Annotated in this window: 49 protein-coding genes and 1 pseudogene (1 of these 50 running past the window's edge); 32 read left to right on the top strand and 18 right to left on the bottom strand. The window is 65.0% G+C overall.

Annotated features, from left to right (window positions below):
* Positions 1-1,529, top strand: partial view of a multicopper oxidase family protein gene (locus tag CXY74_RS01705; RefSeq protein ID WP_104198825.1) — the 3' portion only. It extends 82 nt beyond the left edge of the window; the window shows 1,529 of its 1,611 coding nt (coding positions 83-1,611); its start codon lies beyond the left edge, outside the window; it ends in the stop codon at positions 1,527-1,529.
* Positions 1,511-2,008 (top strand): signal peptidase I, encoded by a 498-nt coding sequence (lepB, locus tag CXY74_RS01700; protein ID WP_255409506.1) that lies wholly within the window; start codon positions 1,511-1,513, stop codon positions 2,006-2,008. The genes CXY74_RS01705 and lepB (CXY74_RS01700) overlap by 19 nt, the downstream gene beginning before the upstream one ends.
* 182 nt (positions 2,009-2,190) lie before the next feature.
* On the opposite strand, the gene CXY74_RS01695 is transcribed toward lepB (CXY74_RS01700), so the two are convergent.
* Positions 2,191-4,416, bottom strand: coding sequence for a fibronectin type III domain-containing protein (locus CXY74_RS01695; protein ID WP_233193135.1), 2,226 nt, complete (start codon positions 4,414-4,416; stop codon positions 2,191-2,193).
* A gap of 673 nt (positions 4,417-5,089) precedes the next feature.
* Between CXY74_RS01695 and CXY74_RS01690 the strand changes: the two genes are divergently transcribed.
* The 11 genes from CXY74_RS01690 to CXY74_RS01640 all read left to right on the top strand — a co-directional run bounded on the left by CXY74_RS01690 (position 5,090) and on the right by CXY74_RS01640 (position 15,861).
* Positions 5,090-6,463, top strand: coding sequence for a multicopper oxidase family protein (locus CXY74_RS01690; RefSeq protein ID WP_233193128.1), 1,374 nt, complete (start codon positions 5,090-5,092; stop codon positions 6,461-6,463).
* On the top strand, positions 6,442-6,990 hold the full coding sequence (gene lepB, locus CXY74_RS01685) for a signal peptidase I (RefSeq protein ID WP_370446111.1): 549 nt from the start codon (positions 6,442-6,444) through the stop codon (positions 6,988-6,990). The genes CXY74_RS01690 and lepB (CXY74_RS01685) overlap by 22 nt, the downstream gene beginning before the upstream one ends.
* A 134-nt stretch (positions 6,991-7,124) precedes the next feature.
* A complete protein-coding gene (locus CXY74_RS01680) occupies positions 7,125-7,571 on the top strand; it encodes a hypothetical protein (protein WP_233193126.1) in 447 nt (148 codons plus the stop codon).
* Positions 7,572-7,774: 203 nt separating this feature from the next.
* Complete coding sequence (locus tag CXY74_RS01675) at positions 7,775-8,113, top strand: hypothetical protein (RefSeq protein ID WP_146070015.1); 339 nt, start codon at positions 7,775-7,777, stop codon at positions 8,111-8,113.
* 122 nt (positions 8,114-8,235) lie between these two features.
* The gene (locus tag CXY74_RS01670; protein ID WP_104198820.1) at positions 8,236-8,763 is read left to right on the top strand and encodes a PadR family transcriptional regulator; all 528 of its coding nucleotides are present in this window, start codon (positions 8,236-8,238) and stop codon (positions 8,761-8,763) included.
* Positions 8,760-9,443, top strand: coding sequence for an ABC transporter ATP-binding protein (locus CXY74_RS01665; protein WP_104198819.1), 684 nt, complete (start codon positions 8,760-8,762; stop codon positions 9,441-9,443). Before CXY74_RS01670 ends, CXY74_RS01665 begins: the two co-directional genes overlap by 4 nt.
* Positions 9,440-11,659, top strand: coding sequence for an FtsX-like permease family protein (locus CXY74_RS01660; RefSeq protein WP_104198818.1), 2,220 nt, complete (start codon positions 9,440-9,442; stop codon positions 11,657-11,659). The genes CXY74_RS01665 and CXY74_RS01660 overlap by 4 nt, the downstream gene beginning before the upstream one ends.
* A gap of 23 nt (positions 11,660-11,682) precedes the next feature.
* Positions 11,683-12,171 carry a hypothetical protein gene (locus CXY74_RS01655; protein ID WP_146070014.1) on the top strand — a complete coding sequence of 163 codons (489 nt, stop codon included), beginning with the start codon at positions 11,683-11,685 and terminating at the stop codon, positions 12,169-12,171.
* Positions 12,168-13,151 carry a hypothetical protein gene (locus CXY74_RS01650; RefSeq protein ID WP_104198816.1) on the top strand — a complete coding sequence of 328 codons (984 nt, stop codon included), beginning with the start codon at positions 12,168-12,170 and terminating at the stop codon, positions 13,149-13,151. Before CXY74_RS01655 ends, CXY74_RS01650 begins: the two co-directional genes overlap by 4 nt.
* A complete protein-coding gene (locus CXY74_RS01645) occupies positions 13,148-14,350 on the top strand; it encodes a S9 family peptidase (protein WP_146070013.1) in 1,203 nt (400 codons plus the stop codon). Before CXY74_RS01650 ends, CXY74_RS01645 begins: the two co-directional genes overlap by 4 nt.
* A gap of 143 nt (positions 14,351-14,493) precedes the next feature.
* A complete protein-coding gene (locus tag CXY74_RS01640) occupies positions 14,494-15,861 on the top strand; it encodes an NAD-dependent succinate-semialdehyde dehydrogenase (protein WP_104198814.1) in 1,368 nt (455 codons plus the stop codon).
* An 88-nt stretch (positions 15,862-15,949) separates the two neighbouring features.
* Here CXY74_RS01640 and CXY74_RS01635 read toward each other — a convergent pair whose 3' ends face one another.
* Positions 15,950-17,581 (bottom strand): AMP-binding protein, encoded by a 1,632-nt coding sequence (locus tag CXY74_RS01635; RefSeq protein ID WP_104198813.1) that lies wholly within the window; start codon positions 17,579-17,581, stop codon positions 15,950-15,952.
* 195 nt (positions 17,582-17,776) lie between these two features.
* Between CXY74_RS01635 and CXY74_RS01630 the strand changes: the two genes are divergently transcribed.
* From CXY74_RS01630 to CXY74_RS01605, 6 genes are read left to right on the top strand one after another with little or no spacing between them, the layout of a single operon-like run.
* Positions 17,777-18,730 (top strand): phosphate/phosphite/phosphonate ABC transporter substrate-binding protein, encoded by a 954-nt coding sequence (locus CXY74_RS01630; protein WP_233193125.1) that lies wholly within the window; start codon positions 17,777-17,779, stop codon positions 18,728-18,730.
* A gap of 17 nt (positions 18,731-18,747) precedes the next feature.
* The gene (phnC, locus tag CXY74_RS01625) at positions 18,748-19,641 is read left to right on the top strand and encodes a phosphonate ABC transporter ATP-binding protein (RefSeq protein ID WP_104198848.1); all 894 of its coding nucleotides are present in this window, start codon (positions 18,748-18,750) and stop codon (positions 19,639-19,641) included.
* Entirely contained in the window at positions 19,638-21,332 is a 1,695-nt protein-coding gene (locus CXY74_RS01620; protein ID WP_233193123.1) for an ABC transporter permease, read from the top strand. The genes phnC and CXY74_RS01620 overlap by 4 nt, the downstream gene beginning before the upstream one ends.
* Positions 21,329-22,495, top strand: a complete 1,167-nt coding sequence (locus CXY74_RS01615) for a TIGR03364 family FAD-dependent oxidoreductase (protein ID WP_104198846.1) — start codon at positions 21,329-21,331, stop codon at positions 22,493-22,495. The genes CXY74_RS01620 and CXY74_RS01615 overlap by 4 nt, the downstream gene beginning before the upstream one ends.
* A complete protein-coding gene (locus CXY74_RS01610; RefSeq protein WP_104198812.1) occupies positions 22,492-23,238 on the top strand; it encodes a phosphonatase-like hydrolase in 747 nt (248 codons plus the stop codon). The genes CXY74_RS01615 and CXY74_RS01610 overlap by 4 nt, the downstream gene beginning before the upstream one ends.
* Positions 23,239-23,240: 2 nt before the next feature.
* Complete coding sequence (locus CXY74_RS01605; protein WP_233193121.1) at positions 23,241-24,443, top strand: alcohol dehydrogenase catalytic domain-containing protein; 1,203 nt, start codon at positions 23,241-23,243, stop codon at positions 24,441-24,443.
* 42 nt (positions 24,444-24,485) lie between these two features.
* Here CXY74_RS01605 and CXY74_RS01600 read toward each other — a convergent pair whose 3' ends face one another.
* From CXY74_RS01600 to CXY74_RS01585, 4 genes are all read right to left on the bottom strand, one after another.
* Positions 24,486-24,947 carry a DUF3817 domain-containing protein gene (locus CXY74_RS01600; protein WP_104198811.1) on the bottom strand — a complete coding sequence of 154 codons (462 nt, stop codon included), beginning with the start codon at positions 24,945-24,947 and terminating at the stop codon, positions 24,486-24,488.
* Positions 24,948-25,196: 249 nt separating this feature from the next.
* Positions 25,197-25,895 (bottom strand): phosphoribosylformylglycinamidine synthase subunit PurQ, encoded by a 699-nt coding sequence (gene purQ / locus CXY74_RS01595; RefSeq protein ID WP_104198810.1) that lies wholly within the window; start codon positions 25,893-25,895, stop codon positions 25,197-25,199.
* The gene (locus CXY74_RS01590) at positions 25,895-26,179 is read right to left on the bottom strand and encodes a phosphoribosylformylglycinamidine synthase subunit PurS (protein WP_104198809.1); all 285 of its coding nucleotides are present in this window, start codon (positions 26,177-26,179) and stop codon (positions 25,895-25,897) included. The genes purQ and CXY74_RS01590 overlap by 1 nt, the downstream gene beginning before the upstream one ends.
* Positions 26,180-26,274: 95 nt before the next feature.
* Entirely contained in the window at positions 26,275-27,567 is a 1,293-nt protein-coding gene (locus tag CXY74_RS01585; protein ID WP_233193117.1) for a kynureninase, read from the bottom strand.
* A 373-nt stretch (positions 27,568-27,940) separates the two neighbouring features.
* Here CXY74_RS01585 and CXY74_RS01575 point away from each other — a divergent pair, with 373 nt between their 5' ends.
* Positions 27,941-28,660, top strand: a complete 720-nt coding sequence (locus tag CXY74_RS01575; RefSeq protein WP_104198807.1) for a TetR/AcrR family transcriptional regulator — start codon at positions 27,941-27,943, stop codon at positions 28,658-28,660.
* A 43-nt stretch (positions 28,661-28,703) separates the two neighbouring features.
* Here CXY74_RS01575 and CXY74_RS01570 read toward each other — a convergent pair whose 3' ends face one another.
* The 3 genes from CXY74_RS01570 to CXY74_RS01560 all read right to left on the bottom strand — a co-directional run bounded on the left by CXY74_RS01570 (position 28,704) and on the right by CXY74_RS01560 (position 31,333).
* Complete coding sequence (locus CXY74_RS01570; protein ID WP_104198806.1) at positions 28,704-29,555, bottom strand: VOC family protein; 852 nt, start codon at positions 29,553-29,555, stop codon at positions 28,704-28,706.
* A gap of 111 nt (positions 29,556-29,666) precedes the next feature.
* Positions 29,667-30,617 carry a phosphoribosylaminoimidazolesuccinocarboxamide synthase gene (locus CXY74_RS01565; RefSeq protein WP_104198805.1) on the bottom strand — a complete coding sequence of 317 codons (951 nt, stop codon included), beginning with the start codon at positions 30,615-30,617 and terminating at the stop codon, positions 29,667-29,669.
* Between the two features lie 14 nt (positions 30,618-30,631).
* Positions 30,632-31,333 (bottom strand): FadR/GntR family transcriptional regulator, encoded by a 702-nt coding sequence (locus CXY74_RS01560; RefSeq protein WP_104198804.1) that lies wholly within the window; start codon positions 31,331-31,333, stop codon positions 30,632-30,634.
* Between the two features lie 125 nt (positions 31,334-31,458).
* Between CXY74_RS01560 and CXY74_RS01555 the strand changes: the two genes are divergently transcribed.
* Genes CXY74_RS01555 through CXY74_RS01545 form a run of 3 tightly spaced genes read left to right on the top strand, consistent with a single transcriptional unit; the run spans position 31,459 to position 35,600 of the window.
* Entirely contained in the window at positions 31,459-32,826 is a 1,368-nt protein-coding gene (locus CXY74_RS01555) for an SLC13 family permease (RefSeq protein ID WP_104198803.1), read from the top strand.
* A 36-nt stretch (positions 32,827-32,862) separates the two neighbouring features.
* Positions 32,863-34,071 (top strand): CaiB/BaiF CoA-transferase family protein, encoded by a 1,209-nt coding sequence (locus tag CXY74_RS01550; RefSeq protein ID WP_104198802.1) that lies wholly within the window; start codon positions 32,863-32,865, stop codon positions 34,069-34,071.
* Between the two features lie 2 nt (positions 34,072-34,073).
* Complete coding sequence (locus CXY74_RS01545) at positions 34,074-35,600, top strand: acetyl-CoA carboxylase carboxyltransferase subunit alpha/beta (protein ID WP_233193115.1); 1,527 nt, start codon at positions 34,074-34,076, stop codon at positions 35,598-35,600.
* Positions 35,601-35,657: 57 nt separating this feature from the next.
* Here the strand turns inward: CXY74_RS01545 and purD are convergent, their stop codons facing one another.
* Complete coding sequence (gene purD / locus CXY74_RS01540) at positions 35,658-36,923, bottom strand: phosphoribosylamine--glycine ligase (RefSeq protein WP_104198801.1); 1,266 nt, start codon at positions 36,921-36,923, stop codon at positions 35,658-35,660.
* Positions 36,924-36,975: 52 nt separating this feature from the next.
* Here purD and CXY74_RS01535 point away from each other — a divergent pair, with 52 nt between their 5' ends.
* From CXY74_RS01535 to CXY74_RS01525, 3 genes are all read left to right on the top strand, one after another.
* Positions 36,976-37,353, top strand: coding sequence for a sterol carrier family protein (locus CXY74_RS01535; RefSeq protein ID WP_104198800.1), 378 nt, complete (start codon positions 36,976-36,978; stop codon positions 37,351-37,353).
* Between the two features lie 464 nt (positions 37,354-37,817).
* Positions 37,818-39,725 carry an HNH endonuclease signature motif containing protein gene (locus CXY74_RS01530; protein WP_104198799.1) on the top strand — a complete coding sequence of 636 codons (1,908 nt, stop codon included), beginning with the start codon at positions 37,818-37,820 and terminating at the stop codon, positions 39,723-39,725.
* Between the two features lie 26 nt (positions 39,726-39,751).
* Positions 39,752-40,153 (top strand): hypothetical protein, encoded by a 402-nt coding sequence (locus CXY74_RS01525; protein ID WP_146070012.1) that lies wholly within the window; start codon positions 39,752-39,754, stop codon positions 40,151-40,153.
* A 36-nt stretch (positions 40,154-40,189) separates the two neighbouring features.
* On the opposite strand, the gene CXY74_RS01520 is transcribed toward CXY74_RS01525, so the two are convergent.
* Positions 40,190-41,107 (bottom strand): ribokinase, encoded by a 918-nt coding sequence (locus tag CXY74_RS01520; RefSeq protein ID WP_104198797.1) that lies wholly within the window; start codon positions 41,105-41,107, stop codon positions 40,190-40,192.
* 38 nt (positions 41,108-41,145) lie between these two features.
* On the opposite strand from CXY74_RS01520, the gene CXY74_RS01515 reads away from it, so the two are divergent.
* The 3 genes from CXY74_RS01515 to purM are packed head-to-tail and all read left to right on the top strand — an operon-like array spanning position 41,146 to position 44,315.
* Entirely contained in the window at positions 41,146-41,595 is a 450-nt protein-coding gene (locus tag CXY74_RS01515; RefSeq protein ID WP_104198796.1) for a hypothetical protein, read from the top strand.
* 12 nt (positions 41,596-41,607) lie between these two features.
* Positions 41,608-43,197: an amidophosphoribosyltransferase gene (purF, locus tag CXY74_RS01510; protein WP_104198795.1), complete on the top strand. Its 1,590-nt coding sequence runs from the start codon at positions 41,608-41,610 to the stop codon at positions 43,195-43,197.
* Positions 43,194-44,315, top strand: coding sequence for a phosphoribosylformylglycinamidine cyclo-ligase (gene purM / locus CXY74_RS01505; protein ID WP_104198794.1), 1,122 nt, complete (start codon positions 43,194-43,196; stop codon positions 44,313-44,315). Before purF ends, purM begins: the two co-directional genes overlap by 4 nt.
* Positions 44,316-44,436: 121 nt before the next feature.
* Here the strand turns inward: purM and CXY74_RS01500 are convergent, their stop codons facing one another.
* Positions 44,437-44,730 carry a DUF3073 domain-containing protein gene (locus CXY74_RS01500; RefSeq protein ID WP_104198793.1) on the bottom strand — a complete coding sequence of 98 codons (294 nt, stop codon included), beginning with the start codon at positions 44,728-44,730 and terminating at the stop codon, positions 44,437-44,439.
* Positions 44,731-44,882: 152 nt separating this feature from the next.
* Between CXY74_RS01500 and CXY74_RS01495 the strand changes: the two genes are divergently transcribed.
* The gene (locus CXY74_RS01495) at positions 44,883-45,968 is read left to right on the top strand and encodes an NAD(P)-binding domain-containing protein (protein WP_104198792.1); all 1,086 of its coding nucleotides are present in this window, start codon (positions 44,883-44,885) and stop codon (positions 45,966-45,968) included.
* A 36-nt stretch (positions 45,969-46,004) separates the two neighbouring features.
* On the opposite strand, the gene CXY74_RS01490 is transcribed toward CXY74_RS01495, so the two are convergent.
* The 4 genes and pseudogenes from CXY74_RS01490 to CXY74_RS01475 form a co-directional block, all read right to left on the bottom strand.
* On the bottom strand, positions 46,005-48,146 hold the full coding sequence (locus CXY74_RS01490) for an APC family permease (protein WP_104198791.1): 2,142 nt from the start codon (positions 48,144-48,146) through the stop codon (positions 46,005-46,007).
* Between the two features lie 531 nt (positions 48,147-48,677).
* Positions 48,678-49,088, bottom strand: a pseudogene (locus CXY74_RS01485) (PadR family transcriptional regulator); the annotation flags it as partial.
* Entirely contained in the window at positions 49,085-50,053 is a 969-nt protein-coding gene (locus CXY74_RS01480) for a DUF4097 family beta strand repeat-containing protein (protein WP_233193114.1), read from the bottom strand. The gene CXY74_RS01480 and the pseudogene CXY74_RS01485, both read right to left, overlap by 4 nt.
* A gap of 88 nt (positions 50,054-50,141) precedes the next feature.
* The gene (locus CXY74_RS01475) at positions 50,142-50,936 is read right to left on the bottom strand and encodes a CPBP family intramembrane glutamic endopeptidase (protein ID WP_104198790.1); all 795 of its coding nucleotides are present in this window, start codon (positions 50,934-50,936) and stop codon (positions 50,142-50,144) included.
* A gap of 141 nt (positions 50,937-51,077) precedes the next feature.
* Between CXY74_RS01475 and CXY74_RS01470 the strand changes: the two genes are divergently transcribed.
* Complete coding sequence (locus CXY74_RS01470; RefSeq protein ID WP_104198789.1) at positions 51,078-52,244, top strand: M20/M25/M40 family metallo-hydrolase; 1,167 nt, start codon at positions 51,078-51,080, stop codon at positions 52,242-52,244.
* 113 nt (positions 52,245-52,357) lie between these two features.
* Here the strand turns inward: CXY74_RS01470 and CXY74_RS01465 are convergent, their stop codons facing one another.
* On the bottom strand, positions 52,358-52,972 hold the full coding sequence (locus tag CXY74_RS01465; protein WP_233193112.1) for a YitT family protein: 615 nt from the start codon (positions 52,970-52,972) through the stop codon (positions 52,358-52,360).
* A 52-nt stretch (positions 52,973-53,024) separates the two neighbouring features.
* Here CXY74_RS01465 and CXY74_RS01460 point away from each other — a divergent pair, with 52 nt between their 5' ends.
* Positions 53,025-56,312 (top strand): efflux RND transporter permease subunit, encoded by a 3,288-nt coding sequence (locus CXY74_RS01460; protein WP_104198842.1) that lies wholly within the window; start codon positions 53,025-53,027, stop codon positions 56,310-56,312.
* Positions 56,313-56,383: 71 nt separating this feature from the next.
* Here CXY74_RS01460 and CXY74_RS18285 read toward each other — a convergent pair.
* On the bottom strand, positions 56,384-57,671 hold a 1,288-nt coding region (locus tag CXY74_RS18285), incomplete at its 5' end, for a M23 family metallopeptidase (protein WP_104198787.1).

Raw genomic sequence — 57,671 nt, 5'->3', positions numbered from 1 at the left:
AAACACTCAACGCGAAATCTATCAGCCGTCTTCCCTACAGCGAGATGCCGAGGCCGTTCAGAACGCCCCTCGTGCAGGCACCCATCCTTCGCCCCACCCGGGTCGCAATCGACCCGCTCGACGGCGCGCCAGTGAACTATTACTCTGTATCCGAAATCGCCGCGAGTGCATCCATATTGCCGCGCCTGAAAACGTCAATTCTCGGCTATAACGGGATTTTTCCCGGACCGACCCTCAGCGTCGACCAAGGAACGAAGGTGGTGCTCCGAGTGCGCAACAAGCTGCCGGCCAACCATCCGCTGGATGGTCATGCCCTGTCAACGTCGACGCATTTGCACGGCTCGGCATCGTTGCCGCAGTACGACGGGTATGCGAGTGACGTCACGCTTCCAGGTTTTTACAAGGACTACCACTACCCCAACTTCCAGCCCGCACGCACGCTCTGGTATCACGATCACGGGGTGCATAACACGGCGCAGAATGCCTACTCGGGCCTGGCCGGACAGTATCACTTGCACGATCCCCTGGAGCGGGCTCTTCTGCCTCAAGGGCCTTTCGACGTGCCGCTCACCATAACTGACGCAATGTTCGCAGTAGATGGCTCACTCGGGTACGACGACAACGATCACTCGGGTCTGTGGGGCGACGTCATTCTGGTGAATGGCAAGCCGTGGCCGGTGATGAAGGTACAGAAACGCGTCTACCGGTTCCGAATTCTGAACGCCAGCATTTCGCGTTCCCTCAGGCCCACGCTCAGCACGGGAGATCCTCTCGTAATTGTTGGCACAGACGGCGGGCTCATGCCGCGGTCCCGCAGCGTCGCAAACTACCGACACGCGGGCGCAGAGCGGTACGAAGTACTCATCGACTTTCGCAAGTACCAGACTGGTCAACGGATCGAGCTCCGGAACCTTTCCAACAAGAACAACGTTGACTACGACTACACCAGAAAGATCATGGCGTTCGACGTGGTCGGCGACCCGGTTGACACCACGGATCCGACTTGGAACACCATTCCGACGACCCTGGTCGGCAGCGAAGTCATGAGCCTCACTGCCGCACAATCAACCAAGACGCGGCATTTTCGGGTGAAGCGCAATGATGTGACCAACCTGTGGACCATCGATGACGGTTCCTGGGAGGAAGTCGTCGCGAGTGGCTTCACTAAAGTGGCAGCCAACCCCGCGCTTGACGCGACAGAAATCTGGGAGTTCGAGAATAGTTCTGGGGGATGGTTTCACCCCATTCATATTCACCTTGTGGACTTTCAGATCCTCGGCCGCAATGGCAGAGCGCCGTTTCCAGCCGAGATGGGGCCCAAAGACGTCGTCTACGTGGGAGAGGGCGAAACCGTCAGGCTGCTCATGAAGTTTGGCCCGCATCGAGGCAAGTACATGATTCATTGCCACAACCTTCCGCACGAGGACCACGACATGATGGTGCAGTTCAGCGTCGGGCTAGCCGCGACCGACGTCGACCCCAACGACCCGATTTCGGCGGCACCTCCGGTATGGGACACCCAGGTATAGCGACCAAGGCACCCACCAGAATCATCTCGGTGATCATGGTGGGTGCCATTGTCATGCTCGCACTTCGTGTGTGGGTGGCGGCGCCGATGACGGTGGTTTCCGACAGCATGGAACCCACCGTGATGCAGGGCAGCATCATTCTCGTTCATTCTGCGGCACCGTCGCTTGACGGCCCAACCGTGGGCCAAATGGTGGTCTTTCGCAGCCCCGAAGACGGCAAGCGCACGTTGAAACGTGTGGCTGGTGCCGCAGGACAAACTGTCGCTATTCGAGACGGCGTACTTTACGTTGACGGCGCACTCATCGCTGAGCAGTATGTGGATGCTCACCAGACCGACGGCACGTTCTTCCACCGAGTGACAGTGCCCGCCGGTCATCTTTTCGTGCTCGGAGACAATCGCGCGATTTCGATCGATTCAAGGGATTACGGTTTCATTCCCATCGCGGACGTGACAGGCACGGTCCTCTGGCCTCGGTGAGCGATCACCCAGCCGCGCCCGAATCAGCTTGAAAACGGCTACGTAAATCGTGCTGACCCCGGCTACCCCAAAGTTGTGCACTGGCGGAATCGCTGTCTAGCCAGTCTGTGGCCATACGGCTCACGAAACGGGCTCTCACCGCTGACGCAGTGAGAGCCCGTTCCTGTGTTATCTCGTAGCCGTTACCCAGCGGTCACGGTCACTGGCCCCACGACGCCGCCCAGGGTGGAATCGATCCAGACCGAGCCGGGGTTGCTGATCGAGGTCCTGAGCCGGTAGGTAAACACTCCACCGGTCTGCGGCGCCGCCGCAGCCGTGATCGGCGCCCGTCCAATGACAGGACCCGTCGGTCCGTCACGATGGATCGTCACCGTGCCGCCGACCGACGAACTGATACCGTCGACTCTAAAGTCGCGCGACTTCCATCTCGCCCCAGTGACGCTGATCTGGCTGGCGATCGGTGTGATTCGCACCTCATCGGTGCGCACGGCAGAACCCGACGTCACAGTGAGCCGGAAGGTCAACGGATTGTTCGTCATCGGTGTCGCGAAGAGCGGCAAAGAGAACGTTGGATTGACCGTCGTGGGCCCGGTGAGGGTGACGCGGTCGGGATCCGTTGGGCTCGTGAGCACCTGCTCCCACAGGTAGGTCGTTTCCGTGCTGGTCGTGCGGCTGCCGTCGAGCACTACCGTGGTCGCGGTGACTGCCCGAGTGATCGCCTGATCGGCTCCCGCGTTAGCGACGAGAGCGCCGAGTGCTTGGACCGGATCGGACTTAGCCGATTCGGCGCCAGCGCCGTTTGCATTGCTCGCAGTGACCGTGAACTGATAGGTCGTATCTGGAGCCAGACCGTCGAAGACGAGTGTTGTCACGTCTCCTGCGGTGGTGCGTGCGGGGCCCGCCACAAGTCCATCAGCGGTGTACGCCTGCACGGAATAACCTGTCACAGTGAGTTCCGGAGCTCCCGGGTTGGCAGCAGCCCAGTTCAGCGTCGCGCTTCCCGTGCCGGCGATCGGTGGCGAGGAGAAGGTTGGCGTGGAGGGGAGAGGATCATTCGTGATGGTCAACACCACCTGGCCCTGCGTCGAGATGTTGCCGGATGGGTCGACTGCGGCAAAGTTCACAGTAGTCGTTGCGGCAATGTTGAGGGGCTGCGTGTAGAGCACAGCGACCGGGGACAACGTGCCGCCGGTGAGGAAAACATCCGACCCGTCTGTCGTGTAGTAAATCTCCGCTGCCGCCTCATTGGAACTCAGAGTGAGCTGCTGGGCGGTGCGGAACGACCCGGTCTGGGGGGAGGCTGTCGTTAGGGGCGCCACGATGTCGGTGACCGGGATGGCATGCACGGCGGGAAAGGTTTCGCCCGCGCTGCTCACTGAGACGAGGAAAACGTCATACGTCTCGGCTGGATTCAGCCCCGAGATCGTGGTGGTTTTCGCCGCAGCGGAGTCGATGCGCTTGCCAAATTCCGCGCGCTCTCCGTTGACGACCGTTTGCGCTACCGCGTGAACCCGGTATCCGGTGATCGCCGGTGTGCCGGGGATCGCTTGTGCTGGTGTCCACGTGATCTTGAGGGAATCCGCCACCGTGGCGGCGATCACATCGGTCGCTCCGGCGGGTCCTGATTGCAACGGACCGTTCGGGCATCCGCCCATTCCAGGACCGCCCAATTCGCCGAACTCGGCGATGGTGAGGCCTTGGCGGTTAGCGGCGGCATCCTCGAGCTGCCAGGACATCACGCGCACACCCGTTCCGGCGGCAGCGGCGATGTTCGCAGCATCTTGGTTGTCGAATACGTAGGTGGCCGTGAAAGTGTTCGGGCCCGCAATGTCGTACTCGAGGGATGAGCTGTAACCCACGTTGGCTGTGAGTGGTCCAGGTGCAGCGCGCACGTCCCGACGGGCGACAGCGGTGTTCTTGAACTCCGGTTCGACGATTCGCTGTTCAATCTGAGCTTTACTTGCACCATCGCCAATAAAACCGGTGATGGTGACCGTGACGCCGTCGGCGGCGAGCACCGGCGTTCCTGTCACATAAACGTCTTGAGTTGTGGTGTCACCGGCTGCAGTGTCACCGAACTTCATCGACACGAGGTCTCCAGGACGGATGTCGGGGGTAACTTTCAGTGTCGTGCCGGCGCCCCAGCAAGCCCCGCCCGGGTGGTTGATCTCGAAAGCGACGTCGCCCGCGCTCACCACCGACTCCGCTGAGCCAATCACACCGACCCCGGGACGCGTAACTTCTACGGTTGCGGTCTGGCCAACGTGGTCCTGATAGCCCTCGATGGTGATGAAGTCGCGGTCAGGGAAGACGATGATGTTGTTGGGAAAAGTCGGGACAGCCGCCGAAGCGGCCGGTACGGCGATGATGAAGGGTGCGATCAGCACTGCGGCTGAGACCCCAAACACGGTCGCGCGCCTCACGGAAGAAATCCTGTTTCCAGGACCCGCCGGAGATGGGCTGGTTTTCACGGTCATTCACTCCTTCATGAGAATGCGTGAGAAATTCACACATAGTTGCACTCTCGTCCCGGGACCTTGGAGAAACCATGATTATCCAGCCCCGACATGGGTGGTTAGGAGTAGCGCCTTGTCCAGCGTCGGATTCGGTAAAGGTTTGTGATCACCAAAGAAGTGGGAAATCATCTAGAGCGATTAAACTTGTCACCTCGAAACCGGCCGATAAATCGATTCTGTAACACGATCAGTCGATATTTACCCGCGACGGCCATAGTGCGTGATCCTGTCCCGGCGTTAGGCGTCACACTTCTGTAAGAAATGATCCCTAGTCTCGCTCCCCGGTGCGGGATAACGTTCCGACATCAACCGTATGAAAGGGATCGACAGCATGACTATTTCTCGGCGACAAGTTTTGTTATTAGGTGGTGTAGGCGCGGTGGGAGCGGGCTTATTGACGCTACCCCTGCGGAATGCGGAAGCAGGAGCCGCGAGCGCTCTTGACCCGAGCGAGTTGCCCCGACCGTATCAAACACCGTTCGTTCAGGCGCCCATTTTGCGACCTGATCGATCGGGAATTGATCCCGTCGATGGTGCGCCCACGCAGTATTACACTCTCGCGGCGATGGCGGCCAGTGCCGCCATTCTCCCTCGGCTGAAAACGCCAATTCTTGGGTACAACGGTATTTTTCCTGGCCCGACCATCAGCGTCGAACAGGGGACAAAGGCTGTAGTGCGCATTCGTAACCAGATGCCCGCCACGCATCCGTACGACGGTCACCCGCTGTACTCGTCTACGCACCTGCATGGATCGGCCTCGCTGCCGCAGTATGACGGCTACGCAAACGACATCACGAATCCGGGATTTCGCAAGGACTACGTGTACCCCAACTTTCAACCGGCCCGCACCTTGTGGTACCACGATCATGCGGTGCATCACACCGCGATCAACGTCTACTCGGGCCTGGCCGCGCAGTACCACCTGCACGATCCGCTGGAACGTGCGCTCCTTCCCCAAGGAGAATTCGACGTTGCGTTGACCATTAATGACGCCATGTTCGCGGTCGACGGATCGCTCGCTTATGAGGACAACAGCCACTCCGGGCTCTGGGGCGATGTGGTTTTGGTCAACGGCCGGCCGTGGCCGGTCATGAAGGTCAAGAAGCGCGTTTACCGGTTCCGCGTCGTGAACGCCTGCATTTCCAGGTCGTTGCGTCCGACCCTCAGCACGGGCGATCCCGTCACAGTCGTCGCCACCGACGGCGGGCTGATGCCGGTATCCCAGTCTGTGGCGAGCTGGCGCCACGCCCCGGCCGAGCGCTATGAAATCCTGATCGACTTCCGTAAATACAAGGCGGGCCAACGGATCGAGCTGCGCAACCTGTCTAACAAAAACAACGTCGACTACGAGTTCACGAACTCGATCATGGCTTTCGACGTCGTTCCGGACCCGGTCGACACGAAAGATCCCACCTGGAACACGATTCCCGTGCAACTGGCCCCTAGTGAGGCGATGTCGCTCAAGCCTTCCGCAACGACGATTCAGCGCCCTTTCAAAATAGCCCGCAACAACGGTTTGTGGACCATTAATGGCACGACATGGGAGCCAATCGTTGCTAGCGGTTTCCGTGACGTGGCGGCGAATCCAGACCTGAACGCGGTCGAAATTTGGGAATTTCACAACCCAGGCGGCGGCTGGTATCACCCCATGCACATCCACCTGATCGACTTTCAAATTCTCAGCCGAAACGGGCAGGCCCCGTTCGCATACGAGAAGGGTCCGAAAGACGTCGTTTATGTGGGCGAGAACGAGAGAGTGCAGGTACTGATGAAGTTCGGGCCACATAGCGGCCGATACATGATTCACTGCCACAACACCGTGCACGAGGATCACGACATGATGGTTCAGTATCGCGTTGGACCCGAGGACGCGGCAGACACCATCACGAACAATCCGATAACGGCGGCCCCGGCACAATGGGACACCGGACTAGCCTGACCCAGATGGAAGTGGGGCCAAGTGTGACGGCTGGCCACCGTGGTGCGAGCGCGACGCGCGTTCGCACCACGGTGGCAGTTATCGTCACTCTGGCCTTACTTTTAGGGTTGCGTCTGTGGGTTGTCGAACCGCTGGTCGTTTCGTCCAACAGCATGGAACCTACAGTTCTTCGCGGAAGCATAATTTTTTTGTTGAAGACCGCGCCACCAGCGGATGCTTTCACCGCCAGGCGGCTCGTGGTCTTTCAAAGTCCCAAGGACGGTCACACGACGATCAAGCGAGTGATCGCCGTCGGGGGCCAGCGAGTCGACATCCGCGATGCCATCCTGTACGTGGATGGGGCCCGGGTCAGTGAACCCTTCGTGGATCACAGTCGAATCGATGGGACATATTTTGGCCCGGTGACCGTGCCGGCGGGCCACGTCTTCGTTCTCGGCGATAACCGCGCTGTATCCATCGACTCGCGCGAATTCGGCGCCGTTCCGCTGGAAAACTTTGACATGTCACTGTTGTGGCCCCACGAGTAAGCAACGATGCTCGTGGCTCAAGTCGTACTACAAAACCACCGAATAATAACCGACGTGATCTTGTTGCTCATGGCCCCATCCTATTGATGTGACTTCAATAGTGGGGGAACCGTCTTGCACCTTATGGTTATGGAATGGACATAACTCTGTGGCGGCAGTATCGGTGGGCGGCCGGGTTACTCCTGGTTCAGGGCGTACTTATGGAAGGGGGCGTCTTCATCGGCGCCCTTGTTCTTATCGTTATGAAGATCCCGCAGACATCCATCGTCGAACACGCCGATGTTTTCGCCCTTCCCTATTTGCAGGACAATCTTTATCTCATGATAATTATGAGCGGGGTTTTCGCGGGTCTGCGTATATGCGGCGCCGTCGGGCTGCTGCGGAACCGACTATGGGGACTGGGGCTTTCCCTGGTCAATTGCATCGTGACGTTAACGCTGATGATCTTTCTGCTTCCCGCCGGCATCCTAGATGGGCTGTTATCGGGTACTGCGCTTGTACTGTTGCTCTTCGCCCGGCTCGGCCACACGCCCGACGGACAACCCAGGCGTATTTTTGATCGCGGTTCTGCAGTGATGTGACCGCAATTTTCCTTGCTGCGGCGACCGAGACCGCTGCCGATGGACGCGAAGAGGTCCACCACCCGTGGGGGCGTGACCCACCTGAAGACATCACGACTTTAGTGTGCGCGGCGCTGGGGTCGTTAGTTCGTCGGGGGTCGGGCGTCGCGGAGCGGAGAACCTTTTCGTTGTAGTCCCGGTTTGTGGGGACTAGGTTATGACCCATGGAGCGACTTCAGCCGTGCGCGACGGTGGCCGTACCGATTTCTGCCCTCGCGCTGGCAGTCGGCGCTGCGGCTTCGTTCGGCATCGGCGATGCAGTCGGGATCCTCAGCGACGCCGCGGAAGGTGTGTCCGTCTTCGCGTGGCTGATGGGTTGGGTGCTTCTCGCCTGGGCGGTGCTCGTCGGTGGAGGCTACGCCGTTCTGCTTGGCCTACGGTCACGTTCTCGGCGGCCGGTATCACGTGTGCACGTCGCGCTTACCGCCTGCGCTCTCGCGCTCATCGCGGTTGTGCTGGTGACCCATCCACTCTGGGGAACCGGATCGGCCGTCGGCAGCTGACGACAGCTCTGTCCTAGATTCGGCGCCGATCTGATGCGGAGCGGTTCTCGCTTGAACGCGCTGCTTTCGCGTGAAACGAAAAGACTGACGCGTGACTATGCACTGTGTGTATAGTTGGGGTCGTGGACAACTCAGTGACTTTGCTCGGATTGCTCAGCGTCGAACCCAGCTATGGCTATGACCTCAAGCACACCTACGATCGTTATTTCGGTGTGCGCAAGCCTGTCGCCTTCGGTCAGGTGTACGCGACTCTCGCGCGCATGACCCGCGATGAGCAGATTCTTGCACTTGCCGACGAGGCCGGCGGCGGTCCCGACCGCAAGAAGTACCAGGTGACGGACCTTGGCCGCACCCGCGTCTCGCAGTGGATGTTCACCCCCGACGTCCCCTCAGAAACTTTGCAGAGCAACCTCTTTGCCAAGACCATCATCGCCCTTCTGATCAACGACAATGCCGACCGGCTCCTCGACGTGCAACGTATCGAACACCTCGCGCGGATGCGCGAGCTCACTCGGGAAAAGCAGGGCGCAGATGTGATGCGAATGCTGCTGTGCGATCACGCCCTCTTCCACATTGAGGCCGACCTGCGCTGGATCGACCTGACCGCCGCCCGGCTCACCCAACTGCGAAACGAGATCACCCTGCCATGACCGCCCTCATCCAGGCACGGGGCCTGCGCAAGTCCTTCGGCACGACGGATGCCCTCCGCGGCATTGATCTTGACATCCATCGCGGCGAGGTTATCGCTGTGATGGGCCCCTCGGGCTCTGGCAAGTCGAGCCTGTTGCACTGCCTCGCCGGTGTGCTGGTGCCAGACAGCGGCACGGTAATCGTCGATGGTATCACCGTCAGCGCGCTCAACGAGGCTCGCCGCTCGGCCCTGCGCCTGACCGAATTCGGCTTCGTTTTTCAGTTTGGGCAGCTCCTGCCCGACCTGACTGCGGTCGACAACATCACCATTCCGCTGCTACTCGGGGGCATGAGACGCAGGCAGGCACTGAAGGAAGCACACGGATGGCTCGACCGCCTCGGCCTTGAAACTGCCGCCGCCAAGCTGCCGGGCGAACTCTCCGGCGGCGAGGCCCAGCGCATAGCGATCGCTCGGGCCCTCGTGGCGCATCCGTCGGTGCTCTTTGCGGATGAGCCCACCGGTTCCCTGGACTCCCTTGCCGCTGAGAACGTTCTGACAGCCATGCTCGAGCTCGTGCGACAGGCGGGAACCACCCTTGTGATGATCACCCACGACCCACGCACGGCGGCCTACGCCGACCGCGAGATCATCGTGCGTGATGGCCAGCTGGCCGCAGGTGACCGAGTCGGGATCTCATGAACCCGAGCATCGTGCGTCTAGCCGTGATCGGCAGCCGTGCCTCCTGGAGTCGGCTCCTGGGCATCACGGCCGGTGTCGCGGTGGGTGTCACTCTCGCGCTCTTGCTCGGGGGCGCTTACCACGGCCTGGACGCCCGCGACGAGCGGTCAAGCTGGATGAGCGCCTCCGGGAACTACGTGGTCGGCGGCGACACGAGCCCGCGCGCGGTGACCGGCGACCTGGCGTCACTCGGCAATGAACGAGTACTGCTGGCCTCCACGACCGACCGGCACGAGGGCACACGGATCGCACGCTTTGATGTCGCTGCACCGACAACGTCGAACCTCACGATTCCGGGCATCACCGACCTACCGCAGTCGGGGGAATACTATGCGTCGCCCGCGCTTATCGACCGCATTGCGCGGGTTCCAGCCGACGAGCTCGGCGACCGCTTCGGAACACTCACGGGAACCATTGGCGACTCGGGTCTCGCGAGCCCCGACTCGCTCGTTGTGGTTGTCGGTGCCGCTGCGAGCGACCTGATCGCACGCCCCACCACACAGATTGTGACCGACTTCACGGGCCTGCCCTACCGCGCGAACTCCAGTTACCAAACCGTGGCGATCGTGGGCGCCATTGCTGTGCTGTTCCCGGTGCTGCTGCTGGTGAGCATCGTGACCGGGCTCGGCGCCGCCGCCCGGCAAGAGCGCTTCGCCACACTACGTCTGATCGGCGCCACCCCGCGCACGGTTGCCGCGATCGCCGCGTTGGAGACGGCGGCCACCAGTCTCGTCGGCGCGCTGCTCGGCGTGCTGATGGCCGCGCTGCTCGGCCCGGTCGCCGCACTCGTTGCCGTCGACGACGGCGTGTTCTTTGCCGCAGACCTCGCCGTGACTCCGCTCACGGCTGCCATGGTGGTGGCGATGACCGTCGCGGCATCCGCGGCGACCGCGGGCTGGCGCATCCGTCGTGCGGGCATCGGGCCGCTCGGCCAGACGAAACAGCGACCAGAGAAGACCCCCTCAATGCTTCGCTTGCTGCCCCTCGCCGGCGGGCTGGGCATGCTCATCGCCACGACCCTCGCCGTGCTCGCCGGACTACCAGTTCCGCGCGTCGGAACGCTGATCATCATCGGTTTCACCATCACCACCGTTGGTCTGCTCGTGGCAGGCCCCTATTTGACCCTGATTGCCGGCCGCATCATGGCGCGGCGCGGCAGAACGGCGGCCGGAATCATCGCGGGCAACCGCATCCGTCGAACGCCCGTGGCCACGTTCCGCTCCGTGAGTGGCCTCGTGGTTGCCGTGTTCATGGTGAGTGTCTTCGCGGGCGCCGCAACAACCGCCGACCGAAGCGCTGCCCCCAGCGTTGGGCCGGGATTACTCGCCGTCAGTACCCTTATCCAATATCTGGAGCCCAGCTCAGACGCGCCCGACCCCGCCCAAACGGATGCAGAATACGCGCGCCTCGCCGCAATCGCCGGCGTCACCGGGGTGGTCACCGTGTACCGGAGTGACTCGGGTGACGGCCCCGACGTGGGCCGGCTCTTGCTCTCGGCGGATGCCGCGAACGGCCTCGGCCTCGGAGCGGTTCCGTCCGCGGCCGTCGTCTCCGTCAATAGCGATGTCCTGACAGGTGCGCCGGCTGTGTTCACCCCGGCGGAAGCAACCGATGTGGCGAAACTCACGCCGCGCATCCTGCTCCTTGGCACTGACGGGTCAACGGCCGCAGTGGAACGGGCGCGTACGGCGTTGCAGTCCAGCACGATTTTCATGACTGGATGGGTGCCCGCGGGCACCCGAACGGACCTCGCCGACGATCGACTGCAGTCCATGGCGGCCAGTTATGCCACCCTCGCGTACTTGGGTATCGGCGTGGCAACGCTCATTGCCGGGCTCTCACTCGCCATCGCCACCATATCGGCCATGATCGACCGCCGGCGCATGCTCGCCCTGCTGCGCCTGCTCGGCATGAACCTCGCCGGCCTCCGCCGCATCATCACCCTCGAAGCGGCTGCCCCGCTACTGGCCGTAATGGCCCTGTCGGTCGGGCTCGGCTTTCTCGTTGCTAACCTCATTCTGGTCGGGCTGACCGACGGCGGCCGATCGGTTGGCTGGCCCGATCTGCGCTACCTCGGAGCGCTCGCAGCCAGCGCAGTGCTCGCCCTCGCCGCAGTCGCCGCTGCGACCAGTCGGCTGGGGAAAACCACGGATTTGGCCGCGATTCGCTACGAATGACCGCCTACTGCAGGATGGATCTCATGCGAAAAAGAACTGACGAGTCGACCCCGGGGGATCACCGCACCCCGCGGGAACACGCCGTAGCCGCATTTACGGCATTAGCCCTCCCGGTCCGAGTGTCCCTCCCGAGCATCGTCACCCTCGTCGAGCAGTCAAGAAAGACCCACATCTCGATCGCATCCTCGTCGCTGCTGAATGGAACCGAAATTTGCGGTCTCTGGCTTTCGCGCGACACCGACGACCTGATCTTCCACGTCGAAACGGATTCGGAACACCATCGGCAGCAGATTGTCTGTCATGAGTTGGCGCACATGATCTTGCGCCATGACGAGGTGGCCGGCCCGACGTTACACGGAGTGCTCGGAGCGGACAGTGCGGGAATCGCGTTCGGCCGTTCCGATTTTCGCGACGAGTTCGAGCTGGCGGCCGAGGCACTGGCCGACCTCTTGACCGGCGCCATCCGCACCAGCACCAAAGAGCCCGCAGGCTTCGAGGGAGTTTTCGGATGATACAACTGATCGTCGCCCTGGCCCTCTGGGGACTCGTGAGCGCGTTGGCGGTCGGTACCCGCCGGCGCACCGATCAGAGCATTCTCTATGCCGCCATCATGATTGCGGTCTCGCTGACCCTGAACATTGATGCGGTGTACTTTGCGGCAGACGGGCTTCTCGGGGGCCGAAACTACGCGGACCTGCCCGCAAACCTGCTCCTTCTTCTGGGTATTTATTTCCTGTCTCGAGCAATTTTGCGCGCATCGTCGCCCAGCCGCGCAAACGCGTCGGCCAGGCCGTTTCGGATCGGGGCCATCATCACGGCCGGCCTCATGGTGACGACCTTTGTCTTCATCGACGCGCCCACAACCTCGGGAACGTTCATGCAGGACTTCGGCAACCAACCCGCAGCGGCCGCTTACTCCCTGATCCAGTTCACCTATTTGGGCATCGTCATGGCCCGCACCGGAACGATCTGCCTGCGCTTTGCCGGACGCATGAGCACCCGGGCTCGTCGACTCGGGTTCCGTATCGTGGGCGCCGGTTGTGGCGCGGCCGTTCTCACTGTGATCAGCGTCGTGGGCATGGATCTTGCGCATGTCTTCGGAGCGATGTCGCTGCTTTCCCTGTTTGCGAGTGCCTACGATGTGCTGAACCTGACCGCGATCCTGCTCCTCTGCTTCGGATTATCTCTCCCGCCGATTCTCGGCAGGGTGAGCAATAGGGTCAATCGGCGAAAACTGCAGGCGGCTCTCCCCGACCTCACTCGCATCTGGGTCGACGTTTCTGCCCAACACCTCGAGTTGGGCGGCGTGGCTCACCCCAACGCACCAGGTTCGGTATCACGCGACGTCGACACCGTTGTGCACCGCATGCTGGTCGAGATCCGTGACGCACTTCTGCTCAACCCAACAGCTCGCGACCGACTTGCGGACGAAGATCTCGCGTTGCTCACAGCGGCCGAGACGCGTATCGGTGCGCAGCGGACATCCGCGTGAGACTCGCTTATCTGGTGGCCGCCGGCAGTCTGGTCGCCGGAGGGCTGGCGAGTGCGAGTCTGATGATTGCAAGTCGGGCCGTCGTCAGACAGATCGTGAGAACGGATGCGCCCAGGCGCGAACGACTCCGCGTCCTCGCGGTCGATGACGTGTCGTCGTCGCCGTACACCGTGACGCTACCGTTGAACGCGGCAACACAGGCGCCGGGCCAATACGCGATCTGGTTCGACTCCGGCCGCGGCTACGCACAGCTCGGGGCAGTCCTGGCCGTTGATGAGCGTGCTCGCATCGTCACGCGTGAGGTCGTCAGCTCGCGCGGCGCACCACTTCGAGCAGGCCACTCGGCGAGGTGGAGCGGGGTCGTACCGTCGCAAGCAGCGGATGTCGGACTGCCGTTCACCGCCGTCACCATTTCGACCGCACTCGGCCCTGCGCCCGCCTACCGCTTCGATGCCCCGAACGACCGGCCACCCGCCTCGACGTGGGCGATCCACATCCACGGGCAGGGCGCGAACAGGGCGAGCCCGCTGCGCGGCGTTCCCGTCGCCCATCGCGCCGGCCTCACGTCGCTCGTGGTCTCGTACCGGAACGACCACGAAGCCCCGAGCTCGCGCGATAGAAAATCGATGCTGGGCCAGACCGAGTGGCGCGATATCGACGCGGCCCTCGAGTATGCCGTGGCCCACGGCGCCGAAAGGATCATTCTCGTTGGCTGGTCAATGGGCGCGATGATCGCTCTGCAGCTCACCCGGTCATCGCAGCATCGGAAGCGAATCATCGGGCTGTGCCTCATCGCCCCGGTCGTGGATTGGCGGTCGACGATTCTCGCCGCCGGCCGCCGAGCGCGCGTGCCGGCTCTCGTGACTCGCCTGGCGCTGGGTGCCCTCGGAAGTCCCTTGTGGCTCCGGGCAACCGGACTGCCGGAGTCGATGCACCTCTTAGATCTCGACTGGATCGACAACGGCTCCGGCCTCAACGTCCCAACGCTGGTACTGCACAGTTTCGGCGATCTCTCCGTTCCGATCGCCCTATCGCGGGCGTTCGCGGATGCCCACACAGACCGAGTCGAGCTCGTCACGCTACCCCCAGCTCCGCACACACTCGAATGGAACAGGAGCCCGCGCCTGTGGGAATCCGCTCTATCCGATTGGCTCTATCGCGTACAGCTTTCGAGAAGTCTCTGGAGTAGCGCGGAATAAGGTCCGGAGCCAAGGACCAGACCGCAATAAAACCAGCGTCTCAACTCCACTGGCGTCTCGAGCCTTGACAATTGCGGCGAACATGCTTGGCTCGTATTACGTGATTTTCTCCGGAACAGTAGCCCCGTGAAAGGAGGTGGCTCGTGAGCCACCACGCCGTTATCAACCCCGCCACCGGCGAGACCATCAAGACGTACGCACAAATTTCGGGTGATGAACTCGAGCAGGTCATCGCATCGGCAGACAAAGCCCACGTCGGCTGGTCACGGTCGTCCTCGACCGCCGAGCGGGCCGCCCTCTTGCGCCGGGTCGGTGATTTGCATGAGGAGCGTCGCGACGAGCTGGCGGCCCTGATCGTGCGCGAGATGGGAAAGCCCGTCGATCAAGCGCTCGGCGAGGTCGACTACGCAGCCGACATCTATCGGTATTACGCCGAGAACGCGCAGGAATTTCTGAAGGACGAACCAATCACCCTTCGCAGCGGCGAGGGTTCCGCCTTCATGCGCTCCACATCGCTCGGTGTGCTCATCGGTGTCATGCCGTGGAATTTTCCGTACTACCAGGTTGCGCGCTTCGCCGCACCGAACCTCATGACCGGCAACACGATCATCCTCAAGCATGCGTCGCAGTGCCCAGAGTCGGCTGCGGCGATCGAGCAAATCTTTCAGGACGCAGGCTTCCCGGCTGGCGCCTATACCAATGTGTACGCGGACAGCGAGCAGGTCGCCACGATCATCGCCGACCCGCGGATACAGGGCGTCTCCCTCACCGGTTCGGAGGGCGCCGGCGCGGCCGTTGCCGAGGTCGCCGGTCGCCACCTCAAGAAGGTCGTGCTGGAACTGGGCGGATCAGACCCGTTCATTTTGCTGAGCACCGACGACATGGCCGCCGCAGTGGATGCCGCCGTCGCCGGTCGCCTCCGAAATGGCGGGCAGGCCTGCGACGCCGCCAAGCGATTCATCGTGATCGATGAACTTTACGATGAGTTCACGGAGAAGTTCACCGCAGCAATCCTGGCCTGCTCTCCCAGCGACCCGACCGTCCCCGGGGCAGACTACGGACCCATCTCGTCCCTCGCCGCGGCCGAGCATCTCGAGGAGCAGGTCGACCGCGCAGTCGCGCAGGGAGCCACCCTGGCGACCACGGGCAAACGGTCGAGCACCTTCTACCCATCGGCCGTGCTCACCGACGTCACGCCAGATAACGACACGTACCATGAGGAGTTTTTCGGCCCCGTGGCATTCGTCTACCGGGCAGCCTCCGAGGATGACGCCGTCACCCTGGCGAACGACACTCCCTTCGGGCTGGGCTCCTACCTGTTCACGACCGATCCCGAGCAGGCACTGCGAGTTGCCGACCGCATCGAAGCCGGCATGGTCTTCGTCAACCTCGTCGACGCCGGCAGCGCAGAGCTACCGTTCGGCGGTGTGAAAAGAAGCGGCTTCGGGCGCGAACTCGGACATTACGGTGCCAGCGAGTTCGTCAACAAAAAGCTCATCCGCATCGGCTGAGCATCGCCGACCGCGGCGGCCGACGCGGCGTATGACGTGTGGCCGCCGACTGCGGGGCGACAGCGGAACCACGCCGCAGGCAGGTCCGTCACGATCCCGCCACCGCGGCCCGTTGGGTGCGTTGAGACTCAACCGTCGCCGCACGTTCTCGTGCGCGCAGGTCCTTACGCAGAATCTTGCCGGAGGCCGACTTCGGAATCACCTCGATGAACTCGACCGCCCGCACCTTCTTGTGCGGGGCGACCCGCTCGCTGATAAAGGCCATGACTTCCTCGGCCGTGACCGCAGACTCAACCACGGTGACGACGAAGGCCTTCGGTATCTCCTGGCCGTCGTCATCCGCTGCACCGATCACGGCCGCGTCCGCGATCTGCGGGTGGGTGAGCAGCAACGCCTCGAGTTCGGCCGGCGCTATCTGGTAGCCCTTGTACTTGATCAGCTCCTTGCTGCGGTCGACGATGGTCACCTCGCCGAACGCGTTCACCGTGGCAATGTCGCCGGTGTGCAGAAACCCGTCGGCATCGATGGTTTCGCGAGTGGCCTTCTCGTTATTGAGATAGCCGAGCATCACGTTCGGGCCGCGTACCAGCAGTTCGCCCCGTTCGCTGACCCCGCTCGAGGGAGCCTCGATCTCGTCCCCGGTTTCGGTCGAGACGAGCTTGCAGTCCATGTTCGGCACCGTCACACCCACCGAGGCGCGCGACAAGTGCGGAGCATCGATCGGAATCAGGTGACTCACCGGGCTCACCTCCGTCATTCCGTAGCCTTGCAGAATGCGACAGTCCAGCCGGGCGGCGACGGCCGCGGCGAGGGCGCCGTCGAGCGGCGCGGCCCCGGAGAGAATGGTGTGCACGCTCGACAGGTCATATTTTTCGACCAGCGGATGCTTCGCCACGGCCACCGCGATGGGCGGCGCGATAAAGACGTAGCTGCAGCGGTGGTCCTGGATCATGCGCAGAAATTCGACGAAGTCGAACCTGGCCATGGTGACGAGGGAGGCCCGCTGTTTGAAGGCGAGATTCAGCAAGACCGTCATTCCATAGATGTGGTAAAACGGCAGCAGCGCGAGCACCTTGTCCTCTGGAACGACGCCGATCAGGTCGCGCGCCTGCTGCACGTTCGCGATGAGGTTGCGGTGGCTGAGCATGACGCCCTTGGGTGCTGCGGTCGTGCCAGAGGAGTAGGGCAGAACGGCCACGTGCGTGGCCGGGTCGATGGTCACGGCCGGCGCTGCGGCATCCGCTGCCAGCAAATCAGCGAGCGACGGATGCCCCGCCTCGCCATCGATGACCACGATGCGCTCGTCTGGAATGCCCGACGCGTGCGCTGCCGCCTTGGCGCCCGGTAGCAGCGGCGAGACGGTGATGAGCCAGGTGGCGACGGAGTCGTGGAGCTGACGGCGGATGTCGTCGGGGGTGTAGAGCGAGTTGATGGTGGTGACGGTGGCGCCCGCGCGCAGGATGCCGTGGAAGACGGCCGTGAATTGAGGCGTGTTCGGGCAGAGCAAGCCCACAACCGTGCCGGGGCCGACGCCTTCTGCGGCAAGAGCCCCAGCCACCCGGGTGATCTGATCGACCAGCGCGCGATAGCTGAGCTCCACTCCGCTGACCCCGTCGATGACGGCGGTGCGATCGAGTTCGGCCTCGCTCAAGTCGTCGAACAGGTAGTCGAAAATGCTGACGTCAGGAATCTCAACGGGAGCGTAGGGGCTCGTGAACACAGGGATCTCCTTCGATCGGATGTGACTTGCTCACGGTACTGCCCTGCGCTGGGGCGAAACTGTGCATATGACCACAGTCACGCTCGTTCACTTGCCGCTGCCCGTTCACCTGCTGGTTACCCGGCGCACCATCGTTGTTGGCACGGCCTGCTTAATGTTTCTAAGCGTAATGGCCTCAATTTAGGAAGGTTTCACGTGGCAATCCGCAGCGCTTTTTCCCGCACCTCTACCCGGACCGGCACGACGGTGCTCGCGGCCGGTGCCGCCGCTCTGCTCATGTTCAGCCTCACCTCCTGCTCAGCAAACACCGCCGACGCAGCCGGCAACGATGCGGCCGGCGCACGCTACGCCGTCGATGAGAACACCCTCGTTTTCGGAGTGGTTCCGGACTCTGTCGATACGCAGACCAACTACCAGCCGCTGATGGACTACATCGAGCAGGAGACCGGAAAGAACGTGGAGTATCACGAGTCCACCGACTATGCCGCGCTTATCGAGGCCGCGATCGCCGGCAAGATCGACGTCGCCTCATTCTCCGGCTTCACCTACATCACCGCCACCAACAACGGTGCGGCCATCACCCCGATCTCCTCGATCGTGACGACCGAGGGTGAGGCGCCCGGGTATTACTCCCAGGCGATCGTGCCGGTTGAGAGCAACATTTCATCACTCGAGGAATTCGCCGGCAAGAAAGTCTGCTTCGTCGACCCGTCCTCGACCAGCGGTTACCTGTTTCCCTCCTATAACCTGCTCGAAGCTGGCGTGGACCCGGTCTCCGACGTGACCCCGGTGTTCGCGGGCAAGCACGACGTCAGCGTGCAGAAGGTGGGCGAAGACAAGGAATGCGAGGTCGGCTTCGCCGAAGACAGCGAGGTCGCCAAGAGTGACAGGGTGAAGGTCATCGCTGAGACCATGGTGCCCGGTGCGCCCATTGTTGTCTCTGACACCCTCCCGGCCGAGCTGAAGACCCAGCTCACGGAGGTGCTCGGTGAGGTCACCATCGACGACATCATCGCTTCGGGCGTAACGAGCGCCGATACGCAGGCCTTTCGCGACACGTTCTTTGCCACAGAGCCGGTGGATGACCAGTACTACGACACCATTCGGGACATTTGCGTGAAGACGTCGGCCTCGCAGTGCCAGGGCTGACCCAGCCTCCACAAGCGATCACCGGTCCCGCCGTCGCGGCGGGACCGGTGATCGCTGTGCGCGGTGTCACCAAGACTTTCGGCGAGACAACAGCACTCCATGACGTGTCGCTCACGGTCGCTCGCGGCGAAATCGTGGTTTTGCTCGGGCTGTCGGGCTCGGGAAAGTCAACCCTGTTGCGACATCTCGATGGTCTGGACCGGCCGGATACCGGCACGGTGACCGTGCTTGGTGCCACGGTATCGCGGCTGCGCGGACGGCCGCTGCGCGCGCTGCGCGGTCAGGTCGGCTTTGTCTTTCAGCAGTTCGAGTTGGTTGGGTCGCTCACCGTACTCGAAAACGTGCTGACCGGAGCGCTATTCCGGGTGCGCGGCCCGCGACTCGGCCTCTGGGGCTACCGCCGCGATCTCCAGCTGGCCGCGCTCGGTCACCTCGACCGCGTCGGCCTGCTCACTCACGCCTATCAGCGCGCGGACACCCTCTCCGGCGGGCAGCAGCAGCGGGTCGGTATCGCCCGGGCGCTCATGCAGAATCCACGTATTCTGCTCGCTGACGAACCGGTGGCCTCGCTCGACCCGGAATCAAGTGCCCAGGTCATGGCACTCATTCGGGAGATCGCCATCGACAGTGGCCTCACCGTGGTGTGCAGCTTGCATCAGGTCGACCTTGCGCTGTCCTGGGGCGATCGCATCGTCGGCCTCCGCCATGGCGAAGTCGTGCTCGACACCGCCACCCAAGGGCTGTCCAAGCAGAACGTGATGGAGATCTACGGCCGGGTAACTACGTCGACCGCCGAGCTCGGCGCGATCGAAACCGAACTGGGAACCGCGCCCGATGAAGACGGTGAGCCCGATGAACAGGGCGAGCTCGACCTGCAGACTTTCAGCTCGGCGCGGGACAACCGCCGGTGACGCTCACGCTCGAACGCCCACAGCCCGGTCAAGCCGATACCACCACCTTGACCCCGCGCCGCTCGCAGCGCCGAGCCCGCCCGGAAAAAGTCGCGGCCGGACTGACCCTGGTTGTGCTCGTGACAGCATCCGTTGTGTCCCTGATCAGCGTGGATATCTCCCTGCCGCAAATGATAGCGAGCTGGTCGAACGCCACCCGGTTCTTCGATCGGGTCGGGATCATCAGCTTTCCCGCGCCGGGCGAACTGCTCTACCTGACCGCTCTCACCGTGGGCCTGGTGCTGCTCGGAACCCTGTTTGCCGCAGTCTTCTCAGTGCCGCTAGCCTGGCTCGCGGCCGCCAACACGTCGCCAGGGCGCGGATGGATGGTGTTCGCCCGTTTTCTCGGCGTAGCGATTCGGGCGGTGCCCGACGTGGTGCTGGCGATGGTCTTTGTGCTCATGTTCTCGCTGGGGACGCTGCCGGGAATCCTCGCCATCGGCATCCATTCGATCGGAATGATCAGCAAGATGTTCGCCGACGCGATCGAGCAGATCGATGACGGGCCCAGGTTGGCCATTCGCGCCGCGGGCGCAACCCGGCTGCAGGAATTCTTCTCGGGTGTGCTGCCGCAGGTACTGCCGTCCTGGGTCGCCACGGTGCTGCACCGCAACGACATCAACCTGCGCGGCTCGGTCATTCTCGGATACGTGGGCGTGGCCGGGCTCGGCCTCGAGATGTCCTACGCCTTCAAATCGCTCAACTATTCGCTGGGGCTCGGTATCGCCGTGGTGATCTTCGCGCTGTGCGTGGTCATGGAGATCGTGTCCAGCGCCGTGCGCACCGTCATGCTCGGGTTCGCACCCACCCGCCACGGGATAGGCGACCGGCTACTGCGCCGAATCGGCGTCACCGGTGTGACAGCGGATGCCTCGCACCACCCCTGGACTTACGCCCGGATACGTAACGCGGTGTGGGGCACGCTCGCCGCGCTGATCGTCATCGGTAGCATCTGGATCTGCGACATCAAATGGGGTGACATCCTCACCTTCTGGTCCTACCTGCCCGAAACCGCAGCCAAGTTCTGGCCGCCGAGCTTCGGCGCCTATGACGCCCCGGTCATGCTGGCGGCCATGGGGGAAACCATCGCCATCGCGCTCGCGGCGACGATCCTCACGCTGCTGGCCTCGATCGTGATCGGCTCCCTCGCGGCCCGCAACGTGGCGCCGAACCCGCGCGTTCGTGCCGGCTTTCGACTCGTGCTCGTGACGATTCGCGGCATTCCCGAAATCATCCTCGCCATCGTGCTCATCGTTGTGACCGGCCTCGGTACCCAGGCCGGCACCATCGCGCTGGCCATCGGCGGCATCGGCCTGCTCGGCAAGCTGCTCGCCGACTCGCTCGAAGAAGTGCGGCCCGGCCCGGAACAGGCGCTCAGGGCCGCCGGTGCCACCCGGCTGCAGGTCTACGCCGGTGCTACGGCGCCCCAGGGCATGAAGGCGCTGATCGGCCACAGTTTCTACATGCTGGACACCAATATTCGCGCGGCCACCATACTCGGCCTGGTCGGCGGCGGCGGGGTCGGGTACTACCTCCTGAACGCCGGGCAGGGGTCGCGGTACGACCTGGTCACCACGATCGTGCTGATGATTCTCGTGACGGTGATCATGGTCGAAGGGCTGGCAGTGTGGATGCGGCGGGTGTTCCGATGACCCGCTTCGACGTGGTCGTCGTCGGCAGCGGAATTGTAGGCCTCGGGCACGCGCTCGCCGCCACCGACCGAGGCCTGTCTGTGGTCGTCGTGGACCGAGCGGGAGCCATCGGCGGGGCATCCGTTCGAAATTTCGGGCATCTGTGTTTCACCCCGCAGAGCGGCCTGGCCCGTGAATTTGCGCTGCGATCGCGCCCGCTGTGGCTGCGCCTGGCAGCGGATGCCGGTGTCTGGCTGCGCGAGTCGGGCACGGTCGTCCTCGCCCGGCAGGATGACGAACTGGCGGTTCTGAACGAGCTGGCGGCCGAGCGGGGAACCGAGTCGCTCTTTGGTCTTGGTCAACCCGACGTGGTGATGCTGAGCGCTGCCGAGGTCAGTGGTCGTTTGCCGCTCGCCCCCGGCACAGCACGGGGTGGGGCGATGCTTGCGTGGGATCTTCAGGTCAATCCGCGCCAGGCCGGAGCCGGCCTTGCCGCGTACCTGGCCAGTCGCGGTGTCGAATTTCGCTATCGAACCGCGGTGACAGCCGTGCGCCCCGGTCGGGTCACAACGACCCGGGGGTCGATCGATGCTGGAACGGTCATCGTGGCGGTCAACCATGACATCGACCAGCTGTACCCGGAGGTCGCGGAGCGCGACGGCATTGTGCGCTGTGGCCTGGACATGCTGCGCGTCGACGCAGGCCTGCGCGCCCCCCTGCCCGCGCCGGTGCTGACCGGCTGGTCACTTCTGCGCTACGGGGCATTCTCCAGCCTGCCAGCCGCTGCTGTCCTGGGCGAACGATTGCGGCGAGAATACCCGGCGCTGGCCGAACTCGATCTCAACCAGATGTACACCCAGTTACCCGACGGCTCGCTGATTGTGGGGGATACCCATTATCGCGGGGCGTCCGTTTCTCCATTCCAGGATGAGCATGCGTTCGAGCAGCTGCTGCAACTCACGCGTGAACTGTTCGGCGTGACGCGCCCGCGCGTGCTGGAACGGTGGCAAGGCGTCTACGCCTCAGGCCGCGCCGACTTTCTCATCGACCAGCCCGAACCCGGCGTCTATCTCGTCGCGGCCACCACTGGGATCGGTATGACGACCGGACTCGGTCTCGCTGAGCACGTCATTGCAACCGTGTGCGATTCACCCATCTCCCTCACCCTGAAAGGCACCCCATGAGCACCGCACCTCTTTCCCTTGATCTTGATCTAGACGATCTGGACACCGAAGACGTTGACGTTGAGCTCGTTGTCTTCGACATGGCCGGCACCACCGTGACCGACGATGGACTGGTCGAGCGGGCGTTCGTGCTCGCCGCCGAGCGCAGCGGATTGGCGGACACCGCCGATGAGCTCGTGGAAGCCGTCGAGTTTGTGCGTCAGACCATGGGGCAGTCCAAACTGGATGTCTTTCGCGAACTGACCGATTCTGAAGACGCCGCCGTCGCTGCGACGGCCGAGTTCGAAACCGCTTATGGCGAACTCGTCGAACAGGTCGGGGTGACGGCGATCGCGGGTGCGGCCGACCTGTTCCAGGAACTGCGGGACGCCGGCGTGAAGGTGGCGCTGGTGACGGGATTCTCTCGAGCGACGCAGGACACCCTCATTGACTCACTCGGTTGGAACGACCTCATCGACGTAAGTCTTTGCCCGGCCGAAGTCGGCCGTGGCCGCCCCTATCCCGATCTGCCGCTCACCGCGCTGCTGCGCACCGGAGCGTCGAGTGTTGCTGCAATGGTTGTCGTCGGCGATACCGCGAGCGACATGCTCTCCGGCCAGAGCGCCGGCGCCGGCCTGATCGTGGGAGTCCTGACCGGCACGCACGACACCGCCACCCTCGAAGACGCCGGGGCTGATGTCGTCATCGAAAGCGTCGCCGACCTCGCCGAGCTGCTCGGCCTGCGCGAGGAGACGATCGAGTAGCCATGCCTGAACACGATCCGGTCGCTGAACACATGACGTTGCCCGCCCTCACCCTCGGAGTCGGTCGTGAGGTGGTATTGCCGCGCGCCGCAGAGGCCATGGTCTGGTCGGGCGTTGGCCAGCCGCTCGCGTGCGTGGCGGTACCCGGCGTGCTCCTGCGGCCCGGAGACGTGCTGGTCGAAGTGGAATTGGCCACGGTCTGCGGCTCAGACGTGCACACAGTGCTCGGTCACCGTTCGGCCGCGAAACCGCTCGTGCTCGGGCACGAGCAGATCGGCCGGATCGTCGCCGTCACCGAACGGTCATATGCCGCAAATGGAATGCCGCTGCGGGTCGGGCAGCGCGTGGTCTGGTCGGTCGCCGTGAGCTGCGGAACGTGCCAGCGCTGCCGCCGTGGCGTGCCCCAGAAATGCCTCGAGCTTGTCAAATACGGTCACGAACGGATGCAGCGGGGCTGGGAACTGAGCGGAGGTTTCAGCAGCCACGTGCAGGTGCGCGGCGGGACCGCGGTCGTCGTCGTCGACGAGCAGGTTCCCGCCACGGTTCTGGCGCCGGCTTCCTGCGCGACCGCCACGGTTGTCGCGGCCCTGGGGGCGGCATCCGCTCTCGTACCGCTGGCCGGGGCTACCGTGTTGGTGACCGGTGGCGGAATGCTCGGGGTCACGGCCTGCGCGATGGCGACGGATGCCGGGGCGCTCGTGCTCGTCAGCGACCCCGATGCGGCTCGCCGACAGCTCGCGCTCGCGTTCGGGGCCGCGGCGGTTGCGGACCCTGGGGCACCGCGGGAATCGCCGACCGGGGTAGCGAGCGTGCTCGCCGCGCTACAGGATGCGGGTGCTGCCGAGCCGACCATCGCGCTCGAACTGAGTGGCGCCCGGCTGGCCGTGCACACGGCGATAGACCTGATCGGTATCGGCGGCGTGGTCGTGCTGGTTGGCAGTGTCTCAGCGGGGGAGCCGGTGCTGTTCGATCCGGAGACGATCGTGCGCCGCCTGATCACCGTGCGCGGCGTGCATAATTACACGCCGGACGACCTGCAGCACGCAGTGACGTATCTCAGCAGAGCGTGGCATCGGCATCCGTTCTCGGCTCTGGTCGGAACGACGTTTCCCCTCGAAAAAGCGGATGCCGCGCTCACGCTGGCCGCCACCGCACGCCACCCCCGTGTCGGCATCACCCCGCAGCAGCCAGCGACGCTCGGCTGACCGGCCCCGCGCATCGGGTGCGGGGGATCGTGGCGCAGAACGCTAACTGATGCCGCCGGGCGGACCGATCGAAAGCAGCGTGGCCATGATCGAGACCAGGGCAATCCCCATGATGCAGGCGAGGAGCACCGGCCGAGCCAGCATCCAGCGGAGCAGGGCGCTGACCCGGGTGTGATCTCGCGGGTCGGCGGTGCGGGTCTGCCGCCAGTCTCCGTTCAGCAGCCCATTCTGCTCGAATCGGCGGTCGAGAGGGATCGTGCCGAAGGGAACAATTGCGGTAACCATCGCTATCGCGGTCAGCCGAAAGCTCCAGTGCTGGTTGACGCCCACCAGGAGGGCTGTCATTCCAAAAGCGATGAAGACCAGGCCGTGCACAAAGCCGCCGATCTGCACCCCGATCTCACCGACCTCGAGAACGTACTTCATGAGCATCCCGGCGATGAGTAATGCCCAGGTAATGGCTTCGGCGATAGCGACGGAACGGAACAGCAGACGCGGGGTCATGGTGACTTTCGACTCGTGGCGGGGTTACAGACTTCCATCGTTGCAGCCGCGTCTGAATAAGTCCCCGCTCCAGACGTTCTGACCACTCGCCGAAAAACCTGCGTGCCTGAAATTTCGCGATCACGCAAAACGCAGGGTGCGCGCGAATTGTCCCCGTGATGGTTGAATCGGCCCCATTGATGAAGAACAAAACTGCCACGCAGCGCGAGCTCGACGCACACGGGTTGCAGGCTGGCGGGAGGGCATCAGCTAGAGCGCGACGAGTGCCCGCGCAATCACCGAGGTGAAGAAGGTGAGACCGTCGACGCCGCTCGCCATGGCGTCGTCGGTGTCAGGACCGAACCCGGCCTCAACGGCGTGCTCGGGGTGTGGCATGAGGCCGACAACGTTGCCGCGGGCGTTGGTGACGCCGGCGATGTCGTTCAGTGACCCGTTCGGGTTGCCGCCGATGTAACGGGCCACGACGCGGCCCTCGCCCTCGAGCGCCCTGAGGGTCTCGTCGGAGGCAATGAACGAGCCCTCGCCGTTCTTGAGCGGAATGACGATCTCGGCGTTGGCGGCGAAGCCGGTCGTCCAGTCGCTTGTGTTGTTCTCGATGCGCAGGCCCTGGTCGCGGCAGATGAAGCGGCCCTTGTCGTTTCGAATGAGGCCGCCGTCGAGCAGGTGGGCCTCGGTGAGCATCTGGAATCCGTTGCAGATGCCCAGCACGGGCATGCCCTGGTTCGCTGCGTCGATGACTTCGGTCATGATCGGCGAGAGGCTGGCGATGGCGCCGGCCCGCAGATAGTCGCCGTAGCTGAACCCGCCGGGCAGTACCAGGGCGTCAACGCCGTGCAGGTCATGGTCGCCGTGCCAGAGAGCCACGGCGTCGGCGCCGGCCAGGCGGATCGCGCGCGCTGCATCGCGATCATCGAGCGAGCCGGGAAAGGTGACGACGCCGATGCGCATCAGGCGACCGCTGACGAAGGAGCGTCTTGCACGTGGATGCCGACGACGTCCTCGATCACGGAGTTTGACAGCACCGAATCTGCGAGCACGCGCACGGCGGCCAAGACGTCGGCATCCGCGGCGCCATCGATGGAAATCTCAAAGCGCTTGCCGACGCGCACGCCGCTGATGTTGGCCAGCGCTGTCTGGGTCTGACCGAGGCGACCGAGGGCACCGGCGATGGCCTTGCCCTGGGGGTCAAGCAACTCGGCCTTGGGCATTACGTCGACGACGATCGTTGGCACTGGGCACTCCGCATACAGTCTGGGGTTAATAGTCGTGGCAAATCACTCCAATTCTACAGGCCGGGCGGGCCGCACCGGCCCGCCTCGGTGTCGGCCTACTCGGCTATGCCGCTCCGACCGAGCAGAATGCCGCGCAATACGTCGCGCACGGCGGCCACGCCGTCGTAGGTCTCGACGAAGCTCGTACTTAGCGGGGCGAGGCCGAGCCGCAGCCCGTTGGGTGCCCGAAAATCTGGAATCACATCGTTGTCCCACAGAATCTGTGTGACCTGGCGCATCAGCGGATGGTTGATGGTCACGTGCCCGCCGCGATGGGTCTGCTCGCGCGGCGAGGCGACGGTGACCCCCATCGGCGCGAGCCACGCATCAACGAGGGTGATCGCAAACTCGGTCAGCGCGACCGACTTGGCTCGTACCGAACCGATCGTGGCTTCGCCCAGCAGGGCAATGGTGTCCTGCATAGCGAGCATGCCCACCACGGCAGGCGTGCCGCTCATGAATCGACGGATGCCGGTGGCCGGCCGATACCCCGGCCCCATTTCGAAGATGGCTTGAGAACCCATCCAGCCCTGAATCGGCTGGGTCAGCACAGCCTGCAGGTCGCTTTTCACATACCCGAAGGCCGGAGCGCCCGGGCCCCCGCTCAGGTATTTGTAGGAGCAGCCGACCGCGAGATCGACGTCGCAGCGGTCGAGTTCGATCGGAACAGAGCCGACCGAGTGGCTCAGGTCCCAGAGCACGAGGGCATCATGCTCGTGGGCAACGGCCGTGATGGCCTGCATGTCGGCAAGGTAGCCGGAACGGTAGGCCACGTGGCTGAGCAGCACGAGCGAGGTCTGCGGGCCGACGACGCTGCGCACTTGTTCGGCGGTGACGCCGCCCTCGGTATCGGATTCGATCCACCGGAGCGTCAGGCCGCGCTCGCGCGCGATGCCTTCCAAAACGTATCGGTCGGTGGGGAAGTTGTCGCTGTCGAGCACGATTTCGGTACGGTGCGGCCGTGAATCCACGGCGGCCCTGGCCAGTTTGTAGAGCAGCACGGTGGTCGAGTCGCCGATGAAAACCTGGCCGGCCTCGGCGCCAAGGCAGGCGAGGCCGAGGTCATCACCGATCTGCAGGGGCAGGTCCATCCACTGCTCGTCCCAGCCGCGAATAAGTCGGGTGCCCCAGTTTTGCGCGAGAAAGTCGGCGATACGCTCGGCGCTGGCCCGCAGCGGGCGGCCGAGCGAGTTGCCGTCGAGGTAGGAGCGCGGGTTGGCGGTCTCGGGGTCGGCGTCTGTTCCCAGAAATCTGGCGCGATAATGTGCCAGACCGTCAATGCGGTCCATCCGTCGGGCAAAAGCGAGGGGGACGTCGAAGCCGGTCGCACCGTTCATAGTGGGAGTCATGCGAGAACCTCGAGTTCGGGGTTGAGGGCGATTTTCAAAACGGATGCCGCGGCCCCCGGCAGCACGGCGCCGCGACCGACCTGAAAATGAGTGGTCACGCGCCAATTTCCGGTTTAAGGCACACAGCTCTGGGAAAAAAGTGAGTTCGAGGGCTCCCTGCAGAAACGCCGCGTCGGGGGAGTGTGGGCAGGTCGAGGTGGGTCCCGTAGCTCATCTTCTCTCGAAAATCGGTCAGGATCTCGGGGTCGAATTCGCGAGTGTTGTTCTTCAGAGTCATCGGTTTCCATTCGGCTTGTCCAAATTGTGCGCAGGTTGCGACTGCGGGCGCAACACCACGGCGAACCGTGCAGGTCAAAGTTCTAGACTGGAGCGCATGACCCCGCCGACCCGAAAGCCCCAGGATGGCGTGCCAGTCCCGTCTTTGCCCGAGCGAACCGCGCCGCTTCCGCCCCGTCGCCGAGACGCCCGGCTGAATCGAGACCGTCTCGTTGTGGCGGCTCGTGCCCAGTTTGCGCAGTATGGCATCGACGCCTCGCTCGAGGAGATCGCGCGTCAGGCCGAGGTTGGTGTGGCGACTCTCTATCGCAACTTTCCGACCAGAGACGACCTTGTGCGCGCGCTCTATGACCTCGCGCTCGCCGAATTGCACGCGGTGCGCGGGGAGATCGAGGCGGCACCCCATGCGTGGGAGGCGCTCGTTATCTATACCGAACGGGTTGCGGAATGGCTCGTCGCCGACCCGGCGCTGCCGCCGATTCTGCGGCGCATGGCCCAGCTGGACCCGTCAGCCCGACCCGCCGCCGAGTTCGACGGCTTCATCGCGAGTCTCGTGGCCCGCGCGAAAAAAGATGGCACGCTGCGCCGAGACGTCGACGCGGTCGACCTTGCTGTGCTCGTCACTATGGTCGGATCGCTCGGTGGCCTCGGCGCCGGCTATGCCGGCCAGTGGCGTCGTCAGCTCTCCATCGTGCTCGACGGCCTGCGTGCGGCCGACGCACCCCGGCCCAAGCTGCCCGGCCGCCCGCTCAACGTCAAGGACTACCAGGCCACCGTGCACGGCCTCACCCGCCGCGCCGCCCGCGCCGCCCGCTGAATCACCGGGTGCTGTTTGGCATAGCTCGGCGCTCTGTGCGCGTCTAGACCGTCGCGACCGGGTTTTCAGCGGATACCGACGTGCCGGCGCGCACCCGGATGCGGTTGGCCCATGGGTCGTCAAATGCGAGGGTCTGCCCGTCGTGACTGGTGCCCACTTTGTAGTGGGCCATGCGCTCATTGAGGGCGCCGATGTCATCGGCACCGGGCACAATGATGCTGACCTCGCCGAGGCCCAGCGCCAGGCGGCGTTTGCCGGTTCCCGAGCTCTCCCAGGTGTTCATGGCCATGTGGTGGTGGTAGCCCCCGGCCGAGACGAACAGTGCGGAGGGGCCGAAGTTCGCGGTCACCTCGAAACCGAGACGGTTCACGTAGAACTCGCGAGCGCTCGCGACGTCTCCGACCGAGAGGTGCACGTGACCGACGATGGCGGTGCCCTCACTCGGCTCGGCCGACAGATGCTCAGAAATGAATGCGTTCGGGTCGAGGTGGAGCGAGGCCATTTCGACCTGGCCGTGGGCCCAGCTCCACAGGGTGCGGTCGCGGTCCCAGTACAACTCGATGCCGTTTCCCTCGGGGTCGGTGAAGTAGAAAGCCTGGCTGACCAAGTGATCGGCGCTGCCCGTGAACGTTCCCGGGGACTTCGTGCCGATCGAGAAGACGGCGGCGGCAAGATCGGCCTGCGTGTTGAAGAGAATGGCCGTGTGGTAGAGCCCGGCCGAGCGCGGTTCGGCGGCGGCGAGCTCGGGGGCGTGCTGCAGAATAACGAGCGGTATCCGGCCACGCCCGAGCACGGCGACCGGCCCGTTGTGGCTCTGTAACTCAAGCGTCACGATGTCGCGGTAGTAGGCGATCATGGCGTCGAGGTTGCCCACGCGCAAAGTCACCGCGCCCATTCCGGTTTCGGCGGCCAGTAAGTCATTCGCACGGGGAGTCACAGTTGGCACAACTCAGGCGCTGCCGAAGCTATTCCGCTATCCGAAGGCATCCGTACCCCGGTGTGCGGCTCAGGCGCCGGTAAGGCGCTCGAGCAGTTCGCGATAGCGGGCCGCGGTCTGCTCCACGATCTCGGCCGGCAGCTCGGGCGGGGCACCGGTACCGTCCCAGTGGGCGGCGAGCCAGTCGCGCACGATCTGCTTGTCGAAGCTCGCCATGCGCTCTTCGGGTGTCGTGCCCATGTGCCAGGCTTTTGCGTCCCAGTACCGACTGGAGTCGCTCGTGAGCACCTCGTCGGCGAGCACGGTCATGCCGGTCTGCCGGTCGGCGCCGAATTCGAACTTGGTGTCGGCGAGAATGACGCCGGCCTTCTCGGCGATCGCCGCGGCGGTGGCGAAGAGCGTGAGGGAGAGGTCGCGGAGCTCGACGGCAATGCCCGGCCCGACGAGTTCGACCGTGCGTTCGAACGTGATGTTCTCGTCGTGCTGGCCCAGGGGAGCCTTCCACGCGGGGGTGTAGATGGGTTCCGGCAGGCGGTCGCCGTTCTCGAGGCCGGCCGGCAGTGCGATGCCACACACCGACTGAGACTGGGCATATTCCTTCCAGCCACTGCCCGTCAGGTAGCCGCGCACGACGCATTCGATCGGGTACATGTCGAGGGTGCGGCAGAGCATCGCCCGGCCAGCGACGGGCGCGGGGATGAGCTCGCGCACGGTGCTGCCGACCTGTTCGTGGTCGGCGACGAGGTGATTGGGGATGCCGTTCAAGCGGTCGAACCACCACAGGCTCAAGGTCGTGAGCAGCTCGCCCTTTCCCGGGATGCCCGGCTCCAGCACATGGTCGAACGCGCTCACCCGGTCACTGGCGACCACGAGCACCCGGGAGGCGCTCATCAGGTCGGCCGGGGCATCCGTCGTGCCATCGGTTGGAGTATAGAGGTCCCGCACCTTGCCCGAGTAGGCATGAAGCCATCCGGGCAGATCGCGGGCAACGGATGCTGTGGGCTGCGCGGATTCGGTCACGCTTGTATTCTCTCTTACTTCAGCAGGGCAACGTCGGAGACAAGCTCGATATGCGAGAGCATCGCCGCGCTCGCGGCCGTGACGTTCTGCGCCCGGATGGCCGCGGTGATGGTTTGGTGCGAAGCCAGGGACTGCTCGGGCCGGCCCGGCTGGGCCAGGGACTCCAATCTCGTTTCGAGAATCATCTCGGCGATGAACGTCATGAGCTGGGCCAGTACGGGGGAGTGGGCGGCCGCCGTGACGGCCTGGTGAAAGAGCTCGTCGCCGTGCGCGCCGCGGTCGCCGGCCGCGATTTCCTCGGCCATGATCCGCACCGCGTTCTCGATCGCGACCAGGTCGGCATCGGTTCGCCGCAGCGCGGCGAGCTCGGCCAGCTTCACCTCGAGGGTGCTGCGGGCCTCGACGATTTCCGGCAGCCGGTTTCGGTGGTCGCGGAGTCCCTTGATCACCGTTGCGATGCTGGGCCGGTACACGAGCACGGCACCGGTGCCGTGCTGAACATCGATGACTCCGAGCACCTCGAGGGCGACGAGCGCCTGCGCCAGGGTGGCGCGCGAGACGCCGAGACGTTCCGCGAGATCGCGTTCGGCGGGCAACAGGTCGCCGGGGCCCAGATGAGCCGACTCGATGTACGACAGAAGCTGCGCCACGAGCTGTTCATACAACCGCGGTTTCGACACGCGCGACAGGGGCTGGGGTTCTAATTCCTGGGCCACGCGTGTGCCTCCCGCATCGAAGTGTGACCCTAGGGTACACGGGCGTTGACAAAGTCACCTACTATCTAGGAGGCTAGTCCAGTGAGCCAATAGCCCACATTCGCTTGAATCATGGAGGAACAAGGATGTCCGCTCCCATCATCTCGATCATCATCCTGGCGGTGATGTTTCTGACCGCCACGCTACTTCCCGTCAATATGGGGGCGTTGGCTTTCGTCGGTGCTTTCCTGCTCGGCACAGTCTTCCTCGGCATGGAGACCGCTGACATCCTCGCCAATTTTCCCGGCGGGCTCTTCCTGACGCTCGTGGGGGTCACGTACCTCTTTGCGATCGCGCAGGGCAACGGCACGATCGACCTGCTCGTGCGCGGATCGGTTCGACTTGTCGGGGGACGGGTAGCTCTGATCCCCTGGATCATGTTCATCATCACGGCTGTGATCACCGCCGTTGGTGCACTGTCCCCGGCCGCGGTGGCCATCGTGGCACCGATCGCGCTCGGCTTCGCCCGCAAGTACAAGATCAGCCCCCTGCTCATGGGCATGATGGTGATTCACGGAGCACAGGGCGGTGGATTCTCGCCTATCGCCGTCTACGGCGTGATCGTCAACAGCCTCATCTCGACCACGGGGCTCGACGCGAGCCCCACGGCGGTATTCCTGTCGAGCCTCATCTTCAACTTCCTGATCGCCGTCGTATTGTTCATCGTGCTCGGTGGCCGCGGGCTCCTCTCGAGCCGGGTCGGACACTTCGTGGAGCAGGCCGCCGAGGCTCGGATGGCGGTCAGCGTGGGTGCTCGGGCCGGTGGCGACGTGGCATTCAAGGGCTTCGGCTCCGGCATCTACGGCCCGCGCGACCCCGCCGGTGACGGCGCACAGCAGACATCGACCCGTGCGGAACGCATTCCTCAGTTGATCACCGTGGCCGGCCTCATCGCCCTGGCCGTCATCGCACTCGGTTTCAAGGTCGATGTCGGTTTCGTGGCCATCACCATCGCCGTCATCCTCGCTCTGGTCTCGCCCGCGGCGCAGAAGGGTGCCGTCAACAAGATCAGCTGGTCGACCGTACTGCTCATCTGCGGCATGCTCACCTTCGTGGGCGTGCTCGAAGAGGCCGGCACCATCGCATACGTGTCGGATGCCGTAGCCAACCTGGGTATGCCCCTGCTGGCGGCGCTGCTGATTTGCTATATCGGTGCCATCGTCTCGGCCTTCGCCTCTTCGACCGCCATCCTGGCAGCCCTCATTCCCCTCGCCGTACCGTTCCTGGCCAGCGGCGAAATCGGGGCGATCGGCGTGATCTGCGCCCTCGCCGTGGCATCGACCATCGTGGACGTGTCGCCGTTCTCTACGAACGGCGCTCTCGTGCTGGCCAACGCCCCCGACGACGTCGACAAAGATCGCTTCTACAAGCAGATCCTGGCCTACAGCGGCATCGTCGTGGTGGCCGGCCCCGCCATCGCCTGGGCGGTGCTGGTCCTGCCCGGCTGGCTGTAGACACACCACACACCGCAGATCGAGAGAGGACTGAATATGAGCACGGACACTCAGACCCGAGCGCGAGGTCCACTCGAGGGCTATCTGGTCGTCGACCTGAGTCGTGCCCTCGCCGGGCCGCACGCGAGCATGATGCTCGCCGACCTCGGGGCACGCGTCATCAAGGTGGAAAATCCTGGAATGGGAGACGATACCCGGGGCTGGGGTCCGCCGTTCGTCGGCCCCGACGACAACCTGCAATCCACCTACTTCCTCTCCTGCAACCGCAACAAGGAGTCAATCGCCCTCGACCTGAAGAGTGACGACGGCCACGCTGTGCTGCGCGACCTGCTGCTGCGCGCCGACGTGGTGGTCGAGAACTTCCGCCCCGGCGTTCTGGACCGCCTCGGATTCTCGCCCGAGGCGATGCACGAGCTCAACCCGTCGCTCGTGATCCTCTCGATCACCGGTTTCGGCCACGACGGCCCCGAGTCGAGCCGTAGCGGCTACGACCAGATTCTGCAGGGCGAGGCCGGCCTCATGTCGCTCACCGGATCCGGCCCAGACGACCCGCAGCGGGTGGGGGTACCGATCGCCGATCTGCTCTCGGGAATGTACGGCGCCTTCGGGCTCCTCGCAGCCTTACTGCAGCGCGAGCGCACGGGGGAGGGGCAGATCGTTCGCACCTCGCTTTTGGCCGCACTCGTGGGAGTGCACGCCTTTCAGGGCACCCGCGCCACCGTGGCGGGCGAGGTGCCTGAGGCTCAGGGCAACCACCATCCGTCAATCGCACCCTACGGCCTGTTCGCGTGCCGCGACGGCAGCGTGCAGATCAGCATCGGCAGTGAGAAGCTCTGGGCCACCTTCGCGGCCGAGTTCGGCTTCGATCCTGCCCGGGCCGAGTGGGCCACCAACGCCCATCGCGTGCGCAACCGGGAGAGCCTCAAGGCGGCGATAACGGATGCCTTCGCCCATTTCGACGCGGCGCCGCTGCTTCACAAGCTCGGTGAGGCCGGGATTCCGGCCGGAAAGGTGCGCTCGCTGGATGAGGTCTATCAGTGGGACCAGGCACTGTCGCAGGGACTGCTGATCGACGTCGAGCATGACGTGCTCGGCAAAATCAGCCTCCCGGGCCCGCCGCTGCGGTTCTTCAGCCCCGCCGACACCGCCGAGACGACCAACACCACGCACTCTGCTCCACCGGTGCTCAACCAGCACGGCAGCGAAATACGTGACTGGCTCAATCGCGCAGTGGAAGGGATCTAACCGTGCCGAATGACAAGGCGTTGACCGAACCGAAAACCCGTCACCTCAGCGCCGCCGAACTTATTGGGGTGGTACTCGACGACGGATCGTTTTCGAGCTGGGACCAGCCCGTGGTCGATCCCGACCCGGACGAGGCGTACCGGCTTGCTCTAATGAAGGCTCGGGAGAAGAGCGGCACCGACGAATCCGTGCTGACGGGCGAGGGCCTGATCCGCGGGCACCGGGTAGTGATCGTGGTGAGCGAGTTCGCGTTCCTGGCCGGCTCCATCGGGCTCTCGGCCGCGGACCGTATCGTCGACGCGATCGAACGCGCCACTCGCGAGGGGCTGCCAGTACTGGCCGGGCCGGCCTCCGGCGGTACCCGCATGCAGGAGGGCACGCTCGCCTTTCTCTCCATGGTGAAGATCACCGCCGCCGTGCGGGCGCACCGGCAGGCGGGGCATCCGTATCTCGTCTACCTGCGGCACCCCACCACGGGCGGGGTCATGGCATCGTGGGGATCGCTCGGGCACGTCACGGTGGCGGAGCCGGGCGCGCTGCTCGGGTTCCTGGGCCCGCGGGTCTATGAAGCGCTCTACGGAAAAAAGTTTCCGGAGAACGTGCAGGTCGCCGAAAACCTGTTCAACCACGGTCTGATCGACGCCGTCGTGCCGCCTGAGCAGCTGCCGGAAATCGTTGACCGGGCGCTCACCATCCTCACCGGCAAGGCGACCACCCCGGTGGCGGCCCCGGAGAGCCTGCAGGTGCGGCCCGCTCCCGTTGGCGCGTGGGCATCCATCCAAATCTCGCGAAACCCGCGCCGGCCCGACCTGCGCCAGCTGCTCGCCTACGGCGCCCACGACGTGCTGCCGCTCAACGGCACGGGCGAGGGCGAGAACGACCCGGGGCTCATGCTTGCTCTGGCGCGCTTCGGGCAGCAGAGCTGCATTGTTCTGGGTCACGTTCGCCCGCGGCCGTCACGCGACACCACGATGGGTCCGGGGTCGCTACGCGAGGCCCGCCGGGGTATGCGCCTCGCCGAGGAACTCGGGCTGCCGCTGCTCACCGTGATCGATACGGCCGGGGCCGCCCTGTCGCAGGAGTCCGAGGAGGGTGGGATGGCCGGTGAAATCGCTCGTTCCCTGCATGAGCTCATCGGCCTGCGGTCGGCCAGTGTGTCGGTCTTGCTCGGCCAGGGGGCTGGCGGTGGGGCACTCGCGCTGTTACCGGCCGACCGCACCATTGCTGCGCAGCATTCCTGGCTGTCCCCGCTGCCGCCCGAGGGCGCGAGCGCCATCGTGCACCGAACGACGGAATTTGCCCCGGCCATGTCGGAAGCACAGGGGGTAGACGTCGCGTCGCTCTTTGCCAACGGGATCGTCGACCATATCGTCGACGAGCGCCCGAATGCAGCCGAGGAAGGACGGGCGTTCTGCCAGCGGATGGCGGCGGCCATCGAGTACGAGCTGTCCACGCTCGCAAGCGTGCCGGTCGACGAGCTGCTGCCGCGACGGGTGTCGAAGTTTCGGGCCATGGGCCGACGCACCTGAGCCCGCTGACGGGCGATGGCCCCGACATCGCCCGTCAGCGCGGTGTCGGGGTGTCAGTCAGGCGACGCGGGCGGCGATGTCTGTTCGATAGTGTGAGCCTTCGAGCGACACCTGCCCGAGCGCCTCGTAGGCGCGCGCGCGGGCCTCGAGGAATGAGGCGCCCACGGCGACGACGCTGAGCACTCGGCCGCCGGTGGACACGATCGTGTCACCCTGAGTCGCCGTCGCGGCGTGTGCGATCGTGACGCCGGGCACCCGCAGCGCGGCGTCCAATCCGGTGATCTCGCGCCCGACCAGCGGGGTTTCTGGGTAATTTTCGCTCGCGACGACCACGGTCACGGCCACATCGGCGGAGAACTCCGGCCGGGGTAGTGTGCCGAGTGTGCCGGTCGCGGCGGCCAGCAGCAGGCCAGACAGCGGCGTGAGCAGGCGCGGCAGCACGACCTGCGTCTCGGGGTCTCCGAAGCGCGCGTTGAATTCAATGACACGGATGCCGGCATCCGTCAAAATAAGTCCGCAGTAGAGCAACCCGACGAACGGGGTGCCCTCGGCGGCGAGCTGGCGTATCGTCGGCAACGCAACCGTCTCGATGATCTCGTCGACGAACTCGTTCTCGCTCCCGAACCGGGCGTCGAGCCAAGGCAGCGGCGAGTACGCGCCCATGCCGCCGGTGTTCGGGCCGGCGTCATGGTCGAGGGCGCGTTTGTAGTCCTGGGCGGGCGAGAGCGGTAAGACGCTGTGGCCGTCGCTGAGCAGAAACAGCGAGATCTCCTGGCCGTCGAGGAACTCTTCGATGAGCACGCTGCCGTGTTCGAGCCAGAAGGTGGCGTGGGCGAGAGCTGCGGCGCGATCCGATGTGACCAGCACGCCCTTGCCGGCGGCGAGGCCGTCGGCTTTGACCACGTAGGGCGCTCCAAACTCGTCGAGCGCAGCGCTGGTTTCGGCCAGGGTGCCGGCGCGCACGGCGCGGCCGGTAGGGACCCCGGCCTCATCCATGATGCGTTTGGCGAAGGTCTTGCTGCCCTCGAGGGCAGCGGCGGCCCGGTCGGGCCCGAATACGGCGATACCGCGAGTGCGCAGGGCGTCGGCGACGCCGGCCACGAGCGGGGCCTCCGGACCGATGACGACGAGTTCGATGCTGTTCAACACGGCATAGTCGGCGACGGCGACCGGGTCGTTGGGGTCGAGCGCTACGACCGCAACTTCGGCCGCGATACCGGCGTTGCCGGGGGCGCATTCGACGCTCGGTCGCGGCTGCTCACGAAGCAGCGCGGTGATGATGGCGTGCTCGCGGGCACCGGAACCAAGGACCAGAATTTTCACCGTTTCAGGCTACCCGATGCCCCGGGCCCGGCGGATCGGGCAGACTGGAAGCATGGCACGAGCGCGCATCGACGACGGAGCCGGCCGGGCGGCTGTGCGGGCGGCTCTCACGGCGGTCGCTGCGGGTACCAGCGCGAGCCGAGACATCCGGGCGCAAGCCGTGCGCTACACCCTGCAACTGCTGGCCGAGCAGGCTGAGGGCAACACCCTCGAGGTGCGCGTGCCGCCGTTCGGCGCCGTGCAGTGTGTCGCCGGCCCGCGTCACACCCGCGGTACACCGCCCAACGTCATCGAGACGGATGCCGCCACCTGGCTCGCGCTCGCCACCGGCGCCCTGCCCTGGGCGGACGGCCTGGCGAGCGGCGCCATCCACGCGTCCGGGTCCCGGGCGACCCTGATCGGGCATGTGCCGGTGCTGCCCCTCCCCTGAAAGTTGAGTTTCGATGCTCGGAGGTTTGCGTTGAGTCACTGGTACCGGCGAGTCACTGGTACCGGCGAGGCGCGGGCGGAAGGCGGTGCACAGTCGTCGGGGTGCAGGGTCGTCGGTGTGCAGGGTCGTCGGTGTGCAGGGTCGTCGGGGTACAGGAAGACCACGAGCCAACTCAGCGCCGATGACCGCCGCGGTCGTTCATCGGCGGCGGAGAATTGGCTGCGTCGGGCCGTGGGGCAGACGGAATTGTTCGGGGCTCATTTCTGATGAAGAATCGTTTATTTCTTCGATAAAACCTAGACCGCCGCGGCGGTGAATCACCAGGGAGTACCCCGCTAATACTTTGCAGAATTGACCGCTGTCATCGCGAATTCGCGTCGATCGTGCCAATTTATCAATTGCAATACTTCTGAGGTTCTCTCGCGTTTGTGTTCGATTCGCGGTAGAATGGTGTGCAGGAGGCAATGGCGCCCATGTTCATGGAAAACCCGAGTGAGTTCAGTTCACACCCCGTGATTGTGGCGGTGGAGCAGGCTCGGGAGATTCTATTGACGGCGTTGCGTGGGGTGTCGTTCGGGCTGCTCGGTGATGAAGAATCGCTGACCGTGCTGCTCGCGCTGGAGAGTGTGGGCCGGGTGGTCGACGGAGCCCGGGTGCTTTCCACCACGGATGTGTTGCGCCGGTCCGTGTATTTCGATGCTGCCGCGGCCCAAAGCGCCGCTGCTCAGGCATCTACTACTCAGGTCTCTACTACTCAGGCATCTACTGCTCAGGCATCTACTGCTCAGGCAAATACTACGAGTGCTGATGAGGATTCTGCGATAACAGGGAGCGCCGTGCTGGAGAGCCCGGCGGCGGCGGGCGCGGCGGGGGCTCTGGCTGCGCCGACGCTGGCCCGTCGCCTCGGCTGCCGCAGCGGCGTGGACCTGATCTGCACTCTCGCCCGGCTGTCCCGAACCGAGGTTCGCCAGCGGTCCGCGCTCGGCGAGAAAGTCGGCCAGCGGATGCTCCTCGGCCGCCCCCTCACCCCCACCTACCCCGTTCTCGGTGAAGCACTGCAGTGTGGGAAACTCGGGCTGGAGCAGGCGCGCGTGATCGTGTCGGTGCTCGACGGCCTGCGATCCTCCGTCCTGGTGGCGGATCTCGACCGGGTGGAACGCTCCTTGGTCGCGAGCGGCTCCGGCGCGATCACCCCCGAAACCGAGGGGCTTCCCGGTGCCGGTATCGCGTTCGCGCCGGAGTTGCTGCGGCAGCAGGGCATCCAGTGGAAGGCCCGCCTCGCCCCCGACGGCACTGCGCCCGGTGAGACCCCGCCCGAGCGGCGCAGCTGGCTTACCTTCGGCAACCTCAGCAACGGCGGCTACAGCCTAAACGGCTGGTTCACCACCCTCGATCGAGCCATTGTCAGCAACGTCTTCGACGCTTTCCTCTCCGCCGCGGCGGCGAACCCGGTTCCCGGAGCCGAAAACACCGCGACCCCGGCGTTCGGCACGACCCGAGTCTTCGACACCACTCCGCGTGCCCGGGTCGCGTTTCGTCAAGCCGAAAGCAACGACAAGCCAGCTTCGGAAACGAGCGTCGAGGTCGTCGTGGCCGGCGAACCCGCCGAGGACAGCGGAACGCGCAAACTCCCCGAGGCCGGCGAGGCTGGCGACACGCTCGGCAGCGACCCGCCCGACCCGCTCAGTCCCGACCCGCTCAGTCCCGACCCGCTCAGTCCCGACCTGCTCAGTTCAGACGTGCACGGTCCGTGCCCGCAGCAACCCGACGACACCCGCTCGCGCAGCGAAAAACAGGCTGGCATTCTCCGCGCAGTGTTTGAAGCCGCCGCACGGCATCCAGGCGCCCCGACCATGGGCGGCGCGGCCCCCACCGTGCTTGTGCACATCAACATCAACGACCTCCTCGCTGGCCGCGGCGCCGGCTGGATCGACGGCATCGACGGACCGCTCACCACCACCCAGGTCAACGAATTGATCTGCGCCGGCGGGTATCAACCGGTGCTGTTCGGCCACAACGGTAAGATCCTGCACCTCGGCGCCAGTAACCGATTCTTCACCGCCCAGCAACGCCGAGCGTTGGCTGCTCGGGACGGCGGCTGCGTCATCCCCGGCTGCACCGTGCCACCCCAGCTCACCCAGGTACACCACCTGAAACCGTGGCGCGAGGGTGGCCGCACCGATGTCGACAATGCGGTGCTGCTGTGTAACGCAGGCCATGCCAGCATCGAGACCTCCGGCTGGGACATCGACATGCGAGACGGCCGACCCTGGATCCGCGGCCCGCTCGTCTTCGACCCCACCCAAACCTGGCGCCCCGCCGGCCAAAACCGCGCGGCCGCTTCCGTCGAAAAACCCACCTGGGACAAGTGACACCCTCGCTTCGCTAGTGCAGGCATATGAAGCTCGCACCGCCGTCACGGACCACGTTCCGAGGCTCTGACCTCGACGCACGCGTGGCAGGGGTAGAAGCCTCGTTTGTTCAGGTGGAAGACACGTTCGGGATGGGCGGCCTTCGGCATGACGTCGATGCAGAATCCCTCGCACCGGATTCTGCTGCCGTGACCCCGCATGCCGCACCCGCCGACGACGTCGGTGTCGTAGGCAAAGTGACCGGCGTCGAGGAGCTGGTGCCGATCAGTATCCGGGCGATTGCCCTGACCCTGACCCTGACCCTGACCCTGACCCTGACCCTGATCCTGCTCGGTGCCGTAGCCGCTACGGCAATCGCAGGGTCAGCGTTCGCGCGGTGCGCACCCGCCCCTGAACCGGGTTGGGAGAGCGCGAAAAGAGCCCGGTAGAGCTACCCAATCGGGTCTTTGTTGTGCGCTCGAGCGCTAGCGGAGGATTGCGTCAACCTCGGCTTGGGCGGGCATCGAGGTGGTGGCCCCGACTCGGGTCACCGCGATCGAGGACGCGACCGTGGCGTAGCGCACGCCCTCGATCATCTGATCGGGCGTGACAGCGGTGCCGCGCACGTAACCCACCGCCAGGCGCGCCACGAGGGCGCCGACGAAGGTATCGCCCGCCGCGGTGGTATCGATCGCTGTCACCGGGCGAGCCGGGGCGAGGCCCAGGGCTTCGCCGTCGAAGGCCACGACCGATCCTTCCGAACCCAGGGTCACGATCGCCCAGGTGCCGCCGGCGCTGAGCACCTCCGCCGCACGAACCGGGTCGCTCTCCCCGGTGAGTTCGGCGGCTTCACCCTGGTTGGGCACGACGAGGTCGACCGAGGCGAGAAAGCCGGGCGGCAGCGGCACCACCGGCGCTGGGGTCAGCACCGTGAACAGACCGGCCGAGCGAGCGAGCGCGAGTCCCTCGACCAGTACCCGGGTCGGCAGCTCGCACTGCATGACTAGAAACGACGAATCGGCAACGACCGCGCGCTGCTCCACACTCAGGGTGGTGACGGTGGCGTTGGCGCCCGACACCACGACGATGGAATTCTCGCCGCTGTCCACGACGGAGATGTGGGCGGTTCCGGTGGGGGCATCCGCTGTGGCGAGTTCGGTAGAACGGATGCCCTCGCTCTCCAGCAGCGCGCGCAGCTCGGTTCCATAGGCATCCGCTCCCACCGCTCCCAGAAAGGTCACGTCCGCGCCGAGTCGAGCGGCGGCAACCGCCTGATTCAGTCCCTTGCCGCCCGGGACCGTGCTGAAACCGGCCCCGAAGATCGTCTCACCGGGCAGGGGGAGGCGCGCCTGGCGCACGACGAGATCCATATTGGCGCTTCCGAGTACCGCAATCGTGTTCATAGAGTCAGTCTCCCATCTGTCCATGGGACAATACGTGGGTGAGTTCCACCGAGCAGCCCCAAGACCCGTCGAACGACACCGTCGCCGACAGTGCGACCGACAGTGCGACCGACAGTGCGACAGCGAGTGAGACCGTACTCGGGGACACGACCGTGACCGTGCATCGGGCGCCGCGGTACCGCAATTTCATGCTGCTCGGCGCCATCGTCGGCGTACTGCTCGCCCTTATCCTCACGATCTCCTTTCCCGAGAACAACGAGTACGACCGGGTGCAAATTTTCGGTTTCCTGCTGCTCGGCGGTCTCGCCGTCGGCACGACGCTGGGCGCGGTCGTGGCCCTCATCATCGACCGGATCATCGGTCGAGCGCACGTGTCCGTCGTCGCCGATAGACTGGGGGCGAACGAAGCACGTACCAACGAACTGCGTACCGCTGAGCCTGGCTCCGGCACTCCCAACGATGATTTCCAAGCGTTCAACGAGAAGTAAAGAGGCTGCGGCTTGCCTGGTGGCGACGGACTGTTAAATCACGATCTTCTTCCAGGCGAAAAGGGCCCGCAAGACGCGTGCGGCGTCTTCGGTGTCTGGGCTCCCGGCGAAGAGGTAGCCAAACTCAGCTACTTCGGGCTGTATGCGCTGCAACATCGAGGTCAGGAATCGGCTGGAATCGCGACGAGCGACGGCAGCAAGATCCTCATCTACAAAGACATGGGACTCGTCTCGCAGGTCTTCAACGAGGCCTCGCTGAGTACCCTGCTCGGGCACATCGCCGTCGGGCACACCCGGTATTCCACGACGGGTTCATCGAGTTGGCAGAACGCCCAGCCGACCCTCGGCCGCACCTCGAGCGGAACGGTGGCCCTCGGCCACAACGGCAACCTCACCAACACCGCCGAGCTGCTGCAGCTCGTGCGCGAACGGTATCCGCAGGTTGATGGCGAACTCGCCCGCGGTAACACCACCGACACCGCAGTGATCACCGCCCTGCTCACCGGCGATCTCGATCACACCCTCGAAGCCACTGCGCTAGAAGTGTTGCCGCGCCTCCGCGGCGCCTACTGCCTCGTGTTCATGGACGAAACGACGCTCTATGCGGCCCGCGACCCGCAGGGCGTGCGGCCACTGGTGCTCGGACGCCTCGAACGCGGCTGGGTCGTCGCCTCTGAGACCGCAGCCCTCGACATCGTCGGTGCCAGCTTCGTGCGCGAGGTCGAGCCGGGTGAGCTCATCACCATCGACGAGAACGGGCTGCGCACACAACGATTCGCGAAGGCCGAGCCCAAGGGCTGCGTCTTCGAATACGTCTACCTCGCCCGCCCCGACACCACCATTGCGGGTCGCGGCGTGCACGAGGCCCGGGTCGAGATGGGGCGCCGGCTCGCCGCCGAGCACCCGGTCGAGGCCGACCTCGTTATTCCCACTCCGGAATCCGGTACCCCGGCGGCTATCGGCTACGCGCAGGCGTCGCGCATTCCGTTCGGCCAGGGCCTGGTCAAGAACTCATACGTCGGTCGCACCTTCATCGCGCCGTCGCAAACCATCCGACAGCGCGGTATCCGCTTGAAGTTGAACCCGCTCAAGAACGTCATCAAGGGCAAACGACTCATCGTGGTCGATGACTCGATCGTGCGCGGCAACACGCAACGCGCTCTCGTGAGCATGCTGCGCGAGGCCGGCGCCGCCGAGGTGCACGTGCGCATCTCGAGCCCGCCGATCACCTGGCCGTGCTTCTACGGAATCGACTTCGCCAGCCGAGCTGAACTCGTCGCGACCGGTCTCGAGATTGACGAAGTGCGCCAGTCGATCGGCGCCGATAGCCTCGGATACCTCTCCGAAGATGGCATGATCGAAGCCACCGAACAGCCGCGCGAACGCCTCTGCACGGCCTGCTTCACGGGCATCTACCCGATCGCATTGCCGGAAGCGCAGCACCTCGGCAAGAATCTGCTGGAGCGGCCTGCCGTCTCCAACGGATGCGACCCCGGCCCGGATTCGGAGCTGGAAGCCGTGATGGCGCCCTCCGTTCGTAAAGAAGAAGCCCTTGCGCGATTGGGCCAAGTACCGTTCGGTGACCCGGGAAGACCAGAATGAGCAACTCCAGCACTTCGACCAACGCGAGCTATGCAGCAGCCGGAGTCGATACCCGGGCCGGTGACCTTGCCGTTGAGCTTATGAAGTCGGCCGTCTCCAAGACCCACGGCCCCGAGGTCTGGGGCGGTGTCGGCGGCTTCGCTGGCTTGTTCGACGTCTCGTTCCTCACCAAATTTCGGCAGCCACTGCTGGCCACATCGACGGATGGTGTCGGCACTAAGGTCGCCATCGCCCAGGCGATCGACAAGCACGACACCATCGGCCAAGACCTGGTCGGCATGGTCGTCGACGACATCATCGTCGTCGGTGCCCGCCCGCTGTTCATGACCGACTACATCGCCTGCGGCAAGGTTGTGCCCGAGCGCATCGCCACGATTGTGGCCGGCATCGCCCGCGCCTGCTCCGAGACCGGAACCGCTCTCGTCGGTGGTGAAACCGCCGAACATCCCGGTCTGCTCGGCCCGGAGGACTACGACGTGGCCGGCGCGGCCACCGGCGTGGTCGAGGCCGACCAGGTGCTCGGCGCCGAGAAGGTGCTCTCCGGTGACGTGGTCATCGCGCTGGCCTCCAGTGGCCTGCATTCCAACGGCTACTCGCTCGTGCGCCACATCCTGGCGCAACGCGGCATCGGCTACACCGACATGTCGGCTGAACTGGGCGGCATGGTCGGCGAGGTCCTACTGGAGCCGACCCGACTGTACACCGGCCCCCTGCTCGACGTGCTCGATGAGCCCGCGCTGGCCGGCGCCATCCACTCGCTCAGCCACGTCACCGGCGGCGGCATCGCTGCAAACCTCGCCCGAGTGTTACCCGTCGGGTCGTGGGTCGAGGTGGACCGGTCCACCTGGTCGCCGGCACCGGTGTTTCGGGTGCTTGGCGACATGGCCGGGTCCACGCTGGAAAGCGCGGAGGGAACCTGGAACCTCGGAGTGGGTATGTTCGCCGTCGTGGATGCGGCATCTGCCTCATCCGTCATCGCCCGCCTGGCTACGAGCGGAATTCCCGCCTGGGTCACCGGCCGCGTCTCGCGCGCTGCGCACGACCTAACCGGGTTCGAGCAGGGTGCCAAGGGCGTCAACGGCGGCGCAGTGCGCCTCGTCGGGACTTACGCGAACTAGCGCAGCTCAACCGCCGAGGGCGCGACCGCTTTCGGCAGCACGGGCGGCGCGGAATGAGACGCCGACCGTACTTAATGCAGCGCGCTAGAGGCAAACGGGTGTCGCCGCCCGCCGTTGCGGACTAGGCGCGCTTCTGCTCGTCTTCGGGCGCGTAGTGGTCCACGTAACGGTCATCGTCGTTGGGATCGTCGTCGTCGTCCGTGGAATGCGACGAATCCGTGGCGCCGTCACCGGCCGCACTCTTGGCCTTGTCCGCTTCGTACTCGGGCCACTTGGCGAGGTCTTCGTCGAGGCGAGGATCGGATGGATGCCCGGTCAGCTCGCGTTCGAGCGCGTTGTAGTTGGTATCCGGGCTGAAGTACTTCAACTCCCGAGCTACCTTGGTGTGCTTTGCTTTTTGACGGCCGCGCCCCATGCGTGACCCCCTTACGATGCCTGGCCGAGCAGGTCGCGAGACCCTCGGGATTTGCCGAACGGAATGTGTAAAAACTAGAGTTTAGTTTAGCATGATGGGCCTTGTGTCCCGCGGACGCCGTTCGCACGGCTAATCCGTAGGAATGGGGTGACATGACGGGCAACGTCAGCGTGCCCATCGTCATCATCGGCGCCGGCCAGGCCGGGCTGTCCGTTGGCTTCTACCTGCGTCGGTTTGAGCTGGTGGCCGGCCGCGATTTCATTATCTTCGACCGGGGCCCGAGCACCGGCGGCGCCTGGCAGCACCGCTGGCAGGCCCTGCAGCTCGGGTCGGCACACCGTGTCAACGATCTTCCCGGCATGAAAGAACTCGGCCTGAGCTTTGACACGGCCGACCACACCGTGCCAGCCCGCGACGTCGTCAGCGACTACTACCGCGACTACGAGCGGCACTTCGAGCTGAACGTGGTGCGGCCGGTGAGCGTGACCAGCGTGGTTCCGATGCAGTCGAACCTGGTCGTGGCCACGAGTTCCCCGGTGTTCGGTGACCAGAAAACCGACGCACGCATGATCGTCAACGCGACCGGCACCTGGGGCGCGCCGTTCGTGCCGCACTACCCCGGAGCGAGCACCTTTGAGGGTACGCAGGTGCACACGGCGACCTACGTCTCGAGCGAGGAATTCGAGGGTCAGCGGGTGATCGTCGTCGGCGGCGGTACCTCGGCGATCGGTTTCCTGCTCGAGCTCGAAGGGGTGGCGAGCGAGTTGACCTGGGTCGCACGTCGTCCGATCGATTTCAGTCACACCGACGAGCTTGCGGAGGTGACCGCTGTGGCGGCCGTGATGTCGCAGGATCGCGCGGCCCGGGCTGGCAAAGCCCTCCCGAGCATTGTCAGCGGTGCCGGTGTGCCGGTCACGCGCCGCATCGCGGCCGGCATCGACCGGGGCCTGCTCGTGGCTCGTCCGATGTTTTCGAGCATTGAGCCGACCGGCGTGCGGTGGAGTGATGGAACCTTCACCGAGGCCGACGCGATCGTTTGGGCATCCGGTTTTCGCCCGGAGCTGCGACACCTGGCCCCGCTCAAGTTGCGTGAGAAGGCCGGTGGCGTCTCGGTTACTTCCGGTGCGTCCTGGACTGACCCGCGCATCTTCTTCGCCGGTTACGGCCCGCAGGCGAGTACCGTCGGCGCCAACCGGGCCGGTCGCATCATCGCCCGGCAAATCATGGCCAGGTTGTAGCCCGACGCCCACCGCGCTGCTGAAGCGGTGACGCTGCTACTTGCGCTTGCGGCGACGGGATGTCGACGGTCGCGACTGCGACGGAACGGTTCCGACGATCGGGCTCGACTTCGTCGCGGTCTCGGCCGATCCCGTGGGTGGAGCGAGCGGCCGGCGCGACACCGGCCGGGAGCGCACGGGCTCGCCGCGACGGTCCTGACCGGGGATCGGGCGGGAGCGGCGGCCGTAGATGAGCTCGGAGGAGTCGAGCAGCCACGGCACGAGGGCAATCGTGACACCGTGCACCAGCATGAGCTTCTGACGCAGCCGGCGCGCCTTGTGGTTGTGCAGCAGGCCTTCCCACCAGTGCCCGACGATGTAGATCGGTGTGTACACGGTGATGACCTCGGAACCGTGATCCTGGCGACGCTCCTTGATGTAGTTGATCAGTGGCCAGCTGATGTCGCGGTAAGGCGAGGCGACGATGCGCAACGGCACCTGGATATTCTGCTTGACCCAGGCACGTTTGAGTTCCTTGGTCTCGGCGGTGTCAATGGAGACATGCACCGCTTCTAAGCTGACATGCCGCGCCGCGATGGCGTAATCGAGGGCCTTCAGAACGGGCTTCTGCATTTTGCCCACGAGCACGATTGCATGATCGCCCTGCGAGCCGAAGGTCGTGATCGGGTCGACTTCGATCTCCTTCGCGACATCGCGGTAATAGCGGTTGACGCCCATCATGAGAAAGAACAGCACCGGCATCATCACGAACACCAGCCACGCGCCGTGCGTGAATTTTGTCACGGTGACGACGATGAGCACGACGCCGGTCAGTGCCGCGCCAAAACCGTTGATCGACAAACTCAGAATGATCGAGGCCCGGTTCGGCGGATTCTTCCCCAGCAGTTTCAGCCAGTGTCGCACCATGCCGGTCTGGCCGAGCGTGAACGACACGAACACGCCGATGATATAGAGCTGGATCAGCACGGTGAGGTTGGCCTGGTAGACGACCATGATCGCCACGGCGGCCAGGGCCAGTAGAACGACACCGTTGGAGTAGATGAGCCGGTCGCCGCGGGTGCTCAGCGACTTGGGTGCGTAGGAGTCGCGGGCAAGCACCGATCCGAGCAGTGGGAAGCCGTTGAAAGCCGTGTTCGCAGCGAGCAAGAGCACGGCCGCTGTGGCTGCCTGCAGCACGAAGAACATGATGGAGTAGTCGCCGAACGTTGCCGCGGCGACCTGCGCGATCAGGCTGCGCTGCGGAGCTGTGGCGCACTCGGCCCAGCCGATCAGGTCGCAGGCACGTTCTGCGTAGTGCACCTGGGAGATGAGGGCGAGGGTGGTCAGCCCGACGAACAGTACGATGGCGATGCCGCCCATGAGGGTGAGCGTGCGCTGGGCGTTTTTGACCTTGGGGTGTTTGAACGCTGGCACCCCATTGGCGATCGCTTCCACGCCCGTCAGAGCGGAGCATCCGCTCGCGAAGGAGCGCAGCAGCAGCAAGATGAAAGCGGCCTGCGCGAGGTTCTCGCCCTGCACGTCATAGCCAGCGGACTCGGCCACCGGTGCATCGCCGAGCAGTGCGCGAACCAGGCCGACGATGATCATGAGCAACACGCTGCCGATGAACAGGTAGGTCGGCACGGCGAAGGCCTTGCTCGACTCCCGAACGCCGCGCAGGTTGGCTGCCGCGAGCAGGATGATGAACACGACGGCGAGTTCGACGCGCAAGGGGGCCAGCGCGGGTATTGCCGAGATGATGTTGTCCACGCCGCTCGCGACCGACACGACCACGGTCATGACGTAGTCGACCAGCAGGGCGGATGCGACGACCAAACCGGCTTTCTCACCCAGATTCTTGTGGGCGACCTCGTAGTCGCCGCCGCCTGATGGGTACGCCTTGATCAGCTGGCGGTAGGACGCGACGACAACGACGAGCAGCACGACGACGACCGCGGCGACCCACGGCGCGAAGCTCAGGAATGCGAGCCCACCGAGGGTCAGGATCATGAGGAGTTCTTGCGGCGCGTACGCCACGCTCGACAGCGGGTCGCTCGCAAAGATAGGCAGGGCGAGGTGTTTGGGCAGCAGTTGGCCGTCCAAATGCTCGGTGGGGAGCGGATCGCCGATGATCCACCGCTTGGGTGATCGGTTCTCTGGTACGGGGGCATTCGCCTCGGGTGTCACGAGGGTAGACATTACACCTACCCGGTTCCGTGTCAAATCGATCGGCCGATGTACACCCGGCAAAATTTCGACACGCTGTTCTTCGCGGCCTAAAGAAACGGCGTGTCGCGAAAATTACCGGCCTTACGACCAGGCCGTGCCGGGCTACGGGTGCAGGGTGGCGAGGATGCTGGCGCGCACGTCGGCGAGCTTTCGGCGGAGTGACGACACGGTGTCGGGCGGCAGGGTCGACCGGTAGGCCTGCGTGCGCAGGTCGGCGCGCAGCTGCTGCCGAAACTCATTCAGAACCATGTCGGCCTCGCGCAGGGCGCGCGTGGAGTCGTGGCGCGCAGTCGATGCCGAAGCACTCGATGCGTCGTGAGTCGAGGTCTCGGTAGCCGATGCGGGGGTAGCCGATGCGGGGGTAGCTGATGCGTCGGTAGCTGATGCGTCGGCACTCGAGGTGTCGGGCGGCGGTTCTTCGGCGGCTGTCGGCGTCGGGCGGGGTTGCTCCCAGGTCGACGAGCCCGCTGGATCCCACGAACCGGCTGTGCCGTCGTAGCCGCGCGGGTCGGCCTTGGTGGCATCGCGGGCCTCCCGCGCGGCCGAGGCGAGGTCGGCGCGCAGGGTTTTCATGGCGGAGTTGACGCCGGTGCGCACCTGGTCGGCGAGGCGCCGCACAGAGTCGGTCACCTCGTCTTCGATCGCTCCGAGTTCTCCGTCGCGGGCGAGCAGTTCGGCGCGGCCGGCATCGGTGATCTCGTAGACGGTCTTGCGGCCGTCGGTCTGCTTGGTGACGAGTCCTTCCTCTTCGAACTTGGCCAGCCGCGGATAGATCGTGCCGGCGCTCGGGCTGTACGTTCCGCCGAACCGGTCGCTCAGTGCCTGGATCAGCTCATAGCCGTGTCGGGGCCGCTCGGCGAGCAGACTCAGCAGGTAGAGGCGCAGACTGCCGTGGGCGAACATGGCGCTCATGCCGGGTCCTGCCGGGTATCGGGGGAGGCTGGCGGTGCGGCATCCGCTGCGCTCGTTGATGCTGCGCTGGTCGATGCCGTACCAGTCGATGCCGTACCGGTCGATGCCGTACCGGTCGATGCCGTACCGGTCGATGCCGTACCGGTTGGTTCGGCGCCGACGGTCTCGCTGCGCACGACCGAGATGTCGCCAGACACGGAGTTGGAACGCACGTCGAGCCAGCTGCCGTCGAGGGCGCCGGTGGAGCCCTCGTAGCCCTTGCCGAAAGCGGTGCGCACGGTGTGGTCGTCGAGCTGGAGTGTGCCGGAGAGGGTGTTGAGGTGGTAGCGCGCGGCAACACGGGGTTCGAGTCGCACGGTGAAGTTGCCGCTGACCGTGTTCGTCACGATCTGGTCCGGCGAGCCGGCCAGGTCGAGGAACACGTTGCTCGAGACCCCGTCGAGCGTGAATTGACGGATGCTGCCGCTCGCCGTGATATCGCCCGATACGGTGTGCACGGAAAGCGCTCCGACGTGATTGCGCACCGAGATTTCTCCGTTCACCGCGTTGAGGTCGAGGTCGCCCTGCACGTCGTCGATGACAATATCGCCGGAGACGGTGCTGAGCTTGGCGTCGTTGCGCAGGCCTGAGACGAGGGCATCGGCCGTGACGACTCCGAAGCGAAGCGCGACGTCGCGGGGAACGGAGAGGCTCACCTCGGCGCGTGCGGTGCCGCGAAATGATGCGAACACCTCGATGAAGTTATCCCAGCGCAGCTGGGGGTGGTCGATCTCGAGGCGGTCGCCGTCCATCGAGATCTTCAAGTCTTTCCCGGTGACGCCGTGCACTTCGATGCGCGCGCCGGGCTCGTCATGGCCGATGATGTCGACCGTCCCGCCGATAAGGCCAACCTTGAGTTTACGCACCAGTTCGACGTCGATAATCTTGGTCTGCCCGGGGGCGACCAGCCGTTTTTCCAGTGACACTGGGTTGTCCTTTCACAAATATAAACTCGCGCTATATCGCGTGTTGTGAAAGACACGATATAGCGCGTTCCTGAGAGGTACAAGAGCGTCAGTACAGAAAAATGGCCAGCCAGTCGCGATTGTGAGCGTGCACGAGCACGAGGAACACCACCAGGTCGAAGAGCAGGTGCACACAGACAACATAGGTCAGCGATCGGGTGCGGGCGAAGGTGTAACCCTGCAGCAGCGCGAACGGCACGGTCAGCAGCGGACCCCACGACTGGTAGCCGAGCTCCCACAGGAACGACGAGAAGATCACGGCCTGCAGAATATTCGCCTGCCAGTCGGGGAAATGCCGCCGCAGCAGGGCGAACGCGATGCAGATGAAGAACAGTTCATCCCAGATACCCACAAAACCCACGCCCACGAACAGCCGGGCGATCTCATCGGGCGCAGTCACCGCTGGCCAGTTCTGGTACGCGCCGCTTCCGATGAAATAACTTGGAAGAATGAGATACCCGAGCAGCACCACGAGCGGCAGGTAGGCCCGTTCGAGCCTGGTCCAGCGCTGCCCGGTGCGAATCGGAAACCGAATCGCGTGTTCCCGAAAGTAGTAGCGCGAGAGTAGGTACGGCACGAGCACCGACAGGCTCAGTACCGTGCCCATGAGCGCGATGTTGGGGTAGCTGATGTTCGCCGCGACCGAGATCGAGCTGATGATGCCAAGGCCAATGGCAAGCAGCAACAGGTCGCGAAACAAAGCCCGGTCGATGAGAAACGCGAGCAGGAGCGCCGCGGCCAGCGTTGCATAGCCGGGTAGCGGCATCCGCAACGCGAAGAGCAGCACAGCGGATGCGCTCACCAGCGCCGCCGGAACCAGCCCCCACCGCGCCGTTTTGCCCATGCTGCATGGTACCGAGGGCAGCGCCCAATTCCGCGAAAGCGGGCAAACACTTACGTGGCCCCGCGATGCGGGTGACGGGATGCTTCAGCACGCCAGTACCAACGATTCTTTGGCGCTCCCGGGAGGGCCTAGATTTTAGGGATGACCCATCTACCCCCTGCGAGCGACCCCGTCACGATTTTACAGCAGCTCGTACGCATCGATTCGGTCAATCCCGACCTCGTGCCGGGAGCCGCGGGGGAGGGCGAGATCGCGATCTGGTGCAGTGAGTGGCTGCGGCAGCAGGGTTTCGATGTCACGGTGCTGGAGCAGACCCCCGGGCGCCCGTCGGTCGTCGGCGTGAAGCACGGCACCGGCAACGGCCGCTCACTCATGCTCAACGCCCACCTCGATACGGTCGGCGTCGCTCCCGGCGCGGTCGATCCGTTCAGCGGCGATCTCCGGGACGGCCGAGTACACGGGCGCGGGGCCGTCGATACCAAGAGCGGGGTCGCGGCCATCCTCGTGGCGGCGGTGCGGGCATCCGCTGGTGAGTTAGCCGGGGACGTGATCGTGACGTTGGTCGCCGACGAAGAATTCGGCAGCCTCGGCACCGAGGAGGTGCTGCGCAGCTTTCGGGCCGACGCCGCCCTGGTGGTCGAACCGAGCAGCCTCGAACTCACCACAGCGCACCGCGGCTTCGCCTGGTTTGAACTCGAGCTGACCGGCCTCGCCGCGCACGGCTCACAGCCCGAGCTCGGCGTCGACGCCATCTGGCATGCCGGCCTCGTATTACGCGCCCTCGACGGCCTGCAGCAACGGCTCAACGCGGCCCCGGCACATGCCACGCTCGGCCACGGCGCCGTGCGGGTGTCGCAGATTGCCGGCGGCGACGACGCGGCCACGGTCGCGGCTCGCTGCGTCCTCACCGTCGAACGACGGATGCTGCCCGGTCAGTCACCCCAGAGCGTCGAGACCGAATTGCTCGCACTCTTGACCGCGTTGACCGTGGAAGAACCGGAGTTCCAGTTCGCGCTGACCAGACTGGTGGCCCGCGCTGCCTTTGAGGCCGAGCCGCAGTGGCCAATCGTGCGGGCGCTGACGGCCAATGCGCAGCGGGTACTCGGGCACCCAGCGGTCACGCGTGGCGAACCGTTCTGGACCGACGCGGGACTCATCCTTGAAGCAGGCATTCCCTGCGTCGTTTTCGGCGCCGACGGCGAAGGTTTGCACGCCGACATCGAGTGGGCTGACGCGCAATCGGTGCGGGCGCTCGCCGATATTCTCGAGGGCACGATCACCGAGTTCTGCGGGCTCACAGCCGGCTGATCCGCGTGACCCAGAGAAGACGGAGTGTGTGCGCGACGTGATGGTGTCCTCCGTCGACCGTTACCTTTCGCGCACACGTCGGCGCCCCCTTAGCCGCCCCGTTCGGCGCCCTGTTAGGCGGTCGCGGCGCGGGCGGGATCGGCCGCGCGGACCGCACGTTTGATGGCGAAGAGTGGGATCGTGCGCTGGCAGAGGGGACCGATCAGCACGGCGAACAGTGCGGTGCCGATTCCCACGTTGCCTCCGAGAGCCCAGCCGATGCCGAGCACGATCACCTCGATGCCGGTACGCACGATCCAGATCTTCCAGCCGGTGCGCTTGTGCAGGCCGGTCATCAGGCCATCGCGTGGGCCGGGGCCGAAGTGCGCCCCGATGTAGAGGCCGGTGGCGACAGCCACGGTCAGGAGGCCAACAGCGAACAGCACGATGCGCGCCCAAAGGTCGAGGTCGGCAGGAATCAGCCACAGGCCGACATCGGCTGCAGGCCCCACAAGCACGGCGTTCAGCAGCGTTCCGGCGCCGGGCTTTTGCCGAATCGGAATCCACAGCACCAGCACGACCCCGCTCAGCAGAATCGTGATCAGCCCGAAGCCGAGCTGCGTGTGATTGTCGATCCCCTGGGTGAGCACATCCCAGGGGGCCACGCCGATACCAGCGCGCACAATCAGTGCAATGCCGATTCCGTAGAGAAAAAGGCCAATCAGCAGTTGGATCAGTCGACGAGTCACGAGGATTCAGTCTAAAGGTCGGGCGCACTGTGTGTACTGGCATACTGAGCGGGTGCATTTTCTCGCGGTAGTGAGCATGAAGAACCGGGCACTGATCGCCCTCATCACCATTGTGGCGGCCGTGTTCGGCAGCCTGGCCCTGACCGGCCTCAAGCAAGAGCTCATTCCGTCCCTGCAGCTTCCGCAGCTGCTCGTGTCGACCAGCTACCCGGGGGCGTCGCCGCAGGTCGTCAACGACGACGTTTCAACCCCGATCGAGACCGCCATCCAGGGCCTCGTCGGCCTCGAAACGACATCGACGACGAGCAACACCAACTCGTCGCTGGTGAGCGCCACCTTCACCTACGGCACCGACCTGGTCAAGGCCGAATCCCGCATCGACCAGGCCATCAACCGCATTAAGAGCGTGCTGCCGGCCGACGTCGACCCGCAGGTGATCAGCGGGAGTATCGATGACTTTCCGGTGATCTCGCTCGCAGTCGCCTCGAGTGACACCGTGGCGCTCGCTGACCAGTTGAAGCGCAGCGTGCTCGGTGACATTCGGGACGTGGCCGGCGTGCGCGACGCCGCCCTGGTCGGCGATATCGGCCGCCGCGTCACGATCACGCCCAATGTCGATGAGCTCGCCGCGCGCGGATGGAGCACGCAAAACCTCCGGGATGCGCTCCAGCAGAACGGGTCGCTGGTTCCGGCCGGCGCCATCACCGAGGGTGACACGACACTGTCGGTGCAGGCCGGCAGCAAACTCGGCTCGGTCGAGGACATCGTCGCGCTCCCGCTCGTGGCCAGCTCGGCCGGTTTCACCGGTGCCGGCGTCGGTGCCGCAGCGGATGCCGCCTCCACAACCATCGGCGACGTCGCGACGGTCGCCCTGGTGGAAAACCCGATCACCAGCATTTCCCGGGTAAACGGCAAACCGGCCCTCACTATCGCCGTCACCAAGGTGCCCGCCGCGAACACGGTCGACGTGTCCAGGGCGGTGCGTGCGATCCTGCCGCAGCTCGAGGCGGCCGTCGCGCCGGCCACGTTCACGGTCGTGTTCGACCAGGCGCCGTTCATCCAGCAGTCGATAGACGCGCTCACCCAGGAAGGTCTGCTCGGTCTCGGCTTCGCGGTAATCGTGATTCTGCTGTTTCTGCTTTCGGTGCGCGCCACCCTTGTCACGGCCATCTCGATTCCGACCTCGGTGCTGATCACCTTCATCGGCTTACAGGGCGTCGGTTATTCGCTCAATATCCTCACCCTCGGAGCACTCACGATCGCCATCGGCCGGGTCGTTGACGACTCGATCGTGGTCATCGAAAACATCAAACGGCACCTTGTTGCCGGCGCCGACCGCGCCGCCACGATCGTCTTCGCGGTGCGCGAAGTGGCGGGGGCTATCACCGCGTCGACGGTCACCACGGTCACGGTGTTCCTGCCGATCTCCTTCGTTGGCGGATCGACCGGGGAATTATTTCGCCCATTCGCGCTCACCGTGACGATCGCCCTGCTCGCCTCGCTGCTCGTGTCACTGACCATCGTTCCCGTGCTCGCGTTCTGGTTTTTGCGGGCGCCGAAATCTCTGGTGGCTGTCGATGGCGAGCGCCCCACCGACCTGGCACCCGGAATCGTGCCGCAGGAGGCAGCCCCCGCCGGCCTGGCTCCTGCTGGCCTGGCCACTGACGGCGTGCTCGGTGCCGGTGCGGCTGCGGTGGCTCACGCGCCCGCTCCGGCGAACGGCGCCCGCTCGCGGCACGCCGCAGCGGCATCCGCTTCGACCGGGCTGACGGAGGCGGCCGAGGCCGGCGAGAACCCGGGACGGCTGCAGCAGGGGTACCTGCCGGTCATTCGATTCACGCTCAAGCATGCCGTCGCGACGCTGCTGCTGGCGGTTCTCGTGCTCGGCGGAACGGCCGCGCTCGTGCCGTTCATGAAGGTGAACTTTCTCGGATCAACCGGGCAGAACACCTTTCGGGTGACGCAAACGCTGCCAGTGGGCAGCAGCTTGGCCGCGCAGGATGCCGCATCCGCTTCGGTCGAGACCGCGCTGCAGGGCCTCGACGGTATCGACATCGTGCAGCTGTCGATCGGCGGCGGAAGCGCAGCGAGCGCGTTTCGCGGCGGTGCGCCCAGCTCGAGCGCCGTGACCTATTCGATCACCACAGCCGACGGTGCCGACTCCGATGCGGTGCAAAACCACGCGCGCACAGCACTGGCGGCACTGGGGGACGTGGGCGAGATCTCGGTGGCTGCAGCAAGCGGATTCGGGGCCTCCTCCGACATCGCCGTCGATATCACGGCCGCAACGGATGCCGACCTTCAGACCGCGACGACGACGATTCTCAGCGCAGTGCAAGAACTCGGGGCGATCAGGGAGAGCGCGAACACTCTCGCCTCCTCGCTGCCGTACCTGGCCGTCACGGTCGACCGGAAGGCTGCGGCTGCTGCCGGGTTGAGCGAATTCGCTCTCGGCACGCTCGTGTCGCAGGCCATGCAGCCGAGTTCCATTGGATCGATTGTGATCGACGAGACCAACCTAACCGTGTACCTGTCGGCGCAGTCGCCGCCGACGACAGCCGCTGATCTCGCAGCCGTGCCGATCCCGACCCGCGCCGGATCGGTCGCCCTCGATACCCTCGCCACCGTTGAACAGGTCGAGGGACCGAGCACTCTCACGACGACGAAGGGGCTGCGCACGGCGACCGTCTCGGCGACTCCCGCGAGCGATGATCTGGGCACGGCGAACGCGCAGCTGAGCCAGATGCTCATTGACACGAAGTTGCCGACCGGAGCGACCGCGACGCTCGGCGGGGTCAGCGCCGATCAGGCCGAGGCATTTCAGCAGCTCGGAGTGGCGATGCTGGTTGCCATCCTCATCGTCTACATCGTGATGGTGGCAACGTTCCGGTCGCTGTTGCAACCGCTGCTGCTGCTCGTGTCGGTGCCGTTCGCGGCGACCGGGGCGATCGCGCTCCAGGTTGTAACGGGTATTCCGCTGGGCGTGCCATCCCTGATCGGGGTGCTCATGCTGATCGGGATCGTGGTGACCAACGCCATCGTGCTGGTCGACCTGGTCAACCAGTACCGGCGGCGCGGCCTGGCGGTATTTGACGCCCTGGTCGCCGGAGCGAGCCGTAGGCTGCGGCCCATTCTGATGACGGCGCTCGCCACCATCTTCGCCCTGGTGCCGATGGCGATCGGCCTCACCGGCCATGGCGGATTCATCTCGCAGCCGCTCGCCCTCGTGGTCATCGGCGGGCTCGTCTCCTCGACTGTGTTGACCCTGATCGTGCTTCCGGTGCTCTATCTACTGGTCGAGGGCGCACGAGAACGCCGCGCTATGCGTCAGACCGCCTGAATTCAGCTGAATCAAACCCCGTCCCGCGCGGCCTGTTCCGGCCCTGCACGTTCGGGCGGATGCGCCGGTCCTCACCGGCCGAGAACGACGCCGCGGTTCAGAAAGAATAGTTGCGGGTCGATGCGCACGCCGTCGACCCGCACCTCGACGTGGGAATGGCAGCCGGTAGACAGACCGGTGCTCCCAACGCTGCCAATCTGCTGGCCGGCGGTGACCGGATCACCGGCAGCGACCAGGGTTTCACCGCTGGCGAGGTGGGCGTAGCCCGTCTGCACACCCTCCCCATGGTCGATCAGAATCCAATTGCCGTAACTTCCCACGGAGCCCGCTGCCCGCACGATTCCCGATGTGGCTGCAAAAACGGGTGCCCGACAGCTCGCCCCAACATCGGTGCCGTAGTGGAACGTGCCAACTCCGGGGATCGGACGAAGCAGGCGTGGCCCGTAGCCATCCGTTATGGCACCATGCACGGGGTTGGCCCAACCCTGCTCGCTGAGCTGGCCGAGGTCGGTGCGAATGATCGGGCGCACATTGAGAGCCGCCAGGGTCGCGGCGGCGTTCGATGCCTGCGATGCTGCGGAGGCGAGCGCCAGACCGGCCGCCTCGAAGTCGCTCGAGGCCGCGTCGAAGGTCGCCTGGCTCGCATCGACCGGCACTGAGCTGGCAGCAGCGCGCGTCTCGGCGTCCTGCTGGCTGAGCTTGACTGCTCGCGCCTGGTCAGCTTCGGCGGTGGCCTGGACCGTGTCGATGTTGTCGGCCAGGTAGTTCAGCTGGTCGAGCGTGCTGAGCTGGTCGAGCACGTTGCCGAGCGAGTGCCCGCCGAGAAACACGTCGGCGATTCCGGCACCGTTTCGTTGCTGGGCGAGCCTGCGTGCGATTACGGCGAAGCTTTGGGCAGAGACGCTTGCTTGCTGCGAGGCCTCAACGGCGAGTTGGTGAACGAGAGTTGCGCGGCCCTGCGCGCTCGTCTGACGTGCTTGCGTTGCTGCCAGGTCGCCGCGAGCGGTGTCGAGCGCGGCTTGCGTGGTTTGCGAGTGGGTGAGGGCCGTCGTCAACGCTGCGGCCCGCTCCACGCTGAGTTTCTGGGCGGAAGCGCGCTGGATTGCGACCTGCGCGGCCGCGGCACGCTGTTCGGCGCGCGCTCGTGCAGCAGTCGCCCGGGCGGTGGCCGTCACGAGAGCGGATGCCGCAGCGTCTGCTTGACTTGACGCCGCCACGGAATCGGTGGGTGCCACCGGAATCGGATCGGCCGTCGGTCCGGGGGTTGGTTGCGAGGGTGCAGCTACCGGCGGGATGGGACCGTCAGTCGGTTCCGGCGCGGGTTCCGCAGTGGGCGGCGGGGTTGCGGTGGGGGTTGGG

It is taken from the genome of Cryobacterium sp. Y29 (assembly GCF_002929825.1).
Taxonomy (GTDB): Bacteria; Actinomycetota; Actinomycetes; order Actinomycetales; family Microbacteriaceae; genus Cryobacterium.
This window is presented reverse-complemented; position numbering and strand designations above follow the sequence as displayed.

Coding starts and splice junctions, on each gene's coding strand:
- lepB (WP_255409506.1), top strand. CDS start 1,511: ATGGGACACCCAGGTATAGCGACCAAGGCACCCACCAGAATCATCTCG.
- CXY74_RS01690 (WP_233193128.1), top strand. CDS start 5,090: ATGGCGGCCAGTGCCGCCATTCTCCCTCGGCTGAAAACGCCAATTCTT.
- lepB (WP_370446111.1), top strand. CDS start 6,442: ATGGGACACCGGACTAGCCTGACCCAGATGGAAGTGGGGCCAAGTGTG.
- CXY74_RS01680 (WP_233193126.1), top strand. CDS start 7,125: ATGGACATAACTCTGTGGCGGCAGTATCGGTGGGCGGCCGGGTTACTC.
- CXY74_RS01675 (WP_146070015.1), top strand. CDS start 7,775: ATGGAGCGACTTCAGCCGTGCGCGACGGTGGCCGTACCGATTTCTGCC.
- CXY74_RS01665 (WP_104198819.1), top strand. CDS start 8,760: ATGACCGCCCTCATCCAGGCACGGGGCCTGCGCAAGTCCTTCGGCACG.
- CXY74_RS01660 (WP_104198818.1), top strand. CDS start 9,440: ATGAACCCGAGCATCGTGCGTCTAGCCGTGATCGGCAGCCGTGCCTCC.
- CXY74_RS01655 (WP_146070014.1), top strand. CDS start 11,683: ATGCGAAAAAGAACTGACGAGTCGACCCCGGGGGATCACCGCACCCCG.
- CXY74_RS01650 (WP_104198816.1), top strand. CDS start 12,168: ATGATACAACTGATCGTCGCCCTGGCCCTCTGGGGACTCGTGAGCGCG.
- CXY74_RS01615 (WP_104198846.1), top strand. CDS start 21,329: ATGACCCGCTTCGACGTGGTCGTCGTCGGCAGCGGAATTGTAGGCCTC.
- CXY74_RS01610 (WP_104198812.1), top strand. CDS start 22,492: ATGAGCACCGCACCTCTTTCCCTTGATCTTGATCTAGACGATCTGGAC.
- CXY74_RS01605 (WP_233193121.1), top strand. CDS start 23,241: ATGCCTGAACACGATCCGGTCGCTGAACACATGACGTTGCCCGCCCTC.
- CXY74_RS01600 (WP_104198811.1), bottom strand. CDS start 24,947: ATGACCCCGCGTCTGCTGTTCCGTTCCGTCGCTATCGCCGAAGCCATT.
- purQ (WP_104198810.1), bottom strand. CDS start 25,895: ATGCGCATCGGCGTCGTCACCTTTCCCGGCTCGCTCGATGATCGCGAT.
- CXY74_RS01585 (WP_233193117.1), bottom strand. CDS start 27,567: ATGACTCCCACTATGAACGGTGCGACCGGCTTCGACGTCCCCCTCGCT.
- CXY74_RS01575 (WP_104198807.1), top strand. CDS start 27,941: ATGACCCCGCCGACCCGAAAGCCCCAGGATGGCGTGCCAGTCCCGTCT.
- CXY74_RS01570 (WP_104198806.1), bottom strand. CDS start 29,555: ATGGGCGCGGTGACTTTGCGCGTGGGCAACCTCGACGCCATGATCGCC.
- CXY74_RS01555 (WP_104198803.1), top strand. CDS start 31,459: ATGTCCGCTCCCATCATCTCGATCATCATCCTGGCGGTGATGTTTCTG.
- CXY74_RS01550 (WP_104198802.1), top strand. CDS start 32,863: ATGAGCACGGACACTCAGACCCGAGCGCGAGGTCCACTCGAGGGCTAT.
- CXY74_RS01535 (WP_104198800.1), top strand. CDS start 36,976: ATGGCACGAGCGCGCATCGACGACGGAGCCGGCCGGGCGGCTGTGCGG.
- CXY74_RS01530 (WP_104198799.1), top strand. CDS start 37,818: ATGGCGCCCATGTTCATGGAAAACCCGAGTGAGTTCAGTTCACACCCC.
- CXY74_RS01525 (WP_146070012.1), top strand. CDS start 39,752: ATGAAGCTCGCACCGCCGTCACGGACCACGTTCCGAGGCTCTGACCTC.
- CXY74_RS01520 (WP_104198797.1), bottom strand. CDS start 41,107: ATGAACACGATTGCGGTACTCGGAAGCGCCAATATGGATCTCGTCGTG.
- purM (WP_104198794.1), top strand. CDS start 43,194: ATGAGCAACTCCAGCACTTCGACCAACGCGAGCTATGCAGCAGCCGGA.
- CXY74_RS01500 (WP_104198793.1), bottom strand. CDS start 44,730: ATGGGGCGCGGCCGTCAAAAAGCAAAGCACACCAAGGTAGCTCGGGAG.
- CXY74_RS01495 (WP_104198792.1), top strand. CDS start 44,883: ATGACGGGCAACGTCAGCGTGCCCATCGTCATCATCGGCGCCGGCCAG.
- CXY74_RS01490 (WP_104198791.1), bottom strand. CDS start 48,146: ATGTCTACCCTCGTGACACCCGAGGCGAATGCCCCCGTACCAGAGAAC.
- CXY74_RS01475 (WP_104198790.1), bottom strand. CDS start 50,936: ATGGGCAAAACGGCGCGGTGGGGGCTGGTTCCGGCGGCGCTGGTGAGC.
- CXY74_RS01470 (WP_104198789.1), top strand. CDS start 51,078: ATGACCCATCTACCCCCTGCGAGCGACCCCGTCACGATTTTACAGCAG.